Raw genomic sequence first — 56861 nt, 5'->3', positions numbered from 1 at the left:
TGGATTTCAGTTATGTCGGCTGTGACATCTCGCCGGAGATGGTCGCTGCGGCCGAGGCCGCCCATGCCGGTGACGCTGCAGTCTCCTTCATCGCCGGTACGGAACCGCCCGAGTCGGCCGATTACGTCCTGGCGAGCGGAATCTTCAATGTCCGCTTCGGCTACGACGATGCGGTGTGGACCAATTTCGTCCATTCGACGCTGGATGCGATGGCAGCAAAGGCGCGGCGCGGCTTCGCATTCAACGCGCTGACAGGCTTCTCCGACGCTGATCGGAAGGAAGCCCGGCTCTGGTATCCCGATCCCGGCCAATTATTCAATCACTGTATTGCGCGCTATGGACGCAATGTTGTTTTGATGCATGATTACCCGCTTTATGAGTTCACGATCTCCGTCACGACGGCCAGGCCATGAAACCGCTCATCATCTTCGGCGCCGGCGATATCGCTGAACTGGCCGATTTCTATTTCCGCCGTACGCTTGACCGTGAGGTCGCGGCTTTCGTCGTTGATGCGGCCTTCCTCAAGGGTGACACGCTGCATGGCCGCCCGCTGATCGCGCTCGAAGAGGTCGCAAAGGCGTTTCCGCCGAACGCGCATGACGCCTTCGTCGCGGTCTCCTACGCGAAGATGAACCGCCTGAGAGCCGACAAGGTGGCCGCCTTTCGCGAGGCCGGCTACCAGCTTGCGAGCTATGTCAGCCCGAAAGCCACCGTGCTGACCGAGAAGATCGGCGAGAACTGCTTCATTCTCGAGGATAATACGCTGCAGCCGTTTTGCCGGATCGGCGACAACGTCACCCTCTGGAGCGGCAACCATATCGGCCACCATTCGGTCGTCGAGGACAATGTCTTCATCTCGTCGCATGTTGTCGTATCGGGCGGCGTGACCATTGGCGCCAATAGCTTCATCGGCGTGAACTGCACGATCGTGGACCATATTGCGGTCGCGCCATTCACCCTGCTTGGGGCCGGCTGCATCGTCCAGGCGAATACCGACCCGGAAGGCGTTTACTCTCCGGTCGCGACGATCGAAAAACGCAAGGTGCCATCGACGCGCTTGAAAATCTGAACGGTACAGCAGTGGCTCAGATCTGGCGACCGCTAGGGCGCGTGGTCGCCCCTGTCCCGAATGGTTCGTGGTGGCATTCACATGCGTCCTATCCGACGCCACTGGTGCGCGGCGACGGCCGCGTGAGCGTGTTCTTTTCGGTTCGAGACGCCTCGAACCGGTCTTGCCTTGCGAGCGTGGATATTGCTCTCGACGGTGACCGGTTCTCGGTGCTGGGCGCGGTTCGCGGACCGCTCTTCACTCCCGGCGCGCGCGGCGCCTTTGACGGCGACGGTGTCACGGTGACCAGCATCGTGCCGGATGGCGACCGCTTGCTCGCCTATTATCTGGGCTGGATGGTTGGCGCTTCGGTGCCTTTCTCGAACTTTATCGGCCTTGCCGTCGGAGACGCCGAAGGCACCCGCTTCGAGCGCGCGAGCATGGTTCCCGTGATCGGACGCACGCCGGTTACTCCCCTGACCCTGGGATATCCCTGGGTGCTGCGGCAGGGTGAGAACTGGCGCATGTGGTTCGGCAGCCATTTGAGCTGGGGTGCGCAAGGTCTCGATATGGTTCATGTCATCCAGCAGGCGACTTCGCCAGACGGCTGCGTCTGGTCGCCGCAGGAGGGAGTCGTGATTCCGCTGGCCGGCGAGGACGACCCGGCCGAGTTCGCAGTATCGCGCCCGGCCGTTCTTCGCGAGGCGGATGGAACATTCTCGATGTGGTACGCCCGCCGCAGACCAGGCTACGAGCTTGGCTTTGCCGTGTCAGCCGATGGCGCGCAGTGGCAGCGAATCGATGACAACGTCAGATTCGTCGGCGTGGCAGGGGGGTGGGAGGATGCCGAACGCACCTATCCGGCCGTCTTCGATCACCGCGGGCGACGCTACATGCTCTATAACGGCAACGGCTATGGCCGCACCGGGTTTGGCATCGCCCTGCTGGAACACTGAACGGACACAAGCGATTCGGCTAACCGTGCTGCAACTTCTACGAACAGTCTTGTTGTTGTGCTCGTCGGTCTCTAAGGCACTTTCAATGCCTAGGTGCTTCCGGTGCCCGTGCACGCTCTTCCAGCATCGCTTTAGATCTGATTCCGGCGAGATAAGTTATTGATCATGCATAAAGAAAGAACCTTGCCAGGCTCAGCCTTGCTGCCGATGTTCGCTCTATTCTGCATTACCGCGACCGTCGTTCATTTTGCGCCGATGCAGGCGTTCCCGCCCCCGGGCTGGGTCGATCCAGCGATGTACATCGGTTACTTTCTGGACTATCAAAATCTTCTAATAAAATTCGGCCAGAATTATCATTCGGCAAGATTACCCTTTGTCCTGCCCGGCAGTTTTCTGTACGCGGTTTTCACGCCACGCATCGCCGGCGAGCTGCTGGTCATCCTGTTCTCCTCTCTTGCGATAGCGGGTGTCTACGGGCTCGTCGCCAAGTACCATGGCCGTGGTCCCGCGTTTTTCATCTGTTGCTGGCTGGCACTGAATCCGCTCTGGGTCGCCACCATGGCGCGTGGCTATGTCGATGGCCCCGCCATGTCTTTCGTCCTGCTGGCACTCGCCGTCATGGCGTCAGCCGCGGGCACTCGCACCTACAGGTTTATCGCCGCAGGCGCCCTGATCGCGCTTGGCGCCGCAACGCATCCGATCACCGTGCTGCTTGCCGGATGCGGGGTGCTAGCGCTGCTCGTGATGTCGTGGCGGTCATGGCGCGACGCGGCGATCACGATCCTCACCTTGGGCATAGGCTTCGTTCTGGCGCTCGCGGCGCTTGGTCTAGTCAGCCTCGCCTTCGGTGGGAAGTTTCTGTTTATCCTGGCTGACCAGCCTGCGATCACGCGCTCGCTGAATGGGTTCGGCTCGAATTATCAGTACGCTTGGAGCGACTGGGTGCCGATGAACTATCGGGTTCTCGGGCCGGTCTTCGCGCTGATCGTCGCTGGCGCGACGATCCTCTATACGCGCCGCCTTGGTGGAATACCGCAGATAACCTGGCTCGGCCTGGCGCTGCTGCTGGGTCCGCTCGCATTCCTGCTCTACTGGGATCTCGTCATCGGGGGGGCAGCGCTTCAATCATCGTTCTACACAGGCTACCTGTTGCCTGGGCAGGCGTTCATTCTCGCCGGCGCCGCCAGCGCTGCGACGCGGTTGCGTCCGGGCGAGACGCCTGCGCGATGGACCGCGATCATTCTCACGCTGAGTGGCGGTGCGCTACTGGCGATCTACCTGGCGCCGAGCCTATGGGGGATCGAAGCTTCCGTCGCGCAATTCCGCTACAAGTGGCTGTTCCTGCTTGCCAGCCTGGCGCTGCTGCTCGTGGGTCTCTTCGCTTTCCGGTGGCGTCTCGCTCTTGCCGGGCTGGGCCTGCTTTTCATCCTGCTGGCTGTCATTAACAGCGACACGCGCCGCATCTTCCGACCGGCCGGCGCTCCCGATTTCGGCGACTATCTCTCGGCGACGGCTCGCATCAGCAGCTTCGTCAAGGGGCTCGGGCTGGGCGAAAGGCGGCTGCTGTTCTGGTTCAACCGCGAAAGTTATTCCGATTCCAATCCGCATCTCGCCTTCTGGACGAGCTATTCACTGCGCTTCGCCACGATGAACTTGCGGCTCAACTATTGGGATAGCCTGATCTCGGCGTGGCAGTGGGACAGGTCCCACCTGGGCGCGATGATGCCCCGTTTCGACACCACCGAACGCAGCGTGCTGCAAGCACTTCCGGTCCAAACGTCAATCGCGATTCTGTGCCGTGACGCGCATGAATGCGATGCGGGTCGCGACAAGCTCGAGGAGTTGGGTTACAGGCCGCAGTTGCGCGGACTTACTCCGGTTGCTGAGCCCGGAACATCGGCATTCTTCATTCGCGTTTACGATCTCGATGGATTCCGGCCCTGAGCGCAGGCTTCTCGGTCGGCCCTCGGCCGGCTCAGGCGTTGGACAGGCAGAACTGGTGCTGTCCAAGATCGAATTGTCGACATGCGGCTCGGCGGCGAAACCCGATACCGGCTAGCTTCCCTCGATCCGTTTTGCCAGCAGGGCTCGACCGGCCGGTGTCGGGAAGGCATTCTTGTGCCCGTTCATCCGGGTGCCTTCGGCCCAAGAGCTGGAGCTTCGCGCCTCCAGCCTCTAGGTCCAGATTCGGATGAACAACCTTCATAGCTTCGACACCTACGGTGGGGTACACAGCACGGGTGCCAAGCACAGCAAGCAGGCTGTGCACTGGAGGGTCAGTACAAGGATGTAGGCCCTACCGTCGCGAAATAGGACTGTCGCTGGATTGCCATATCCCGTATCTGACGATACGAAACGGGCCGGATAGGGCTTGAATCACGCACAAGTTGTGTTCAGTAAGGCGCCGGATTTGAGGCACACATCAGATGGCAGAATGCTTGATATGATGGCAATGCGCCGTTGCTTCTCTTGCGACGATGAAACACCTTTTGGATTAGACGAAGCTGCTCTTCCGTTGGGTTGGGTGTGCAAATCCTGTGGACATGTGCTCCAGCAGCGAGATGGCATTCCGCTGACCGCTCCGGCGCTCGCCGATACGCTGACCGGTTTTGATCCAGCCGATTTCACCTTTCTCGCCCAGGCGGAGATAGGTCATTTCTGGTTTGCCGCCCGCCGCCGACTCATCAGCGGTCTCGTCGACAAATATTTCCCCGAGGCGACTCGATTCTGCGAGATCGGTTGCGGCTCGGGCAATGTCATCGGCGCTCTCGCCGCAAGTCGGCATTGGCGCCGCATCGTCGGAACCGAGATTCACACTGCAGGGCTTTCGCTCGCCCGCCCGCGCCTGCCCGGGCAGGTTGAGCTCCTGCAGGCCGATGCGCGCCGGATGCCGCTGCGCGACGCCTTCGACCTTGCCGGCTGCTTCGACGTGCTGGAGCATATCGATCGGGATGACGAGGCGATTGCAGGCATCGCGGCGGCACTGGTGCCAGGGGGCGGCTTCATTGCCACGGTGCCGCAGCATCCTTCGCTCTGGAGCGTCTCCGACGATATTGCGCATCATCAGCGCCGCTATGTTCGCGGCGAGCTGGAAGCCAAGCTGGAGCGCGCCGGCTTCGAGATCCTGTTCTCGTCGAGCTACACTGTCTTTCTGTTGCCGATGATGGCGCTGGCGCGGATGCGCTCGCGCAAGGCGGCCCCGAACCAGGATCCGCGCGACCTTGCTCGACGGGAATTCAACATCCCGTCCAGGCTCAACCGCATCTTGCAGGCGATCCTCGACATGGAGGTGAAACTCACGCTGCGTGGCATACGTTGGCCGGCTGGCGGGAGCCGCGTCGTCGTTGCCAGAAAGCGCGTCGAAGCGAGCGGAGGGGGCGTGACTGCCGCTCCTCCCGGGCAAGAGACTGTTGCGGCTTAGCCGAGAGGACGAGGTATGGCACAGGTTACAAATGGGATCCGGGCTGTCCTGTCTCATCCGGCCGTTTACGATTTCGCCCAGACCCTCATGGGCGCGAGCCGTAATCGCCGTTGGATGCAGGGCGCGTTCTTCAGGGCGCGTGCCGGGGATCGCGTCCTGGATGTCGGCTGCGGCACCGCCGACATCCTCTCCGTTCTGCCGGATGTCGACTATGTCGGCTACGATGTCAGCGAGCCCTATATCGAGAAGGCCCGGAGCCGCTGGGGAACGCGCGGCCGCTTTCATGCGGCACTGCTAGACGCCGAGGCCCTGAGTGGTCTTGGAGAGTTCGATCTCGTTCTTGCGACCGGCCTTCTCCACCATCTCGATGACGACGAAGTGAAGGGGCTGTTCCGGATCCTCGTCCCCGCTCTCAAGCCGGGCGGGCGGATCGTCACCGTGGACGGCACCTTCGTCGCTGGTCAAAACCCGGTCGCGCGCTGGATCATCTCGAAGGATCGCGGCCAGAACGTGCGGACGCCGGAAGCCTATGCGCAACTGGCCCGCGAATCGTACTCGGATGTCAAAGGGCACCTGATTCATCGGAACTGGTTCCCCTATACCTACTGGGTCATGGAGATTGGCACGCCGATCGAAGATCTGCGTCGGGCCGAAGTCCATTCCGGGGAGTCTGAAACATTATGATCTCTAGCGGCAGTGCTCGCGACCTGTCCGTCGTCATCCCGATCTATGGCTGCGCAGCTGCTATCTTCGAACTGTACGACCGGCTGACAAAGGCGTTGGTCGGGATGCAGGTCGACTACGAAATCATCTTCGTCGACGACGTTTCGCCGGATGGGTCCTGGGAACTGCTGCTGGAGGCCGTCGCCGGTGATTCGCGGGTGACGTTGCTGCGCCTCGCACGCAATCAGGGGCAGCATATCGCGATCTCGGCCGGCCTTGCCGAATGCTGCGGCGAGAAGGTCGTCGTCATGGATGGCGATCTGCAGGATCAGCCCGAGGCCATCCCGCTCATCTACGAAAAGGCGACCGCGACCGAAGCGCCCGTGGTGTATGCCAAGCGCAAGACCGCTCACCAGAAGGGCTCGCGCGTCCTGATGGGCAAGGCTTACTTCAGATTTCTCGAATGGATCGCCGGGCGGCGGATCGATCCCGAATACGGCACTTTCACCTTGATCACGCGCCCTGTGGTCGAGGCTTACATGTCGCTGAAAGAGCCCAACCGCCACTATCTTTTCATTCTATACTGGCTCGGCTTCGCTCATGCCGAGATCGAATTCGCGCGCGAGAAACGCCCGCACGGCAGATCCTCATACAATTTCAAGCGTCTGTTCATGCACGCATTTCAGGGTATGAAGTTCTATGCTTCGTCCCTGCAGCGCTTGCTTCTGGGGGCGAGCGGACTGGTCGTGCTGTCCGGCGTGGCCCTCCTGCTGATCGCGCTTCTGGGCCTCGATACCGCATCTGCGGGGATTGCCCGCAGTGCCGCTCTTGCGTTTTGTTCCTTGATCGCGATCGGTCTCGGTTCCGGACTGATGCTGGTTGGCGTGCTTGCGTTCCAGGCCTTCGAGGAGGCCAAAGACCGGCCGCTCTTCATCGTTCACAAGCGTATTCGCGGTGGCGAGATTCAGCAGCGCGATCATGGCCGGAGCGAGCGCAGGGGCACATCCCCAGCGTTGACGAGTTCGGCCGGGTGATATCCATGCGGCCAGTTCCGCTCAGCCTCGAGACAAGGTTAGGGAAATGAAGGGGATCATTCTGGCGGGTGGAAGCGGGACCAGGCTTCATCCGATGACCATGGTCACGTCGAAGCAGCTCTTGCCAATTCATGACAAGCCGATGATCTACTATCCGCTCTCGGTGTTGATGTTGGCCGGAATCCGCGAAATACTCGTCATTTCAACGCCACGCGACCTGCCGCAGTTCCGCGATCTGCTCGGCGACGGCTCCGATTGGGGACTATCCCTGTCCTATGCCGCGCAGCCCCAACCTGAAGGTCTCGCGCAAGCTTATATCATCGGCGCCGATTTCGTCCGTGGTGGGCCGTCTGCGCTGATTCTGGGCGACAATATTTTCTATGGTGCAGGATTGTCTGGCCTGCTCGCGCAAGCCGTGTCGCAGCCTGCGGGCGCAACGGTGTTCGGCTACCGCGTCACCGACCCGGAGCGCTACGGCGTGGTCGAGTTCGACAAGGAGCGGCGCGCTATCTCGATCGAGGAGAAGCCGGCCAGGCCGCGCTCGAACTGGGCCGTAACGGGCCTTTATTTCTATGACGAGGAGGTGGTCGACATTGCGGCCTCGATCAAGCCCTCGGCGCGTGACGAGCTTGAGATCACAGATGTCAATCGGCACTATCTTGAGCGGAACCGACTGCGCGTCGAGCTGATCGGACGTGGCTTTGCCTGGCTGGACACCGGCACGCCTGACTCATTGACCGACGCGTCACATTTCGTCCAGGCTCTGGAGCGGCGTCAGGGCACGCGGATCTGCTGCCCCGAGGAGATCGCTTTCGACCGCGGCTTCATCGACGCCGGGCAATTGCGCGCACTCGGCGAACGCGTCGGCAAGAGCCCTTATGGTCGTTATCTCATCGCCATTGCCGATGGCTCTTACTAAACCGCGTCGAGTATTTTGAGGTTTCCTGGAAGGGCGAAGCGGCCAAGTACGATTTAGCAACCCTCTACTGCGAGAACGTGAAATGTCAGACGAAGCCTTCCCACGCTATGGCGTCCGTGAGCAGACGCTCTCGGAAACGGCGATCGACCACGCGATCGAACAATTGCGCCTGCTAGGTTATGCCATCGTCGATGGGGGCTATTCCAGCGAGCAGCTCGCGCAGTTGTCGCAGAAGTTCGATGCCGCCAAGCAGCAGATGGAAGAACGTTTCGGGCGCGAGCAACTGGTGGCGATCGACGAGCACAACACGGTGCGCGTGCCGATGGTTTATGATCGCGCCTTCCTGGATCTCGCGCGCAACTCGGCGGTGGCCGAGATCTGCCGGCGTATGATGGGTGAGGCATTTCTGCTCAACCAGCAGAATGGCGTGATCAATCCCGGCCGGGCCCAGCGCTACAATCAGAGCGCCTATCACCGCGACCTGCCCTATCAGCACTATGTCTCGTCGCGCCCCCTGGCGCTTAACGCCCTGTTCTGCCTCGATCCGTTCACGCTCGAGAACGGCGCGACCCACGTTGTGCCGGGCAGCCACAAGCAGGAGGCTTTCCCGTCCGACACCATCGTCAAGGCGCTCGAAGTCCAGGCGGTCGCGCCCGCCGGCTCTTTCATCGTGCTTGATTGCATGGTCTATCATGCCGGCGGGGTGAACCGGACCGAGACGCCGCGCCGCGCCGTCAATCACGTCTACACCATCCCGATGATGAAGCAGCAGGTCGACATGCCGACCGTTCTCGGCGACGACTTCACGCAGGACCCCTACGAGCGCAAGCTTCTCGGCTATGACTATCAGGTTCCGGTCAATATCGAGGCGTATTACGAGCAGAGGCGCGCCAAATCCGCCAAGTAGGCGGCCCGCGCGGCCTCCGCTCCTCGGGCGCTTCGCTGTAATCGGCGTCTTATAGCGAGGCGGCGGACTTGCTAAAGCAGCGCGATTGCAGAGCAGAGGCAGAGTTTCGGGACTCAGCTCCGAAAGCCCCGGGGTGGCAGGCATGACCGTAACAGTGCTCGCTGCCGCCGGGCGCCCTGTCGGCCCCCAAGGTAGGATGGCGAATAGCTGGATAATGCTTCCGGCGATTATCCTCCCTATCGTCATGCTGATTGCGGCATCCGACTCCCTCGGCTTCGCCCGCATCGGTGTTTCGCCGACGTCGATGCTGCAGTTGCTGGAGGCGTTGCTTCCCGCATCCGCGCGTCCGGCGCCGTCAGTGGATTGGACGCCGCTGGGTTCGCTGCTGGACCTACAGCAGTCCCGGGCGCTAGCCCCCGCCGGCGCAGCGCTGCTCATCGCCATGGTCCTGCAGGGTGTAGCGTGCGCGGCCGCGTTCGTCTGTGCTGCGCTCCGCTCGACCGCCTTCATGGGCCTGTTCGCTGCCTTGGCCCTGGGTTGCAATCCGGCCTGGCTCTTGTTGTTGGCGCGAGCTCCAGGGATGGCGGCCGGACTCGCGGCGGCCATACCGGTCCTGACACTGCTTGGAGCGATCTGGCCGGTTCACGCACGCTTTCTAGCCATCCCCGCGGCCGTGGGCGTTGCGTTGCTCGTTGCGGTGACGGGCTGGATGAGCGTCGGCGCAACCGACGCGATAGCGCCGTTGCTCCTGGTGGGCGCCACTCTGGGTCCCTTTCTGGGCATCCTGGCATTGCCCCCCCGGCTGAGCCAGTCATGGACTGTCAAAGCACTTGCCATGGGCACGTTGGCGCTGAGTCTCATCGCCTTGTGGCTCGCGGTTGGTGGGCCGGCCTCCTCGTCGCGCCGGCCAATCGAGGAGGAGCAGGCGGGGCTCGCGGCGCAGCGCGCCTTTCAGGACTTGCTGCGCCCCTTCGTCCGCCGCGCAGGGCATGTCGTATTGTGGGACCAGACCGCACGTGCGCCCAAATTTGGGCCAGTGACCGTGTTGCCGCGGCGCTTCGACATCTCGCCTTATGAGCTTTCCTATGCGCTACGCCACATGAACTCACCGGTCATCGTGGTGATCGCGTGTGAGGAACGTTCTGATTGTTCTGCCGCGCATGGCTCTCTCGATGCGATCGAGCTTTCAACCATGGCTCTGCTCAACGGCGGCAGGCTCGCGATCGGCAGCGGGGACCTGCACTATGTGGTCGTTCAGTTGCTGCCAGTGAAACCGCCATAATAGGCAAGAGCCCGGCTCAGCCGGGCGTTGCGCCCGCCGTCGGGCGAGATGTCATCTCAATGATGATGAGGTGGATGATCGGGAGATCCGGTATTTCGATCCGCGTGGCCAGCCGTTCCGACACAATGAGTGATGGTTCGAGCGACACGCGGAGAGCCCCCTCCCGGCATTCCGCTTCGGTCACGCAGAGCAATACGGCGGCGGCCGGCCGCTTCGCAAGCGCAGCTATTTGCCGGTAAAAGGCGCCCTCGAGCTTCGGCATTTCGAAGCCGAGGGATGTCAAGTCCCAGCCCATGCTGGCTGTCGCGCCGTCGAACAGCGAAAACTTGTAAACCGTTCCGGCAAAGTACAAGCCATAGGACGAAACCGCAGTGGAGCTGTTGGCACGTTCGGCGCTCTCGCGATTGAACCAGGTCACGATCCGGCGATCCGAGACACCGGCGGCGATGACGGCGCTGCGGATCTTGGCTGCGAACTGGGCCTGAAGGCGTGGCTTGGCCGGATTGTCGACCGTGAGGATACGCGCCAGTTCACCATCGGTGGCAGTAGCGAGACTCAGCGCCGAGACTGCGGCCAACAGGCCGAGGCGCGCTCGGCGCAGGACGAAGGCGATCAGCGCCAGAAGACAGCCGCCAAGAAGCAGCGCCCAGACGAGATCGAACCGGACAGCCGCGTCCCACCTCCAGACCGGAATCAGGGCGAGCGCCAGCGCCGCTGCGAGCGCGAGGTCCCTTCTGGCACTGGCGTCGCGTCCAATACCGATCAGCAATGCGCAGAGCGGTACGAAGATCATGAGGAGGTAGCTTGCATAAAAGCGGAATTGCAGGACGCCGCGCTGATGAAACTCTGCCAGCGCGAGGATACCCAAGGCGATGCAGCTGATGAGCAGGAAGCCATCGACCCTGCGATCAGGACTGATGGCCCTGCGAAGCGTGATCGCCGCCAGCACGGTCGCCAGCGTGAGCGGCACAAGAACCGCACGGGGCGCTTCAGGCAGCCAGACAGAAACCGGCAGGGCGAAACTCGAACCCGGCGCGCTGAACATACGCGTGCCGGCTTCGGCGCCGGGTAGAAGAAAGAGGAAGGGGCCGCCCAGCCAAAACGAGACCAGCCCAAGCAGGACGAGGCTGCCAAGACCGCCGCAGAACGCTCCCAGCATCGCGATCGACAGGCGACGCCAGCTCTTCGCGCCGGTTAGGAAAATCATGAAGATGGCGGCGCTGGCGAAAATCCCCGGTACCGGATGTGTCGCCACCGCGAAGCCCGCCGCCGCACCGGCAGCGAGCCCACGCACGGCCTCCGATCCATCGAGGTGCCTCGACAAGGCTGCAGCGATCCCGAGCAACGCGAAGGCGCTGGCGAGGCCGTCGACGTAACCCTCGACGAAGCATCGGATCCAGGTCGGGCTCAAGGCGAGGGCCAGAACAAAAATCAGGCGCGAGCTCTGCCGGGGGATGCTCGCCCGGGCCACACACAGCAAGGACCCAAGCCCGATCAGATAGCACAGGTTGACGAGCACCTGCTGCGCTAGAGCTGGCTCGAAGATCCGGTAGCTCAACCAGCCCAGAAAGATAAACGGAACCCGGGTGCTGTGGTAGTTCGCGCCGTAATCGGCAATGTTCTGGACCAGATTCTGGAAGTTGAAGATGTAGAGTCCCGGGTCTACCCAACCCATTGGCGGAAAAAGATTGTACAGGCCGGAATTCAGCGCGAGGAGACAGACCACCGCTAGAACGGCAAACTCGCCCAACCACGACGTATCGGGAACGACCCGGTAGCTTTGGATGCGAGCCGTCTGGTCCAGAGGCAGTTCGCTGGGCGCAATCTCACGTCGCACGAGACACCTGTCCAGCAGACAGCCGTATTCTAGCAATGACGCAGAAGAAATTAATTGTCTTCAGCATCCACCGCGACAGAGTCCCATCGGCTCCCCCCAACTGAATATAGCCTTCAAATGCGCCTTCACTTGACCGTGGGTTCTTTGTGCGCGTGAAATTTTACACGGTGAGCGGTCATAGATTCTCTATCTCCAGACGTCGCTACCATGAGTTCTTATTACAGATGGAGAAGCAGGTGCGGTATCGTCTTCGAATTGATTTTTGCTTTGACCACCAAGCCGCCGCGGTGCTGATTTGCAACCACGTCGTTGTGCACACCGCATTCCTTCGTGAAAAACCTAACTAACGTAACGAATGTTGCCGCGCAACGCCGCCGGCACAGATCGATGGCCACGTCAGCGGCCTGGGCGCGGAGTGTCATCGCGAGCTCGCCATGGCGACCGTCGAGATGAGCCGGCCCTGCTCGCCGCCTTCCTGATGCAAGCGCTCCCCAATACCTCCGCCTGCAAGGACGGGCCTTTTTTCGCTTGGCGCGGTGCGGTGTGGGTTCATTCCTATACCAGGCTGGCGAAAGTCGAGGCCGGCGAACGTCTGGCCGGCCTGGAGGCCCCATCTGATTGGCGGTGGCTAGTGCCGGCTTGTTTAGCCAGTGGCGGCGCCGCGAGGAGTACCTACCACGGGAATCCTCTCGGATGGGTCAGCGGGAACATACTTCAATTTGCGTCCCAATCGTCGGAAGAAGCTCTCGAAGTAGACCGTCGAGATTGTCGCGAGACTGACTGAGACAGCAACCACGCCTATCGCGATCCCAAGATCCCGCCACGAAACAAGAGTCGGCACTTGGTTCGCAATGAAGCCGTGCATCAATCCGTTGACCGCTTGATGATACATATACAGGGGATAAGAGATCAGACCCGCTGCGACGATCCATTTTCCGGTCAGCAAGCGCCTATAAAGGCCGTCAGAGATGTAAATGCGCAGGATCGCGTAGGCGCATCCGGCGGCAACAAACGAATATTGGATGGTCCACGGGGCTCGCCAGATCAAGCCGGTGAGTGTCACAACCAGTAAGAGAGCCAACAAGTCGAGCCAGCGACGCCAGCGCCTCGCCAGAGCGAGCGTATCGGGATTCCGTACCGCCATGGCGACCAAGACACCAAACATAAGGGTGTCCATTCGCGAGGGCGTCGGGAAATAAGCCATGTAGAAATTACCCCACACGGTCCAAATGACAGTTCTGATAATAGGAGCGATCACTACCCCCGAAACGCAAATCAAAAGCACTGTTCGATTGCGGGAAAAGTATACGATTAGCGGGAAAATTAGGTAAAACTGCTCTTCAACGCAAAGTGACCACGTTACGCCAATCCAGAGAGCGCCGGTCTCGCCATAATACGCCATCACGTTGTTATTCATGAACGTGATATAGCTCCAAATCGGCAAGGGATTGAGGAGCAACCATTTGTCCGCCCACGGAGCGTCAAAATAGGGGCGTGCTGCGAGCGCCGCCACATAGGTGGCCAGAAGCAGAAAGTAGACGGGCAAAATGCGAGCCGCGCGCCGCGCCCAAAACACCTTGAAATAGTTTCCGGCTGTTCTGTGATCGATGAGAATCCCGCCGATCAGAAAGCCGGAGAGCACAAAGAACAGATCGACGCCGCCGATAAGGAAGGATGCCACGGCGCCGTGAATGACGGGTTGCCAAGACCCCAGGCTAGGGTTGGTCAACCCAACTCCACAATGCAGCAGAACGACGAGCAGGCAAGCAATCCCCCGGATGCCGTCCAGCTCAGGGACATGCCGATCAGCAAGTTGTTTCAAGGGATGCCCCAGGGAAAACCGTCACCGCGTCCATACCTCATGCGGCCTCTGCTGGCCAGCATGACCCCAGCCGCCTCCGGGTGGCTTTTTCTGTGATTGGAACGCCATGTCTGTCGAGGAAATTCGAGGCTGCGGCAACGGCCTGCGCAAAGCCATTGCCGCACAGCAGGCACAGAGCAGCAAGCCATCGCCTATGAACTGACATTCTGTCCGAGCCATCGGACGCTTGAGGAGGTGCAGCACGACACCCGCGCAGCACGCAAGCCGCAGATGGCGGATTCAGCGATGATGAAGCTGCAGGCTGGCTCGATAATGTCCCACCAGATTCTGAAGTGGGACAAGAAAAGGAGAAGAGCCGTATAAAACAGGCTCATTTGGCCGAATGGCGCTCCCATGGGGAATCGAACCCCAGTTTTCGCCGTGAGAGGGCGACGTCCTGACCGCTAGACGATGGGAGCAGCGCGGCAAGGCCGTCCGTATAATCGGCACGGGCTCACGCTGCAAGCCCTTCGATGCAACCGAACACGAAAAACCTGCGGGCAGAAAAGCGCTGCCCGCAGGATCGTGTTCATCGCCTCAGCCGGCGGCGTGCGAGCGCTCGGCCTGCTGCGCGAGCGCCGGATAGTCGGTGTAGCCCTTGGCATCGCCGCCATAGAAGGTCGCGACATCCGGCGTGTTGAGCGGGGCGTCGAGCCGCAGCCGCTCGGGCAGATCGGGATTGGCGATGAAGAGCCGTCCAAAGGCGATGAGGTCGGCCTCGCCCTTCTCGACCGTCTCGATTGCGAGTTCGCGGTTGAAGCCGTTATTGGCGATGTAGGCGCCGCGGAAGGCCTTGCGCAGCGCCAGGTAATCGAAGGGTAGATAGTCGCGCGCATCGCGCGTCGCGCCCTCGACGACATGGATGAAAGCGATGCCGCGCTTGTCGAGTTCCCCGACGAGATGGCCGAACAGCGCCTGCGGATCGGTATCGCGGGAATCATTGGCCGGGCTCACCGGCGAGATGCGGATGCCGACGCGCTCCTTCGGGAAGACCTTGGTGACCGCATCGATCACCTCCAGCGTCAAACGCACGCGGTTCTCGATCGACCCGCCATAGGCGTCCTGCCGCTGGTTGGAGCCGTCGCGCAGGAACTGGTCGAGCAGGTAGCCATGGGCGCCGTGCAGCTCGATGCCGTCGAAACCGGCCGCCTTGGCGTTCTCCGCCGCCCGGACGAAATCGGCGATGATGCCGGGAATCTCGTCGAGGCTGAGCGCACGCGGCTCCGACACCGCGGCGAAGCCGCTCTCGATATAGGTTTTGGTCTTGGCCAGCACGGCCGAGGGCGCGACCGGCGCCTGGTTGTCCGGCTGCAGCGAGACATGGCTGACGCGCCCGACATGCCAGAGCTGCGCGAAGATCCGCCCGCCCGCCTCGTGCACGGCGTCGGTCACCGCCTTCCAGCCGGCGACCTGCGCATCGCGATAGATGCCGGGCGTCCAGATATAGCCTTGGCCCTGCTGCGAGATCTGCGTCGCCTCGGTGATGATCAGCCCGGCGCCGGCGCGCTGGCGGTAATACTCGACATTGAGCGCGTTCGGCGCATCATCGTGCTTGTTGGCGCGGTTGCGGGTCAAAGGCGCCATGGCGACGCGGTTCTTCAGGTCGAGATCGCCGAGGCGGAACGGCGTGAACAGCTTGGGTGAGGTGGCGAAGGCATGACTCATCGTGGCGATCCTTGTCGCGAGGCGGCCATAAGGCCGGGGGAGACATCCATGGCGCCAGTCACCGTCATGCGGGCCGGAGCCGTCGCCAGGAACATAGGCCACATGGCAGGGATTGGCAGGGGCCACCCTGCCCCGCTCACGAGAAAGCGAAGACACTCTCTTTGCGGATCTCGTTGCGCATGAGCCTTTCCGAAAATCCCGAGGGCGCAGAAAAAACGCTCTCCCTGAGCTGGTTGCGTCGAGGGCGCAGCTGGTTGCGCAGCGGCGCGACGGGTGCCGTCAGCCTCGTCTACCCGCCTTCATGCGTCAGCTGCCGTGCTGCCACGAGCGAGGCGCAGGGCCTGTGCGCCCAGTGCTGGGCCGGGCTCAGCCTGATCGAGCGGCCCTATTGCGAGCGGCTCGGTACGCCGTTCGAGGTCGATCTTGGGCCAGGGCTGATCTCGCTGTCGGCGATAGCCGATCCGCCGGTCTTCGCCCGGGCGCGCGCCGCCTGCCGCTTCGACGGCACGGCGCGCGAGCTGGTGCACCGGCTGAAATATGGCGACCGGACCGAGCTTTCCCTGATGCTCGGGCGGATGATGGCGCAAGCCGGCCGCGAGGTGATCGCTGACGCCGATCTCATCGTGCCGGTGCCTTTGCACCGCTTCCGCCTCTGGACAAGGCGCTTCAATCAGGCTGCGGCACTGGCAGTGACGATCGCCCGCCAGTCGGGACGGCCTTTCGCGCCGCAGGTGCTCACTCGCGTCAAGCGGACGAAGCAGCAGGTCGGGCTGACGCGGGCACAGCGCGCCGACAACCTCCAGGGCGCCTTCAAGGTCCAGCCGGCCATGCGCCCGCAGGTCGAGGGCCGGCGCATCCTGCTCGTCGACGACGTGCTGACCACCGGCTCGACCGCCAATGCCGCATCGCGCGCCTTGCTGCGCGGCGGAGCGAGCGCGGTCGACATACTGACCTTCGCCCGGGTCGTGACGGAAGCGTGACGGCTCCCTATATTGCGAGGCGAAACATTTTTTCAGGACAGGCCGATGCCGCAGGTTACGATCTACACTACGGGCTGGTGTCCCTATTGCCAGGCCGCCAAGGGACTGCTGACCAGGAAGGGCGTCGCCTTCGAGGAGATCGACGTCGATGGCAAGCGGGAGCTGCGCCAGGAGATGACGGCGAAGGCCGGCGGGCGCACCAGCGTGCCGCAGATTTTCATCGACGAGCGCCATGTCGGCGGCTCGGACGATCTGCACGCGCTCGATGCGCGCGGCGAGCTCGATTCGCTGCTGAAGGCGGCCTGAAGGAGACACGCTGATGACCGCGCCACGCTTCACCGCCGCCTGCGTTCAGATGCGTTCGACGCGCGATCCCCAGCGCAATCGCGACGACGCGGTCCGCCTGATCCGCGAGGCGGCGGCGGCCGGCGCGAACTTCGTCCAGACGCCGGAGGTGACCAATCTCTGCGAGCGCGACACGAAGCGCCTGCGCGAGATCAGCCAGAGCGAGGATGGACACGAGGTGCTGGCCGGTTTGCGGGACGCAGCGCGCGAGACCGGCATCTGGCTGCAGATCGGTTCGCTCTCGGTCAGGGCCGGCGAGAAGATCGCCAACCGCGCCTACATGATCGATCCCGCCGGCGAGATCGCCGCGCGCTACGACAAGATCCATCTCTTCGACGTCGATCTGCCCAATGGCGAGACCTGGCGCGAATCCAACACCTTCTCCGGCGGTGACAGGGCGACACTGGTCGAAACGCCCTGGGGCCTGGTCGGGATGTCGATCTGCTACGATGTCCGCTTTCCCTATCTCTATCGCGCCGAGGCCGAGGCGGGAGCCTTCATGCTGACCGCGCCGGCCTGCTTCACACGCCAGACCGGCGAAGCGCATTGGCAGGTGCTGCAACGGGCCCGCGCCATCGAGAACGGCGCCTTCATGGTCTCGGCGGCGCAGGGCGGCCTGCACGAGGACGGCCGCGAGAGCTATGGCCACTCGACCATCGTCGATCCCTGGGGCCGCGTCCTGGCCGAGGCCGGTAACGAGCCCAGGCTGATCATGGCCGAGATCGATCTTGCTCTGGTCGCGGACGCCCGCCAGCGCATCCCGACCCTGCGCCACACCCGCTCCTTCGCGGTCGAAACCCGCAAGGGCGAGCAGCCGCGGCTCGACGCAGCCGAGTGAGCAGGGCAGCAAAACTTGTCGCGGAACGGCCGCGCCCCCATCTGCAGCCGTTACCCGGCTTTGAGTTGAAATGATCCGTTACACCCTGATCTGCGACAGCGCCCACGAGTTCGAGAGCTGGTTCGCGAGTTCCGGCAGCTTCGACGAGCAGGCGAAGCGCGGCTTCGTCACCTGCCCGGTCTGCGACAGCGCCAGGGTCGAGCGCGCCGTGATGGCACCGGCCGTGGCGCGGACCGATCGCGGCCCGCGCCCGGCTGCGCCTGCGCCGGAGGCTGTCGCATCCGCCTCCACTCCCTCCCCTGCCCCCGCCGCCCAACCTGCCGCGCTGATGGGTGAGAAGGAGATGGCGTTTCGCGCCATGCTGACGGCGCTGCACGAGCACGTCGCCGCGAATGCCGAACCTGTCGGCAAGAACTTCGCCGAGGAGGCGCTGAAGATCCATCACGGCGAGAGCAAGAGCCGCGCCATCTATGGCGAGGCTAGCGCCGAGGACGCCCAGATGCTGCACGAGGAAGGCGTCGAGTTCATGCCGCTGCCGCGCCTTCCGGAAGGGCGGAACTAGCGCCGACGCATGCGCTAACCCGCAGCGAACCCACTCTTCCTGCGCAGGTAAACGATCTGGGCCGTCAGGCCGGCGATCAGAATGACGAGGAGACTCGCCTGCGCGCCCAGGAGGAGGAGCGAGTTCAGCTCGGTGACGAAGGGATGGCCATCCGGCACCCGGCGCAGAATTTCGGTGACGGTCGGCAGCATCAACAGGAACGCGCTCAGGCTCAGGCAGATCGTTTCGATGTACCTGCCGGCGCGACCCAAGGCCTGAATCTGGCCGGCGCCATAGCCCGCGAGCAACAGCAGGATGGTGATCGCGCCAATGACATGCCCGACCGGCTGATGCGTGACGACGAAAACCGTCGCGCTGCCGATCAGCATCGAGACGAAGTAGACCGCGCCCGGCTTCGACCGGGGCACGATGCGGCCATGCCGGGCGAACATATACGCGGCTGCCGGGATGGCAGGCAGAGCGCTGAGCGTATGCACCCAGCCTAACGGAGAAATTCCGAACATTGGACAGTCCTTCCTGGAGATCTGGTGTCAGAAGCTAAATCCATCTACCTACTAATTGGTAGACAAATATGTGTAATCACTCCGCTCTCGCCGGAGCTCAATGCCTAGCCGTCAGTCGCTGCAACAGTGGATGGATCACGGCGCCGAACACCTTGGCATCGCCATGCGCGCGCGCCGACAACATGGCTCCATGAATGGCGGCCATGAACATCTCGGCCTCGGCGTCAGCCGTCGCGGCCAGTCGCAGGCTGCCTTTTCCGGCGCCCCGCGTCATGACCGAGCTCAGCCAGGCCGATAGCATCCGAAAATGAGCACGCACTTCGATCACGACCTCGTCGGGCAGGGCCGGCATTTGGCTGGCTAGGAGGGCGCAGACGCAGAACGGCGCAGTCGAGTCGGCAATGCAGGCTTCCCAGAAGCCGGCATAGGCACGCAACTGGCCGGCAGCGTCGGGAATATTCCGCTCCAGCGCGGCGAGCCCCGTTTCGGCCTCTTCCCGATACCGCGCGACGAGGGTGCGGACCAGATCGGTCTTGCTGGGAAAATGATAGTGGATGCTGGCGTTGCGGATACCGATCACCTTGGAGATGTCGGCATAGCTGAAGCCGTGATACCCGCCCGCGACGATCAGTGAGCGCGCGCAAAGGAGGATATCATCAGACCTGTTGGCGACATTCGACATATTCACCTACCTTCTAGTAGGTAAGATAAACAATGCTGCAGTGATTGCAAGCCGGACGATTTTCGTGGTTTGCCCCAGAGAGCCGTCGGGCTTGCAATCCACGTTACGCGGGCATATACCCGCAACCCATGTCGGTTCCCTGCATCTGCACGACGCTGCGCTCGGCCTCGCGCCGGATGATCGCCTTTTATGACGAGACGATCGCTCCGGTCGGGGTCAACATCGCGCAGTTCAGCCTGATGCGCTCGATCGCGCGGGTCGAGCCGGTGACGCTGACCGCGCTCGGCCGCCGCGTCGAGCTCGATCGCTCGACCATCGGCCGCAATGTCCGCGTGCTCGAGAAGATGGGCCTCGTCGCGCTCGGCCGTGGCGAGGATCAGCGCGAGGCCACGGTCACGCTGACCGAGGCCGGACACAAGGTTCTGGAAGACGGGGCTCCCCTCTGGGATGGCGCACAGAAGTCCCTCGACGACCGCCTCGGCGTCGAATTCATGCGACAGCTTCATGTCGCGCTCGATTCACTCTGATTTTCTCATGCATGTGCGGGCATATACCCGCAAAAGGGAGCTACTGATGCCGACAGATCTCGCAGAACCAGTTCAACCGGTCGGCCTCGCCGCCGCCTTCGCCCGCCGCGGCATCCATTATGGCTGGGCCGTGGCGGCGGTGACCTTCCTGACCATGCTGGTCACCGCCGGAGCGGTCGGCGCGCCGGGCGTGCTGATCCTGCCTCTGCAGAAGGAGTTCGGCTGGGCGACCTCCGAAATCTCCTCGGCACTGGCGATCCGGCTCCTGCTGTTCGGACTGATGGCGCCCTTCGCCGCCGCCTTCATGAACCGCTTCGGTGTTCGGCCCGTTGCGATGGTCGCGCTGAGCCTGATCGCCGTGAGCATCCTCGGCTCCTTCGCCATGACGCAGCTCTGGCAGCTGGTGCTGCTCTGGGGCATCGTGCTTGGCTTCGGCACCGGGCTCACCGCCATGGTGCTCGGCGCCACCGTCGCGACGCGCTGGTTCGTGCATCGCCGCGGCCTGGTCGTCGGCCTGCTCACCGCCAGCACCGCTACCGGCCAGCTCGTCTTCCTGCCCTTGCTCGCGGCGCTGACCGAGCAGGTTGGCTGGCGCGCCGCCATGGTCTTCGTGCTCGGCATGATCGCACTCGCCGCGGTCGGCGTGCTCGCCCTGATGCGCGACCGCCCGGCCGATGTCGGCCTTGCCCCCTATGGCGGGACGCAGATCGTGCCGGCACCGGCTCAGCCTGCCAGCCTCGGAGCCATGCTCGCCTCCCCGATCGTCGCGCTGCGCGAAGCCGCGAAGACAAGCACCTTCTGGATACTGTTCGGCACCTTCTTCGTCTGCGGCGCCAGCACCAACGGCCTGGTGCAGACCCATTTCGTCTCGCTCTGCGGCGACTACGGCATGGCGGCGGTCACGGCGGCGAGCGTGCTCGCGGTGATCGGCATCTTCGACTTCCTCGGCACGGTCGGCTCCGGCTGGCTCTCGGACCGCTATGACAGCCGCTGGCTGCTGTTCTGGTATTACGGCCTGCGCGGGCTCTCGCTGCTCTTCCTGCCCTTTACCGACTTCTCCTTCTACGGACTCTCGATCTTCGCCATCTTCTACGGGCTCGACTGGGTCGCGACCGTGCCGCCGACGATCAAGATCGCCGCCGATCGCTTCGGCGACAAGGCGACGCTCGTCTTCGGCTGGGTCTTCACCGGCCATCAGCTCGGCGCCGCCTTCGCCGCCTATGGCGCCGGCTTCAGCCGCACCGTCTATGACAGCTACCTACCGGCCTTCTTCATCGCCGGTGCGCTCTGCCTCTTCGCCGCCGGCTTCTGCATCATGATGCGCGGCAGCGAGGCGAAGCCCGTGCCCGCAGCCGCCTGAACGGAGACCTGACGATGACATCCCTTCCCTATCGCAGCGCCCTGATCGTCGGAGCCGGCTCGGGCATCAGCGCATCGGTCGCCCGCGCGCTTGCCGCACAAGGCATCAAGGTCGGCCTCGCCGCCCGCAATACCGAGAAGCTTGCAGCGCTCGCTGCCGAGACCGGCGCTGCGACGTTCGCGGTCGACGCCTCCGATCCGGCTGCCGTCGCCGGCCTGTTCGAAGCGGCGGAGGCTGGGATCGGCGAGCCCGACATCGTCATCTACAACGCCAGCGGCCGGCTGCGCGGGCCGATCGCGGAGCTCGATCCGGCAGCGGTCGCGCAGGCACTCGCGGTCACCGCCTATGGCGCCTTCCTGGTGACGCAGCAGGCGGCACGGCGGATGCTCCCACACGGACGCGGCGCCATCTTGCTCACCGGCGCAACCGCCGGCATCAAGGGCTTCGCGCTGTCAGCGCCCTTCGCCATGGGCAAGTTTGCCTTGCGCGGCCTCGCCCAGAGCGCCGCCCGCGAACTCGGGCCGAAGGGCATCCATGTCGCCCATTTCGTCATCGACGGCGCCGTCCGCAGCACGCGTCATCCGGACACGGATGACAACACGCTCGACCCGGACGCCATCGCCCAGAGCTATCTCGACGTGCTCAGGCAGCCGCGCAGCGCCTGGTCGCTCGAGGTCGAGCTCCGGCCCTGGGTCGAGAGCTTCTGACGGCCGGTCAGGTCCTCTCCATCGGCGGCACCTTGAAGGTCTCGACCGTCGAGGCGCCGCCGGCCAGCAGCACCTCCCATTCGGCCTCGGCCTTCACCCGCGCCAGGCAAGGTGCGAGCTTCGCCTCGATCAGCCCATGCGGCACGAAGACGAGCCCGTCATCGTCACCGACGACGAGATCATGCGGCTGGACGGCGACGCCGCCGAAGACGATCGGCCCGTTGACGATGCCGCGTTCCATCGAGGACGGGCCGCGCGGCATGATCCAGCGCGAAAAGAAGACGAAATCCGGCCATTGCGAGACCGGCCCGACATCGCGCACGGCGCCGTCGACGACGACGCCGGCAATGCCCTTGCGCCGGGCCGCGCCGCCGAGCAGGTCGCCGATCATCGCCGCATCCTTGCGCCCGCTGGCCGCGACCACGACGACATCGCCGCGCTCGGCGAGGCTGATCGCATGGTGCACCGGCCCGTAATCGGCCGGCTCGCACCAGGCGGTGATCGCCTGGCCGACCAGCCGCTTGCCCGGAGCGAAGGGCCGGGTCGGCCGAATCGCCGGATCGGCATGGCCGATGCCGCCGAGCTGGTCGGCGATCACCGAGCTCGGCACCGCCTGCCAGGCTTCGATCAGCGATTGCGGCAGGCGCGGATGGGCGGGCGTGGCGAGACGGGTCGGCATCGGCGTTTCCTCGGTTTGTTGGTTGTTGGAGTCACGCCGCCCGGCCGGGCCGCTCGGCGAGCAGGCGTTGCACTGCCCGCGCCAGCCGCCGCACGCCCTCGACCAGGACGTCCGGCGGCGAGCGGGTGAAATTGACCCGCATCGCGCTCTTCAAGGCGCCCGAAGGGTCGAACACGCTCGAGGGCACGAAGGCGACGTTCTCGGCCAGAGCGTGAGTATAGAGCGCATCGGTGTCGATCGCCCTGTCCTTGGCGCGCATCCAGACGAACATGCCGCCCGGCGGCACCTCCCACTCGAACCAGTCGGAGAGATGCGCGGCCGCGGCGGCGCACAGCGCATCGCGCCGCTCGCGATAGGTCGCGACGATCTTCGGGATGTGCTGCACCTCGAAATCGCTCTCGATCATCTCGAGCGCGATCGCCTGCGTCAGCAGGCTGGAGGCGATGTCGGTCGACTGCTTGGCCAGCGCCAGCGTCGAAATCAGCGAGGCTTCGGCCACGACCCAACCGACGCGCAGGCCCGGCGCCAGGCTCTTCGACAGCGTGCCCAGATAGATCACCGGCCCGGCATAAGCGCCGTTGGGATGGCGCTGCGCGTGATGGGCGAGAAGGCTCGGCCCCGCCGGCCCGTCGAATTGCAGCGGCAGATAGGGGTCGTCCTCGAGCAGCCAGGTCCCGGCAGCCTCGACCTTGTCGAGCAGGGCCGCGCGCTCATCCTGCGAGACCAGCACACCGGTCGGGTTGGAATAGTTCGGCACGGCGTAGACGAACTTGGCCTGGCGCAGCGCCGCATCCTGCCCCGGCGCCTGCGAACTCCAGTCGAGCTTCTCATAACGCGGCATGCGCGGGCGCCACGCGTCGAGCGCGCCAAGATAGGTCGGGAACTGCGAGAGGATCAGCTCGCCGGGATCGACCAGCGCCTTGCCGACGAGGTCGAGCCCCTGCATCGCCCCCGTCGTCAGCAGCACATTTTCTGGCCCGAACCGACGCCCTGTCGTGGCCGTGAACCGCTCGGCGATCGCCGCCCTCAGCGCCGGCAAGCCTTCGATCGGCCCGTATTCGAGGATCTGCGTGCCCCAGCGCGTCAGCGCCCGCTCCTGCGCCGCCGCGATCGCCTCGACCGGATAGAGCTCGGAGGCCGGCAAGCCCCCGGCGAGGCTGACGACATCGGCGCGCCCGCCGATCGCCATGAATTGCTGGGTGATGCTGTTGCCGGTCGAGAGCCAGCTGGCGAAAGCCGGCCGCCGCGCATCCGATCTCACCATGACGTCTGCACCATCCTCTTTTCGGCCGAAGCGGCCGCTTGTGAAGGTTTAGCACTCTCGAAGCGAGTGAATCCGTGCAATGATCGATCATGTCTTCTAATTGGCGCGATTTATCACCCTCAAATAGAAAACCTGGAGTGAAACTCGCTTATGATCGAATTGGACCGCATCGACCGGAAGATCCTGGCCGCCCTCCAGCAGAATGGCCGCATCTCCAATCTCGACCTGGCCGAAGCGGTCGGCCTCTCACCGACACCCTGTACCCGACGGATCAAGCGGCTGGAGGAGGCCGGCGTCATCGAGGGCTATGCGGCGAAGATCCGCCCGGCGGCGCTCGGCTTTGGCATCTGCGTGATGGTCAGCGTCAAGCTAGCCAAGCAGAGCCCGGACGCCGCCGAGCAGTTCATGAGCGCGATCCGTGACCAGCCGGAGATCACCGAATGCCTGCTGGTCACCGGCAATGTCGACTATCTCCTGCGCGTCTGGGTCAAGGATATCGAGGCGCTGCGCACCTTCATCAGCGAGGCGCTGCAGGCGATCCCCTGCGTCGCCGAGACTTCGACCATGGTCATCCTGGATACGCAGAGCTCGAACCGGCTGCTGAACGTCCCCGGCACAGCCCAGGGCCGGAAGGCGCAACCCGCCCGGTCCGCGCGCGAGGCGGACCGGGACTGATGCTCCTGGCGCTTACTTCGCCGCGACCTTCGCCGGCGCCGCCTTGTGGACGCGGCCATTGCTCATCACGAACAGCACGCGCTGCAATTCGGTGATGTCCTTGGTGGGATCGGAGGCGACCGCGATCACGTCGGCAGCCTTGCCGGGTTCGAGCGTCCCGATCTGCTTCGACAGGTCGAGCAGGTCGGCGGCATCGACGGTCCCCATCCGGATCGCGATATCGGCCGGGATGCCGGCCTTGACCATCAGCGCGAACTCCTCGGCGTTCTTGCCATGCTCGCTGACGCCGGTATCCGTGCCGAAGGCGATCTTGACGCCGCCGCGATAGGCGCGCCCGAGCATGTCGAGCATCAGCGGCCCGACCTGGCGCGCCTTGTCGCGCACCGCCGGCGGCAGGAAGCCCTCCTCGTCCGCCATCCTCACCACCGTCGCGCCGGCGAGCACGGTCGGGACGAGATAGGCGCCGCTCTTCTTGAACAGGGCGATCGACTCGTCGGTGAGATAGGTGCCGTGCTCGATCGAGTCGACGCCGGCCCGCAGCGCCGCATTGACGCCATCGGCGCCATGCGCGTGCACCGCCACCTTGCGCCCCATCGCATGGGCCGCCTCGACGATGCCCTCGAGCTCGTCATCGAACATCTGCCGGCCGGTCCCAGCCGCCGTATTGCTCAGCACGCCGCCGGTCGCGGTGATCTTGATCACGTCGGCGCCGCGCTTGATCTGGTTGCGCGCCGCATGGCGGCACTGCTCGCGGCCATTGCAGATGTTCTCGCCGAGCTCCGGGAAGACGTCGGGCGCAAAGCCATTGATGTCCGAATGGCCGCCCGTCGCCGAGATCGACTGGCCGGCCGCGACGATGCGTGGCCCGGGCACCTGCCCCCGGCGGATCGCGTCGCGCAAGGCGAGCGCCGGCGCCCCGCGCGAGCCGAGATCGCGCACCGTGGTGAAGCCGGCATCGAGCGTGCGCCTAGCGTAGACGACGCCGTCGAGCGCGACGTTCTCGCCGGTCTTCTTGACGCGCTGCAGTTCGGTGTCGCGAGCCCGCTCCGAGGTGATGTGGACATGGGAGTCGATCAGGCCCGGCAGCACATAGCGGTCGCCGAGGTCGACGACGGTCACTGCCTGCGCCGGCGCACCGATGCTGTCTGCAGTGACGAAGCCGTCCTTCAGCTCCTGGATCAGGCTGTTCTTGATGATGATGCTGGTCTTGCCCCGAGCCGGCGTGCCCGGAACGGCGAGCACCGAGCCCGCATGAATGATCGTCCAGCGGTCGCCGGCCGGCGCTTGCGCCAGAGCCGCCGGCGCCAGAACCGCGGTGAACGCGGCGGCGAGCATGATCGCTTTCGACATTGGTTTCCTCCATGGCAGCGACGTCATCGCCACGCGCCATCCTGCCTGTCGGCAGGGCGTTTGCGTCGTATGCGTCGCTTGATCGTTGCGCAGGGTTATCCTTGCGGCTGGGTGCCAATCTGCGAGTGGCCATCGAAACCAGTCAATCGACAGGATGGCCGGGCGAGCATGCCCTGGCCGCAACCCTCACTTGCTTCGCCTTTCAGGAACTCCAGCTCAACCGACCTTCTCCCAATGTCGTAGGCGACGAACCAGCCCACTGGCGTTATCTTCGCTGCAGTGCAACAATCAGTTTGCACGAGCTCAAAGACGGCACGGCAGGGAGCGACCATGAACGCGATCGATCCGCTTCGGAACCAGACCCAGCGCGACAAGGCTTTGCCGCGTGACAAGCCCTGGATTTTCCGGACCTATGCCGGCCATTCCGACGCGACCGAATCGAACAAGCTCTATCGGACCAATCTCGCCAAGGGCCAGACCGGCCTCTCGGTGGCCTTCGACCTGCCGACCCAGACCGGCTACGACCCCGACCATGTCCTCTCGCGCGGCGAGGTCGGCAAGGTCGGCGTCCCCATCACCCATCTCGGCGACATGCGGGCGCTCTTCGACCAGATCCCGCTGGCGCAGATGAACACCTCGATGACGATCAACGCGACGGCAGCCTGGCTGCTCTCGCTCTACATCGCCACTGCCGACGAGCAGGGCGCCGACCGCGCCGCCTTGCAGGGCACGACCCAGAACGACCTCGTCAAGGAATACCTGTCGCGCGGAACTTACGTCTTCCCGCCACGGCCCTCGATGCGGCTGACCACCGACATCGTCGTGTTCACGGCGCGCGAACTGCCGAAATGGAACCCGACGAACGTCTGCTCCTACCATCTGCAGGAGGCCGGCGCCTCGCCGGTGCAGGAGCTCTCCTTCGCGCTCGCGACCGCGATCGCCCTGCTCGACTCGATCAGGGCCCGGCCCGAGGTCGCGCCCGAGGAGTTCGGCAGCGTCGTCGGTCGCATCTCCTTCTTCGTCAATGCCGGCATGCGCTTCGTCACCGAGCTCTGCAAGATGCGGGCTTTCGTCGATCTCTGGGACGAGATCACACTGAAGCGCTTCAACGTGCTGGAGGAGCAGCATCGCCGCTTCCGTTATGGCGTGCAGGTCAATTCGCTGGGACTAACCGAGCCGCAGGCCGAGAACAATGTCTACCGCATCCTGATCGAGATGCTGGCGGTGACGCTCTCGAAGAAGGCCCGTGCCCGCGCCGTGCAATTGCCGGCTTGGAACGAAGCGCTTGGCCTGCCTCGTCCCTTCGACCAGCAATGGTCGCTGCGCATGCAGCAGGTGCTGGCCTATGAGACCGACCTGCTCGAATTCGGCGACATCTTCGATGGTTCCCGCGAGGTCGACGCCAAGGTCGAGGAGCTGAAGGCGGCTGCTCTGGAAGAGCTGGCGAAGATCGACGCCATGGGTGGAGCGCTCGCCGCCGTCGAGAGCGGCTACATGAAGATGGCGCTTGTCGAGAACGGCGCGCGCCGCATCGAGGCGATCGAGCGCGGCGAGCAGATCGTCGTCGGCGTCAACAAATTCACCACCAGCGAGCCCTCCCCGCTCTCGGCCGGCGAAGGCAATGTCGTCACCGTGCCGGATTCAGTCGAGATCGAGGCGGTCGGCCGGCTCAAGGCCTGGCGCGCTGCGCGAGACGGCAAGGCAGCGGAGGTTGCGCTCGCCGAACTCGGCAGCGCCGCCAAGGAGGACCGCAACGTCATGCCGGCCTCGATCGCCTGTGCCAAGGCCGGCGTCACCACCGGCGAGTGGGCGCAGACCCTGCGCGAGATCTTCGGCGAGTATCGCGCCCCGACCGGCGTCGACACGACCAAGCTCGGCGACGATGCCGGGCTCGCCACCGTCAAGGCAGCCGTCGCCCTGGCAACCGAGAAACTCGGCAGGCCGCCGCGCTTCCTCGTCGGCAAGCCTGGACTCGACGGTCACTCGAACGGCGCCGAGCAGATCGCGGTGCGCGCCCGCGATGCCGGCATGGCGGTAAGTTATGGCGGCATCCGCCAGACGCCCGAGGAGATCGTGACGCAGGCGCAGGAGACTGAGGCCGATATCATCGGACTCTCCATCCTCTCCGGCTCGCATCTGCCGCTGGTGCGCGACGTCACCGCGCGCCTGCGCGTCGCCGGCATGGATGTGCCTGTCGTCGTCGGCGGCATCATCCCGCCGGATGATGAGAACGCGCTGAAGAACATGGGCGTTGCCAGGGTCTATACACCCAAGGATTTCGCCCTCGACGGCATCATCGCCGACGTCGCCGGGCTGGCGGCGAAGGAGCGCTGAGAGCCGACAGCCTTCCGCAGCTTCCGGCTCATGCGAAAAGCGCTCAGGGTTTCCCAAGCGCGTGCGGACGACTATCGTCCGGGACTGCTCGGTCGTGCCCGCTTCTCGCGGCGCCGGTCCGTGCCTGAAGGCGGTCGTCGGCAGGGCCGCGAGGGACCCGCTTGAGGAGAGGAAGAAGCGCATGCCCGCATGGCTGCAGACCAATTTGACCGGGACCAGGATCCGCGCCGCCTTCGTCGGCGCTATGAGCCTTGCCCTTGGGGCTCCCGCCGCAGCCCAGACGATGGGCTTCGATCCCAGCGACTTCGGCAAGGTCAGCATGCCGCGGCGGCAGAGCACCGGCGACGCCGCAACCCATATCGAGAACAACAAGGGCGCCTTCGAGCCGATCGCCGAGCTCGATCAGCGCGACCCGCTCGCCAGGATGGCCAAGCCTGTCGGGCGCATCGACATCCTGCTGAAGGACAACAAGACCGGCAAGCAGTCTGGCGCCCATTGCACCGGCGAGTTGCTGCCGGGCGACTATGTCCTCACCAACCATCACTGCCTGCCGCAGGGCGGCGAGATGACGCCGGTGCGCGCTATCATCGTCATGGATTTCCTGACGCAGGACGGCAAAGGCGCGAAGGTCTTCGAGCTCGACCCCAAGCCGGTCGAGTTCAACGCCAATCTCGACTACGCCATCGCCAAGGCGAAGGGCAATCCGACCGCGACCTATGGTTCGGTCAAGCTCGCAGCGACGCCGACTGGCGGCGCCCCCTCGCTGATGGTCATCCACCACCCGGCCGGCCGGCCCAAGGTGATGAGCCGCTTCCGCTGCATGGCGACGCGCCAGCAGGGCGATGCGGCCGAGATGCGCCATCGCTGCGACACGCTCGGCGGCTCGTCCGGCTCGCTGCTCTACAACGCCGGCAATGCCGGCGTCGCCTTGCACAAGCAGGGCGGCCTCGCTCCCAATGATCCCAACAGCTACAACACCGCGACCAGCATGACCGCGCTGCTCCAGGCCAGCCCCCTGCTGCGCAAGATGGCCGGCGCGGGTGGGCAGGCCCCGGCTGCGGATGGCGGCGGCTCGGTCGCCTCGGGCGGCGGACAGGACGACCAGCCGAGCTCGACCGAGCGCAGCGCGGTGCGCGGCTCCGACAATCTCGACACCGACGGGATGAACTCGCTGCTGAAGAACTGAGCCCGACGGCTGCCGTCATTGCGAGCGCAGCGAAGCAATCCAGGGGGACGTAGAGCTCGGCCGCCCCTGGATTGCTTCGTCGCTACGCTCCTCGCAATGACGGATTTCAGCCCCGCTCGCCGTGGCTGCGCCCGTAAGGGCTGCGCTGCGGCGAATGCCAACCGGCGAGCGCGGCCGGATCGGCCTCGTAGATTTCGACCTTGATCGGGTGGCAGCGCGCGACATCGCTCGAATGCGTCTGGCCGCAATCGCCGCCCGGGCAGGCCGAGATCGCCCCGAGCAGGTCGATCTCAGCAAAGAGCTCGAGGAAGTCGCCCGGCCTGACCGGGCTCGCCTTCATGAAGTACTGGTGCGTGTCCCGGGTGAAACCGGTGCACATGAAGACGTTGAGCACGTCGTGGACATGGTGCTCGACCTCCCGCGCCGGCAGCCCCCTCGCCTGTCCCAAGGCGCGGGAGAGGTTGGAATGGCAGCAATGGTGATAGTCGCCGCCATCGCCGAGCAGCCTGTGGGTATAGGGATCGCAGCGCGTGCCGATCACGTCGTGGACGCCGGCGCCGTCCTGGTCGAAGCCGTACCAGCCGAGCGTGTCATGGGTGATCGTCGCCATCGGCCGCAAATGCGGCAGGTTGCTCCAGAGCCGGTCGCCGGTGCCGACATGGGTCGCGTGCAAAGCTCGCGTCTTGCCGCTGAAGAAGCGCTCGTCGAAATCGTCGGCGTTCCACAGATTGAGATCGCCGACCTGCGGCCCCTCGATGCTGACGACGCGAAAGAAATGGCCTTTCGGCACATGGAAGCTGCCGGCCTCGCGCGGCGGCACGATGATCTCGTCGCGCTTGGTCAGGGTCTGGCGGGCTCGTTGCAGCATCGCCATGTCGGCGCCGGGCAGGCTGCCATTGGGATAGACCACGACCGGCGGTCTGGCCCGCCTCTCGGCCGCATCGGCGGGAATGGTGACCTGCGAATCCGTCGTCATGGCCTGCTCCGCCAGCTCGCTTTTTTATGGATGTCCTGTCGGCACCGGAGAACCCGGCCCGGATCGCCCGAAGCTAGACCAGCCCGTTCGTCTTGAGCGTCTGGTAGGCCTTGAGGATTTCCTGCAGCCTCCCCTCGCGCGAGCGGTCGCCGCCATTGGCGTCGGGGTGGAAGCGCTTCACCAGTTCCTTGTAGCGGGCCTTGATGGCGGCGCGGTCGGCGGTCTCGTCGAGATCGAGCGTTTCCAGCGCCTTCTTCGCCAGCACGCCGACGCGCGATTCAGCCCGCTCCTGCTCGCGGCGGGCACGGCCACGGAACAGGTTGAAGGCGTCCTGCACATCCGCTCCGTCCTGCTCGCTGGGACCACGCCCGCGCTGCGCCATCCGGGCGGCGCTGGCATTGACGCCGAGTTTCCAGGTCGGCCGATGGCCGATCTCCTCCTGCTTGGCGTAAGCCGCGAGCGCCTCGTCGTTCATGCCGGAGAAGTAGTTGTAGGTGGCGTTGTAGGCCTTCACATGCTCGAGGCAAAACTGGAAGAACTTGCCTTCCTTGCCGCGCCCCATCGGCGCGCGGAATTCGCCCAATTTGGTGCAGCCGGCGTGGTCGCAATGGCGCGCATCGGCCTCGACCACCTCTTCCGCCTCGGAAGGGCCGATCCTGATCCGGTCGAAAAGGCGCGAGTTGAAGTTCATCGTCTCATGGTTATGCGGGCGGAACGCTGCATCGACAAGCCGGCTGCTGCGCGGATCACTCTGCGCCTGCAGCAAGCAAATCGCCTCGGCGACAGCTTGGCCCTGATTGCTTAAGGAACCCGGCTCAGCCGAAACGGCCGGAACCTTCACCAAAATAGTGTTTCCGCGCTCGAAACTCAACGGCCACAGGCAAGATCGCCCCCGGCCGCAATCGCGAGTTTGGTCCGGTGAGGCACGCGATAGATCGGCGCCTCGCCGGAAGCCGAAGCAGTTTCCACCACGCCGACGCCGACATGAGAGCCCGGAGAATCCGGCTCCAATGAGGCGGCGATGACATTGGCGCCTGTTTGCGTCATTGGCACGAAGACGGCGTTGGCCGGGACCTCTATCCGGCGTGGCCGGAGTTCGACCTTCACCGCCTGGTCCGGATTGATGTTCTCACGGTCGATCTTCTTCACCGGTCCCTTCTGCTCGACCATGAAGGCCTCGACTTCGAGCGTCGCGGGGCTGCCGAGCGCGCAGGTGGCGATGCCCTTGAGCCTGAGCGCATCGAGCGCCGCCTGCCCCGCCGGCAGGACAAGGTAGCCCTCCGGCCGCACCCGGCTGCTCGTCACCGTGACCTTGCGCGAGTCGCGGAACTCGACCGGGGTCGGCATGTCCGCACCGGTCGCCGGATCGACGAGCGGTATCGCGACCGTCTCCGTCGCAATGCGATGACCGACAATCAGCTCGCCCTGATTGCGCGCCAGCTCCGCCCGCGCCGCCTTCACCGCCTCCAAAACGGCCTTGTCGTTAGCCGCCACCGTGTCGAGCACGGCGCGCGAGATCACGTAATGGGTCGCGATCCGGCGCTCCAGATTCTCCAGCTTCAGGCCGACCCCGCGTGTCTCGATCAGGAAGGAGACCGCGCCTGAGAGCCCGAACAGGTTGCGCGCGATCCCCGGCGCATTGCCGCCCATCGAGACGAGCTTGTCGTCCTTGCGGTAGCTCGTGGTGAAGTACCAGAACGAGGAAAGCCCTTTCTCCGCCATCGCCTTGTCCATGGCTGGCTTGATCAGCTCGGCGGCGATCCGCGTCGTCGGCTGCGGCACGGCCGGATTGGTGGCGTAGAGGATCATCGCATCGGCGGCATTGAGTCCGCCGAACTTCTCCAGCCAGCGATTGGCGACCGAGAACTCGTGTACGTCGACAATCACATCGGCCGGCAATTCGGCGAGCTTGGCGTGCAGTGCCCGCGTCTCCGGCAGGGTCAGCAGCAGATGGTCGCGGTTGAGGTCGAAGCCGCTGGCGCCGGGTCGCTTGTCGGCGGCAGCGCCATCCGGATTGCTGCGCGGCACGATCACCACCACGAGCTTGTCGAGCACGGCGCCGAGGGGGCCCAGCGCCAGATCATGCGCCAGCGCCAGCATCGCCTCGGCCCCAGCCGGCTCATTGCCGTGTTGCTGGCCGACGAACCAGACGATCGGTCGCCCCAGCGCCTTCAGCGCCGCGGGATCCTTCAGCCCTTCCTTGGAGAAGATCAGATAAGGCAGATCGCGCCCTTGCTGCGATTGGCCGAGCGAGCCGAGCACAACCCGGTCAGGGACCTTGGCGGCGAGTTCAGCGACGAAGGCGTCGAGCTCGGCTTGCGTCGTCAGGCCCGGCGTCCCGCGCGTCAGCGCCGGCGTCGCGAGCGCGATCGGCACCGGCTTGTAGCGCGCCAGCACTGCCTCGCTCTGCTTGTAGTCGGCAACACGCCCTTCGTCTTGCGCCAACACCGGACTTGCAGCGACGGAAAGAGCCAGAGCGAGCATGCGCCAGATCATCATCATCGCCTCCACGCGAAAGACGCGTATCCGCCCTGCCCCCGAGGGACTATGAGACTGCCCCGGAACCGGAGCAAGCAGCTCCAATGAACCCGATAGGAACCCGCATGCCGACCATGGCCGACCGGATCGCCGGCAAGCTCACCGCTCGGCTCGCGCCCGAGCATCTCAAGGTCATCGATGAATCCCACCAGCATCACGGCCATGCCGGCTGGCGCGAAGGCGGCGAGACGCATTTCCGCGTCGAAATCGTCTCGCCCGCATTCACCGGCAAGAGCCGGCTCGAGCGGCACCGCCTGGTCAATGCGGCGCTCTCCGAGGAACTCGCCGGCAGCGTGCACGCGCTGGCGATTGTGGCGCGCGCGCCAGGAGATGCCTGAGCCTCAAGCGGCCTTCCGCTCCGGCGTCGCCAGATAGATCGCGGTCGAGACGAGCAGCAGAGCGGCAAAGCCCCAGTGCATGTTGGCGAAAGCCTGTGCCGCGTCGCGCCCTACAGTTCGCTGCGCCGCGACGAACCAGCCGGAGCCCCACTGGATCAGTCCCGCCCCGGCAATGAACAGGAAATTGATGAACGTCATGCCGCGCCCGACCAGATGCTCGGGGAAGAACACCCGCGCATGCGCCATCAGGATCGCGTAGGTGAAGCCCGTCGCCCCGACGAGCGCAAAGAGCAGGATGGCGCCGGCCAGCGACTGCGCACCGATCAGCGCCAGCAGGCAAAAGCCAATCCCGGTCGCCACGGTTCCCCAGGCGACCAGCGCCTTGCTGCGACCGGCCCGCTTCTGCAGCGCGCCATAGGCGAAGGCGCCGACGATCATGGTCGTCGCCATGCCGAGCGTCGCATGGCCGGCGGCGATACCGTCGAGCCCATGCACCTGCGTCATGTAAGGAGCGATCCAAAGACCCCGAGCCGTCGCGATGATTGCGTAGCCCACGAGGGTAATCGGCGCGAGCAGCCAAAGCGGCCCGATCGCGACGATGCTCTTGAGGCCCTGCAGCAGCCCCTCATGCTTGCCCGAGGCGTCGGTGACCGGCGGCGGATCGCGCACCAGCGCCGCGGCGAGAATAGTTGCGAGCAGGAATGCCACGGCGAAGGCGAGCATGGTCGGGCGCCAGCCATAGGCCTGCGCAGCCAGGGCCAACGGCGCGGCGCCGACGAGATTGCCGAGCGAGCCGAGGCCGATGAAGATCGAGGTGAGCAGGCCGAAGCGCGCCGGCGCTTCAGTCCGCGCGAACAGATAGAGCGACGACATGAAGATCGGCGAGCAGCCGATCCCTACCAGCGCCATCGCTGCCGTTGCGGTCGTGGGATTGCCGGCCTGCGAGAACAGGAAGGCGCCGACGCTGCCGATCGCCATGGTCGCCGCCACCGTCCGGCGCGGCCCTATCCGGTCGAGCGCCCAGCCAACCGGGAACTGCGCCAACGCGAAGGCCATGAACCAAGCGGCCCCTAACAGGCCGAACTCGGCCGGCCCGATGCCAAGATCCCCCATCACCGGCGCGGCGATCACGCTCAGGAAGGAGCGATAGAAGATCGACAGCACATAGGCCGGCAGCAGCGCGAAGAAGATGATCACGCCGTTGCTCCGGCCAGTTTCAGGACGGCCGCCGACATGAGTTCGTCGGCAGCCCTTTGACTCACTTCACTCGCTCGAGCACCGAGACGTAGTTCGCGACCGCGGCACCGCCCATGTTGAAGATGCCGCCGAGGCGGGCATCCTTCACCTGCATGCCTTCCGGCGCCTCGCCGACGAGCTGCATGGCCGAGAGAACGTGCATGGAGACGCCGGTCGCGCCGATCGGGTGGCCCTTGGCCTTGAGACCGCCGGAGACGTTGACCGGCAGCTTGCCGTCCTTTTGCGTCCAGCCCTCCTTGATGGCGCGAGCGCCGTCGCCTTCCTTGGTCAGGCCCATCGCCTCGTATTCGAGCAGCTCGGCAATGGTGAAGCAGTCATGCGTCTCGACGAACGAGAGATCATCGAGCGCGACGCTCGCCTTGGCCAGCGCCTGCTGCCAGGCGAGCGCGCCAGCCTCGAACTTCAGGATGTCGCGGCGCGACAGCGGCAGGAAGTCCTGGACATGGGCCATGCCGCGGAAGCCGACGGCGCGGCGCATCGTCTTGGCGGTCTCTTCATCAGCGAGCACGAGTGCAGCGGCGCCATCCGAGACCAGCGAGCAGTCGGTCCGCTTCAGCGGTCCGGCGACGTATGGGTTCTTTTCGCTCTCCTCGCGGCAGAAGGCGTAGCCGAGATCCTTGCGCATCTGGGCGTAAGGGTTGTCGACGCCGTTCTTGTGGTTCTTGGCCGCGATCATGGCGAGCGCGTCCGACTGGTCGCCATGGCGCTGGAAATAGGACGAGGCGATCTTGCCGAAGACACCGGCGAAGCCGCCCTGCACATCGCTCTCCTGCACGAGATAGGAGGCTTTCAGCAGGTTCTTGCCGATCTCCGGGCCAGGCGTCGTGGTCATCTGCTCGACGCCGACGACGAGCACCACCTTGGCGGCGCCGGCCTTGATGGCGCGCACGCCCTGATGAACCGCGGCCGAGCCGGTGGCGCAGGCGTTCTCGACACGCGTCGCCGGCTTGAAGCGCAGCGCCGGATCGGCCTGCAGCACGAGGGAGGCAGTGAAGTCCTGGGCCGAGAAGCCGGCGTTGAAATGGCCGAGCACGATCTCGTCGACCTGGTCGGCGGTGATGCCGGCATCGACCAGCGCGTCGGTCGCGACGCGCACGATCAGGCTCTCGACCGTCTCGGTATCCTGCTTGCCGAAGGGGGTATGTGCCCAGCCGACGATTGCAGCGCTCATGGCCTTCTCCTCACTAATGTGCAGATACACAGTATCTGCCTCTGCGCACGTTCGGCTGCAAGCCAGCATGCGCGCACTTCTCCCGTGCGTGGAAAGGCCAACGGAAGCTGGGTCAAGTCAAGCCGGATAGGACGCTGTTCAGGCAAGCGGGGACCGCCCCTGCAATCAGGGCATGGCGATCGAAGCCGAGACCTGACGCTTTGTGGCTCGAGCGAAGCCGGACACGCTCAACGCAGGCGCTTCTCGACCGTCGACAGAGCTCTGTCCTTCCGGCATGTCGCCAAGGACTGCCCTTTGGAGGAAAAGATCTCGAGAATCTTCTTCTCCGCGGCGTCGACCTTCACCGTCAGGCAGGCGCAGCCATAGCCGTAATTGCCATTGCCCTGCCTGCGCAGTTCTCCGGTCTTATAGACCGGGGGCCAGTCGCCTTCCGCTTGATAATCACCCTGGATGGCGACCGTCCATCGACCATCCTTGTCGTGAAGCCAGGCATTGCCCGGGCTCGGATTGTCGAACCAGCCGCAGCGCTGCTCGCGTCCCGGCTGCTGCGCCGTCGCAATGCCGACTCCGAGACCGAGGGTCAGAGCAGCCGCAACGGCCGCGGCGAGCCATTGGCGGCTCACTGGAAGAATCTCGACTGACCGGAGAACCGTTCGCCTGGCAGCGGCATGCCGGCGAGGCTGGAATCGATCGGCGGCGGGAACTTGCCCGGCCGCTGCGGCCCCGCCGCCAGCAGGATCGCCTCGAACTTTTCGGCGATCTCGGCGATTTCGACAGCCCGGTCCTGCCCGTTCACCATGGCGCGCGCGCCGACATAGTTGCGCGACTGCCCGCTGAAATACCTCGAGAATGTGCGGCCATTGGCGAAGCCGAAACCGGTGCGCATGCCATGCGACATCAGAGCATAGGCCGTGGCGGGAGCCTTCACCGATTCCGGGTCCAGCAGCAGATCGAGGCCTTTGCCGAGCGCAATCCCGGCCTTGATGTAGTTCGACCACCAGGTCAACTGAACATAGCCGCGGCCGTAATAGGCGTTCTCGACGCCGGTATCGTTCGTATAGACCTTGGCCGCCGCTCCGCCATCGGGCGAGCCCATCACGGCGCCCTTGGTCAGATTCGAGATATTGCCGGTCGTCGTGACCTTGAACTGATCGCCATCCTGCTCGGTGATACGAACGCTGCCATCCGCGAGCTTCGCGACCTTGACCGGCTCGTGATAGTCTTTCTTCTTGCCATGGCCGACCTCATCGATCGGTGCCATCACCATCAACCATGTTTGGCGCTTGAGCATCACCGGCTTCCCCGCCTTGTCGACCAGCGGCTTGCCCTTCTTGTTCTTGGCGGGCACGAGCTGATCGAAGCGGTTCGTCGTCTCGATCAGGACGGTAGCCAACATGTAGGCGGCCCAGCGAACATCGGTGATGTTGACGTCCCGACTGATCAGACGCAGCAAGACGAGCGCGTTGGGAATCGTGTTGGCGATCTGCGGCCTCTTGCCGAAGCGCTCCCTGAATTCCTGCTCAAAGATGCGTTCGTCGTAGGTTCCAACGTAATGATAGTTCGTCGCCATCATCCATCTCCGCAGGCCCGTCGTCCGGAAGCGGTAGGAAGCGACTGCGACAAATCCGTGTCTCGGTTTTTAAATCGCCAGCAGAAGTAGAGCGCCGACGCCGGCGACGATCATCGCCATGCCGGTAAGCTCGCGCCAGCTCGTGCCTTCCGAAAAGATCCGGCGCGAGGCGATCTGCGCCAGCGGCACCTCGACCAGCCCGAGCGTGCGCACATTGGCCGCCGTCGTCAGCGAGAAGCCGATGAACCAGCATTGCGAAGCGGCCGCGCCGAGGAAGCCGGCAGCGAGCGAGCGGCGCCAGTTGCGCAGGCTGAGCATCAGCGCCGGCCGGTTGGCGACGAGCATGTAGAGCGTCAGGGTCAGCGTCTGCATAGCCAACCCGAGCGCCAGGATGGTGGTCGCCCGCATCAGGAAGTGCCCCTCCGGCAAGGCCTGGATCGCACCACGGAAGCCGATCGCCGACAGCGCGAACGCCGCGCCGGCGCCGATCCCAAGCGCTGCCGGGCGCAGGCCCGCCGCGCTCAGCTTGTCGCCCGGCTTCCACGACATCAGCACCACGCCGGCGGTGGCGACGACGATCGCTGCGAACTTCGCCCAGCCCAGTGCATCGCCGAGCAGCACTGTGCCGAAGAGCGCGACCTGCACCGGCTCGGTCTTGGTGTAGGCAGTCGTCACCGCAAAGGAGCGTTCGCGCATCGCGGCCAGCATCAGTGCCGTCGCCAGGATCTGGGTCAGCGCACCGAAGACCGCGAAGCCGAAGGAGCGGAGATCCGGCATCGGCGGTGGGCTGCTGCTGGCGAGGCAGACGAGGAGGAGGAAGATCAGCGCGAAAGGCAGCCCGAACAGGAAGCGCACCTGCGTCGCGCCGACGACACCGATCACCTCGGTCAGCGAGCGCTGGGTCAGGTTGCGCGCGGTCTGCAGCATCGAGGCGGCAAGCGTCACCGGTATCCACAGAAGGCTGAGACTCACGCGCTGGCATCCCGAAGAAAAAGCATCGTGGATGCTTTGTACCGCAGCGCCCCGCTAGGCAAATCGCCCGATGAGGGGTAGGTATGCGTCATCAGCGAGGCAGGATTGTCGCCCGCCGTCTCGAAAATGCCTCAAGCGTCGCGTTGAAGCCCTCGACCCCCGCCAAGACAGGTTCAGACCTCTGCCGATGATCTCGTTCCGCCTCGCCGCCGGCGCCACGTTCGCCTCGCTCCTCACTGTTGCCGCTCCGGCTGAAGCCGGCACGAGCGTAGTGGTCGACGCCTCGAGCGGCGCGGTGCTGTCGAGCGAGAGCCCGACCCAGGCCTGGCATCCGGCCTCCACCACCAAGATGATGACGCTCTACCTCGCGCTCAAGGCCGTGCGCGAGGGCAAGATCGGACTGGAGACCGCGATCCCCGCCTCGAAGCGGGCCGCCAGCCAGCCGCGCGTCAAGGTCTACATCAAGGCCGGCCAGGAGATCACGCTCGACAACGCCATGCGTATCATGATGGTGAAGTCGGCCAACGACATCGCCTATGTCATCGCCGAGGGCGTCGGCGGTGATGTCGAGACCTTCGTCTCGATGATGAACGCCGAGGCGCAGCGGCTCGGCATGCGCGACACCCATTTCACCAATCCCAACGGCTGGCACCATCCCGACCAGCAGACCAGCGCCCGCGACCTTGCCGTGCTCGCCATGGCGCTAATGAACGAGTTCGGCCAGTACTCCGACTACTGGAACACCGGCGCGGTCCAGCTCGGCAAGCAGGTGCTCAACAACACCAATGGTCTCGTCGGCCGTTATTACGGCATCAGCGGCATGAAGACCGGCTTCGTCTGCGCCTCCGGCTTCAACGTCGTCTCGACCGCCTCGCGCAATGGCCGCACCCTGATCGCCGTTGTCCTCGGCGCCAATTCGGGCGCGGAGCGCACGGTCAAGGCAGCGCAATTGCTTGATGACGGCTTCGGCAAATGGGGCGGCTTCGGCGGCAGCATCTCCAGCATGCCGGCCGGCAATGGTGGGCGCGCCTACAGCATCTGCGACAGTGTCCGCCGCGGCGGCCACGCGCTCGGCGACGATGCCGAGACCTCCGGGCCGATCAGCTTCATCTCGACGAACCACGGCGTCGGCGGCAATGCCGAAGGCACCTCGGATCGCTTTGCCGTTGCGATGTCCCAGGGTGGCGCCTCCGGCTCGGTGCTGACCCGTTCACCTTCCGGCCGCATCACACTCGGCCCGCGCGTCAAATTCGATCCCGTCCAGGTCTCCTTTGGCCGCTCGCCCGGCTCGGCCTCGGCGCCGCTCGCCGCCAATGCCGTGGCCAAGCCCGATACCCAGGTCGCGCGCGAGACGATCCAGCCCGGCGCACCTGTCGCAGCCGGGCTCGTCGCCGGCAGCCGCACCTTCTCCGGCAATGGTGCGATCCCGCCTTCCTCCTCCGCCTTCGCGCCGGTCGCGCCGACGCCGGAGGAGCGCCCGGCTGCCGCCGCGCTCGGCTCCGGCCCGATGCGCCTGCAGGGCGCGATCCAGCCTGGTGCTGCAACGCCTGCAAGCCTGCGCCCCGGTGCTGCAGCCGGCATCAAGGCCGCGAACAAGCCCGCCGCAAAGCCGCTGCTGACCAAGCCGAAGCAGGAGAAAGCAGCTCCAGCGCAGGCAAAGCCCAGCCAGGCCCAGGCCAAGCCGCTCGCCAAGCCGCCAGTCCGACCGGGCGCGAAGCCGACTGCCGCCAAGCCCGACGCCTGATCCCAAAACGCCGACCGGGGACTGCAACGTGGAGCGCAGTGCGTCCTCGGTCCAGCAAGGCCTTGCGCTGGCGCTCGCCTCTGCCGCCGCCTTCGGCACCAACATCGTCAGTGCCCAGCTCGCCGGCCACGCCGGGCTGAGCGGCCCGCTCATCGTCTTCTATCGCGTCTTCCTGATGCTGGCGCTCGTCGTAGGTGCGACAATCCTCTGGCGCGCCAGCCTTGCCGTGCCGCGCCATCGCTGGCCGGCGCTCGCCCTCTTCGGCGTCAGCACGGCGCTGACCGCCTGCGCTTATCTCTCCTCGGTCGCCTTCCTGCCGATCACGGTGGCGGCCGTGGTCTTCTATACCTTTCCCATCCTGATCGTGCTGACCGAGCCGCTCTTCACCCCGGTCCGCTTCAGCCTCGACCGGGTGGTCATCGCGCTCGTCGCCTTCCTCGGCGTGGCCATGGTGGTCGGCCCCGACTGGCACGGGCTCGATCCGCGCGGGCTCGCACTCGCGCTCGCCGCGAGCGTGCTGGCTGCGGTGCAGTTCTTCTCGGCGGCACGCTGCGGCGACACCGGAACCTTGCCGAAGCTGTTCTGGTCGCATCTCGTCATCCTGCCGGTGACGCTCGCGATCCTCGCCCTCACCGGCCTCTTCCAATCGCCTTCGGCCCTGATGCTCGCGCCGATCGCGGTCGCCATCACCATAGGCGGCTACCTGATCGGCTTCCTGCTGCAGGTGCTCGCGCTCGCCCGCGTGGCGCCCGGCCCCGCCGCCCTCGCCTTCTGCGCCGAACCGGTCTTCGCCGTCGCAATCGCCGCAATCTTCCTCGGCGAGCGCGTCGGCTCACTGCAATATGCCGGCGGCGCCCTTGTCGTCGCGGCGATCATCGCCAATGTAATACTGGAACAAAAGCGAGCCCGCCGGCTGCCAGCGGTGGCCGCGCCAGGAACCTGAAGCGCATGTCCGACCGCCCCGCGCCAATTCCGCTCACGCTGCTGACCGGCTTCCTCGGCGCCGGCAAGACCACTCTGCTCAATCGCCTGCTGAAGGATCCGGCGCTCGCCGACACGGTGGTGCTGGTCAACGAATTCGGGGAGATCGGCCTCGACCACCTCTTCGTCGAGGGCATCGAGGACGGCATGATCCTGCTCGCCTCGGGCTGCCTATGCTGCACCATCCGCGATGACCTGATCGTCACGCTCGAGGACCTGCTACGCCGGCTCGACAATGGCCGCACCGCCCCGTTCAAGCGCCTGGTGATCGAGACCACCGGCCTCGCCGACCCGGCGCCAGTCCTCAACGTGCTGATCAACCACCCCTATCTCGCCATGCGCTTCAAGCTCGACGGCGTCGTCACGCTGGTCGATGCGGTCAACGGCATGGCGACCCTCGACGCCCACCCGGAGGCGCTCCGGCAAGTGGTCGCCGCCGACCGGCTCGTGTTGACCAAGGCCGACATCGCGACCGATGCTCAGGCTGTCGACGCGCTGCGCAAGCGTCTCGGCGAGCTCAATCCCGGCATTGCCATCCTCTCTCCCGATGCCCCGGCCGAGGCGCTCGTCGGCGCCGGCCTCTACGACATCGCCGAGCGACCGGAAGAACTGCGCCGCTGGCTCGCGGCCGAGGTGCTGGACAGCCATGATCACGATCACGACCATCACCACGATCATGACGAGACCCACGGCCATCACTACCATGGCGGCCACGACCACCATCATCACGACGTCAACCGCCACGACGCCAGCATCCGCGCTTTCACGCTGACCGCCGAGACACCGATCCGCGAGGCGACCTTCGATCTGTTCTGGACCCTGCTGCGCTCGACCCATGGTGCCAAACTTCTGCGTCTGAAGGGGCTGGTCGCGCTCGCCGAGCATCCCGAAGGGCCGTTATTGGTCCATGCTGTCCAGCAGATCCTGCATCCACCGGTGCTGCTGCCGGCCTGGCCCGATGCCGACCGGCGCTCCCGCCTCGTCCTGATCGTCAAGGATCTGGAGGAAGAGACCGTCTCGCGGCTCTGGTCGGCCTTCCTCGGCCGGCCCGCACCTGCCCAGGCGCAGCCTGATCACCACCACCATCACGCCTGACCGGCCTGTCCCGTCCGGCCCGTTTCTTGGGTCGTAGCGCGCAGACCCCTGCGCCGTCCCGCGCCCGCGTGCCGATCCGGCACGAAAGCGCACCGAAGCAGGGCGAGCCGCGAAAGGGCTGCGCCATGCCGAACCTTGTCGCCTCTGCGATGCCAGCGAGCCCGGCGCCGCCCGAGCGGGCCCGTGCCGTCGAGCCAACTGCGGAGGAAAGCGCACTCGGGCTCGAGCGCCGCACGCTCGCCGCCTGCGCCACCATCGAGCCCGAATGGCGCGATCTCGCCGCCCGCGCGATCGAGGCAAACCCCTTCTTCGAACCCGATTTTGCCCTGCCCGCCGCCCAGCACCTCGTCGACTTCCGCGACACGCCTGTACTGCTAATTTGGAGCGGTGCGGCCACATCGCGGCGCCTGCTCGGCTTCGTCCCGGCTCGTCTCCAGCGCCGCTTGCTCGGCCATGACGAACTGACCGGCTTGAGCAATCCTCGCCTCGGCATCGCCACGCCACTGATCGACGCAGATCAGGCGGAGCGCGTCGTCGCCACCCTGCTCCACGCCTCCGGCCGCTGGGGTCTCGCCAACGCGCAAAACCTCCAGCTGCACAACCTTGATCTCGATGGCCCGTTCCTGCGCAGCCTGTTGCGGGTTGCCGAACACACGGGCCACGCCGCCTCGCTCGAACCGACGCCGAAATCGCCAGCCCGCGTGGGCGCACCAGATCTCACTGCCCTGCGCCACGGCCTGTCGCGCCACGGCAAGCTCTCCTTCGCCGAATCTGGCTCACGCCAGGAGCTGCGTGACATGGTCGAGCTCCATCTGGCTCTCGAAGCTTCCGGCTCGCTGGCGCGCGCCGGTGTCGCCGCGCTGCAGGACATCCGAGAGAGCTCTTTCCTGCGCGCCATGACCCGCAATCTCGCCGGCTCGCATCGCTGCCGGATCGGCCTGCTGAGCCTCGACGACAGGCCCATCGCCGGCGCGATCCTGATCGGCAAGGGACCACGCCTCTGGCTCTATTCTGGCGCCGAGGATGACCGCTTCGCCAGCTTCGCGCCGCTGGCGCAGCTCGTCACCTGGCTCGGCCGGCGCGGTCGCCAGCGCGAGATCATCGGCGACGTCCCTGGCCCACATGCCGTGATGGCGCCGCTGCGGCTCGGCGACATCCGGCTTTCCGTCTCGGCGGCAGCGGCCCGCCGCGCGCCGATCATCATCCGGCGTCGCGCAGCAGCCGCCTGATGATCTTGCCGGTGGTGGTCATCGGCAACTCGCTGCGGAATTCGATCTCGCGCGGATATTCATGCGCCGCCAGCCGCTCGCGCACGAAGCCCTGGATCTCCTTGACGAGCTGCGGCGAGGCCTCATAGCCGGGCTTCGGCACGATGAAAGCCTTGACGATCTCAGTACGCAGCGCGTCGGGCTTGCCGACCACGGCGGCGAGCGCCACCGCCGGATGGCGCAGCAGGCAATCCTCGATCTCGCTTGGCCCGATCCGGTAGCCGGACGAGGTGATGACGTCGTCGTCGCGGCCGACGAAGCGGATATAGCCATCGCCATCCTGCGAGCCCTGATCACCGGTCGTCATCCAGTCGCCGATGAACTTGGCCTCGGTCGCCTCGGGCTTGCGCCAGTAATGCAGGAACATCACCGGGTTGGGCCGGCGCACCGCGATCTGCCCCTCCTCCTCCGGCTCGCACAGGCTGCCGTCCGGCCGGATCACCGCGACCTCGTGGCCCGGCACTGCCTTGCCGATGAAACCCGGCTTGACCACTCCGATCGCCGCGCAGGAGGCGAGCACGAGATTGCACTCGGTCTGGCCGTAGAACTCATTGATGGTCAGCCCGAGTTTTTCGCGGCCCCAGGCCAACGTCTCGGCGCCGAGCGACTCGCCGCCCGAAGCGACCGTGCGCAGCTTGAGATCATAGCGCCCGCGCGGGTTCTCGACCGCCCGCAGCATGCGCAGCGCCGTCGGCGGGATGAAGCAGTTGCGCACCCCGACATCCGCCATCAGCCGGAGCGCCTCATCAGGATCGAACTTCGCCGCCGGCCGCGCCACGATCGGGATGCCGTGATGCAGCGCCGGCAGCAAATTGTTGAGCAGGCCGCCGGCCCAGGCCCAGTCGGCCGGCGTCCAGAGCAGGTCACCTGGCTGCGGCAGGAATTCATGCGGCATTTCCACGCCGGGCAGATGGCCGAGCATGACGCGGTGGCCATGCAACGCCCCCTTGGCATTGCCGGTGGTGCCGGAGGTGTAGATCATCAGCGCCGGATCGTCCGGGCTGCTGTCGATCGGCTTGAAGTCCTCGTTTTCGGCTTCCAGTGCGCGAGCAAACCCCTCGGCTCGCCCATCCGACCCATCGATCGAGATCACCAGCTCGAGCTCGGGTAGCGGCTCGCCGATCTGGCCGAGCTTGGCGAGCCCGGCTGCATTGGTCACCAGCGCCTTCGCCGCGCTGTCCCGGAGCCGATAGGACAACGCATCGGCTCCGAACAGCGCCGCCAGCGGCACCGCTATGGCGCCGAGCTTGTAGGCCGCCATATGGGCGATCGGCACGTGCCTTCCCTGCGGCAGCAGGATCGCGACGCGATCGCCCTCCCCGACGCCACGCTTGCGCAGTGCATTGGCCAACCGGTTCGATTGCGCCCGCAACTCGCCATAGCTGACTGGCACGACCGACCAGTCGGGCTGCATTTCGAGGATCGCAACCTTGCCGGGCTCGGCTACAGCCCAGCGATCGCAGCAATCGACGCCGATATTGTAACGCTCCGGAATCCGCCAGCGGAAGGCGGCGCGCAAGCGCTCATAATCGCGGATGTCGGGGAGCATGCGGCAGGTCTCTGGCGAAAAGCGGCGCACGATAGGCGAAGCCTAAAGCCGCTGTCACCATGGCCTAAAGTAAGCAGGCACTCCGTTCAGAACGCCCGCTCGGCCTCCGCTGGCAGGAAACCCTCGGCGAAGGCGTTGCCGGCCTTCGCCTTGTCCTTGAACGGGAAGGTCAGCGCGATCTGGTCAAGCGCCTTCTGCCAGCGGGCCTTGTCGATGCCACCGAAGCCATTCGTCTTGACGTTCGGCGTCATCACATAGTGATCGAGCGCCATCTTGAGGCGCTGCAGCTCGATCTCGGAGCGCGCGCCCTCGTTACGCTGAAGCACGACGGCGGTCGCCGCATCGGGGTCGGCAACGACGTCCCTGACGCTGCGAGTGATCGCCCGCAGCAGGCCACGCACGGCCTGCGGATTCTCGGCCAGCAGTTTCGGCGAGACGATCACGGCGTTACCGTAGAGCTCGACGCCATGATCGGCCATCAGCAGGGTGACGATGTCGTCGGTCGGCACGCCGCGGGCTTTCAGATTGATGAAAGACGTATGGGCGAAGCCGAAGATGGCATCGACCTCACCGGAAGCGAGCATCGGTTCGCGCACCGGAAAGCCGATGTTCTCGAGCTTGATCTTGGCATCGTCGATGCCGTTGACCTTCTTGAACACCGGCCATTGCGCGAAGGCACCATCGGCTGCCGGCGCGCCGAGCTTCTTGCCTTCGAGGCTCTTAGGGTCTGCCGTGATGCCGCGGCTCTTGCGCCCGACAATCGCAAAGGGCGGACGGTCATAGACCATCATCACCGCCTTGAGATTGACGTTGGGATTCTCATCGCGAAAGCGGATCAGCGAGTTCACATCGCCGAAGCCAGCGTCATAGCCACCGGTCGCGACCCGCGGAATAGCTTCGCGCGAGCCTGTACCGGCGTCGATCGTGACGAAGAGCCCCTCGTCGCCGAAATAGCCTTTCTCCAGTGCGATGAGGAAGAGCGCCGCCGGCCCCTCGAAGCGCCAGTCCAGCGTGAATTTGAGCTGTGTTGCGGCTGCGGCGGGCGCGGAAAACCCGGTCGACGCGGCCAGCGCGCCTCCAGCGAGAACGCGCCCGAAGTCACGCCGCGACAACGGCACGTGAAACGGGGGCATCGCAGCGGACATGTCAGGCTCCGGAATGACGGCGGCCGATAGGGCGGCAGCAACTCACGGACTCCGTTCCAGCAAACATCGTGCCGGAGAAGCATTCGCCTAGAAGGACCCAACTAGCCGGCAGGTCAAGCGGCAACAGGGCGACAACACGGCGAAATCGCGGAAATGGTTACGTTTTTCTACGGCAGTGCGAACTCGGTCACAGCGGCAGCGCCCCGTCCGTCTTGACCTCCTCCATCACCGCATAGGTGCGCGTCTCGCGCACCGCCGGCAACGCCAGCAACACCTCGCCGAGGAAGCGGCGATAGGCGTTCATGTCGGCGACACGGGTCTTGACCAAGTAATCAAAGCCACCGGCGACCATATGGCATTCCAGCACCTCCGGCGCCCGCTTCACCGCCGCGGCGAAGCGCTCGAAGGCGTCGGGCGTCGTCTTGTCGAGATAGACCTCGACGAAGACCAGCAGGTGCAGGCCGAGCTTCACCGGATCGAGCGTGGCGCGGTAGCCGGTGATGAAACCATCGCGTGCCAACCGCTTCAGCCGCTCGCCGGTTGCGGTCGGCGACAGGCCGACCTTCTCCGCCAACTCGACGCCGGCGGCGCGGCCATCGTTCTGAAGCAGAGCGAGCAGGCGCCGGTCGGTTCGATCCAGAGCCGGATTATTCTCTGCCACCTGGAAATCCTGCAGGATTAATTGCGGCATAATCGCTGAAATCTCCATTGATATCCAGACCACTTGCGATGATTCTGCAGATCATCCCGCCGCCGAAATCCGGAGTTCTTTCCATGGCCGCTCCCGCCCTGCGACCTGCCGCCAGCACCGCGCCCGTCTTCCATGCTCCCTACGCCGAGGACGACGCTGCGATCGCTGGCCGCCTGCTCTCCGGCGGCCGCCGCGATCCCGCGGCCAAGGCCCGAATCGACGCGCGCGCTACCTCGCTGATCGAGGCGATCCGCACCCGCAAGGTCGGCCTCGGCGGCATCGAGGAATTGCTGCGCGAGTACTCGCTTTCGACCAAGGAAGGCCTCGCACTGATGGTGCTGGCCGAGGCGCTGCTGCGGGTACCCGACGCCGCCACGGCCGATCGGCTGATCGAGGACAAGCTCGGCCAGGGCGACTTCGCCCATCACGAATCCAAGTCCGATGCCTTCCTGATCTCGGCCTCGTCCTGGGCGCTCGGCATCACCGCCCGCATCATCCAGCCCGGCGAGACCCCGACCAGCATCATCGGCAGCCTCTCCAAGCGCCTCGGCGTGCCCGCGGTGCGCACCGCGACGCGCCAGGCGATGCGCGTCATGGGCAACCATTTCGTCCTCGGCCAGACGATCGAGGAGGCGCTGAAGCGCGCCCGTTCCGGCTCCGGCAAGCTCTACCGCTATTCCTTCGACATGCTCGGCGAGGGTGCCCGCACGCAAGGAGACGCCGACCGCTATTACGCCTCCTACGCCGACGCCATCGACGCCATCGGCCGCTCCGCCGGCAACGACAAGCTACCGAACCGGCCCGGCATCTCGGTCAAGCTCTCGGCGCTGCATCCGCGCTACGAGGCGACCAATCGCGAGCGCGTGCTGGCCGAGCTCACCCCGAAGGTGATCGAGCTCGCCCGCCAGGCTAAGGCCTACGACCTGAACTTCACCGTCGATGCCGAGGAGGCCGACCGGCTCGAGCTCTCGCTCGACGTCATTGCCGCGGTGATGGCCGACGCTTCGCTCGCCGGCTGGGATGGTTTCGGCCTCGCCATCCAGGCCTATCAGAAGCGTGCCGCCGCGGTGATCGACCACATCGCCGCGCTGGCAGAGACCTATGACCGCCGCCTGATGGTCCGTCTGGTCAAGGGCGCCTATTGGGACACCGAATTGAAGCGCGCCCAGGAGCGCGGCCTGCCCGATTATCCAGTCTTCACCCGCAAGGCGATGACCGACCTGAACTACGAGGCCTGCGCCAGGCAGCTCCTGGCCCTGCGCCCGCGCATCATTCCCCAGTTCGCCACCCATAATGCGCTGACAGTCGCCGCCGTCGCCGAGATGGCCGGCAACGCCGAGAACTTCGAGTTCCAGCGCCTGCACGGCATGGGCGAGGCGCTCTATGAGCGCCTGCTGCAGGAGGATTCCGGCTTCGCCTGCCGCACCTATGCGCCGGTCGGCGGCCATCAGGACCTGCTCGCCTATCTCGTCCGCCGCCTGCTCGAGAACGGCGCCAACTCCTCCTTCGTCTCGGTCTCCGGCGATCCCGACGTGCCGGTCGCCCAGCTATTAGTGCCGCCGGCCGACCTGATCGGCTCGCCCAGCGCCGCGCGCCATCGCCGCATCCCGCTGCCGGCCGAGCTCTTCGGACCGAGCCGCCGCAATTCCGCCGGCGTGGAGCTCGGCGATGCGGAAAGCCTCGCCACCCTGCTTGCTGAGATCCGCGCCGCCGCGGCCAAGCCCGTGCCGGACGCCGTGCCGCTGATCGACGGCAAGCCCGGCTCCGGCATCGCCCGCGACGTGCTCTCGCCGATCGACGGCAAGCCGGTCGGCCGCGTCACCGAGGGCGACGCAGCCAGCGCCGAGAAGGCGATGGCCGCCGCCAAGGCCGGCTTCCACGCCTGGAACGCGACGCCCGCCCGCAACCGCGCCGCGTCGCTGCGCCAGGCCGCCGACCTGATGGAAGCGCGCCGCGGGCCGATCCTTGCGCTGCTCCAGTCCGAGGCCGGCAAGACCCTGGACGACGCCATCGCCGAACTGCGCGAGGCCGTCGACTTCCTGCGCTATTACGCCGCCGAGGCCGAAGCCAAGTTCGCCGTGCCGACCGCGCTTCCCGGCCCGACCGGCGAGGAGAACCGCCTGATCCTGCGCGGCCGCGGTCCGTTCGTCTGCATCGCGCCCTGGAACTTCCCGCTCGCGATCTTCGTCGGCCAGGTCGCCGCCGCTTTGGTCGCCGGCAACAGCGTCGTCGCCAAGCCGGCACCGCAGACCCCGCTGATCGCCGCGCTCGCGGTGCGCCTCCTCCACGAGGCCGGCATCCCCAAGACCGCGCTGCACTTCGCCCCCGGCGACGGCAAGCTCGGCGCGGCGCTGGTCGCGCACAGGGACGTCGCCGGCGTCGCCTTCACCGGCTCGACCGCGACCGCCCGCGCCATCAACCGCGCGCTCGCCGCCAAGGACGGCCCGATCGTCCCGCTGATCGCCGAGACCGGCGGCCTCAACGCCATGATCGTCGACGCGACCGCGCTGGCCGAGCAGGTCGCCGACGACGTCGTGCTCTCCGCCTTCCGCTCGGCCGGCCAGCGCTGCTCGGCGCTGCGCCTGCTGGTCGTCCAGGAGGACGTCGCCGACAAGATGGTCGAGATGATCGAGGGCGCCGCCAGCGAGCTCACCCTCGGCGACCCGCGCGCGATCGAGACCCATGTCGGCCCGGTGATAGACCAGGCCGCCAAGGAACGCCTTGACAGCCACATCGCCGCGATGCGCGCCGCCGGCCGCGTGACCTATGCCGGCAAGACCCCGGCTCTGCCCGGCACCTTCGTCGCCCCGCACATCATCCGGCTCGACAAGGTCGCCGACCTTTCCGCCGAGCATTTCGGCCCAATTCTGCATGTCGTGCGCTGGAAGGCGGGCCAGCTCGACAAGGTGCTCGCCGAGATCGAGGCGACCGGCTACGGCCTGACCTTCGGCCTGCATTCGCGCATCGAGGCCACGGTCGAGCTGGTCGTCGACCGGCTCTCGACCGGCAACATCTATGTCAACCGCAACATGATCGGCGCGGTCGTCGGCGTGCAGCCCTTCGGCGGCCACGGATTGTCGGGCACCGGCCCCAAGGCCGGCGGCCCGAACTACCTGCCCCGCTTCGCCACCGAGCAGATGGTGACGATCAACACCGCGGCGGCGGGCGGCAATGCGAGCCTGATCGCGATGGGGGAGTGAGCGCGACGCTAGAACCCCTCTCCTGTAAGGAGAGGGGCAGGGGTGAGGTGTGCGCCCTCTCCGGAGAAGCCGCAATGGTCAGCGAGCGCGACCACTTCGCCAGAAAACTCCGTCAACGATCGACCAAGCCGGAAGACATCCTCTGGACGCTCCTGCGCGGCCGAAAACTAGCGGGCGTGAAGTTCAGGCGTCAGGTTGTTGTACTCGGCTACACCGTCGACTTCCTCAGCTTCGAGCGCAGGCTTATCATCGAGCTCGATGGCCGCCAGCATGATTGGGATCGCGACTACGACGCGACTCGTACGGAAGAGATCGAGCGTCATGGCTTCATGCTCATCCGCTTCCGCAATGACGAGGTGCTGAACGATCTCGATGCCGTCATTGCGCGCATCGAGAGGGCCTGCGCAACAGAAAGCCCTCTCCTGGAAGGAGAGCGTTTGGGTGAGGCGTAGGAGGTTAAACCAGCTCCGCGAGGCCAGACAGCGGCTCCGCCCCAGCCAACGATCTCCCTCCCGAACACCTCACCCCAGCCCCTCTCCTTCCAGGAGAGGGGTTCCCCGCGCCCTACTCAGCTCGCCTTCGCCACCGCCTGCTTCAGCCGCGCGATCGCCTCGTCCGCGCCGGCCTTGACCTGGATGTCCAGCGCGGCGGAATCCTGCTCGATGCGGCCGATCAGCGCCTCGACGCTGAGCACCTCGCCGGCGGCGACGAGCTTCAGCACGGCATTCGACAAAACGTTCGGCCAGAAGGCCGCGCCGCCCTTGGCGAGGCCCTTGGCCTTGCGGCCCTCGAATTCCTTGGCGAGCTGTTCCGGGGTCTTCTTGGCCATGGCAGGGTTTTCCGTGAATCGCGATTGAGGGCGAGCTTATAGCAGCCTGCCCGCGTCGCGCCGCCTATCTCTCGCCCCGCATCCCGGGAATCGCGTCTAGCTGCGCCTTGTGCTGCGCGATCCGCCGCTCCGCTTGCTCCCAGGCCTCCCTGCCATCGACGCCGGTGAGGCGCAGGCGGATCGCCTCGCGGAAGGTCGCGCGCATCTCGTCGGAGAGACCCTGCATGAAGTCGCCTGAGCATTGCGCGCCATCCGGCCCGGTGCAGGCCTTGGCCCGCCGGCAATCCTTGCGGCCGCAAAAGCGCCAGCACTGCAGCAATGTCGCGAACTGGCGCAGCATGATCGGCCGCTCGCGCTGGAAGCGCTCGAACTCCTCTTTCGTCGCGCCGCGATGGTCGGGATTGCGGGGCATGGATGTCCTCCAGTTGGTTTCCGGCAAGGGCGCGAGAACCTCGGCCCAACCTTCTCCCGGCTGGGAGAAGGTGGCGCGGAGCGCCGGATGAGGGCCTGCCCTACCCGCAGAAGGCGCAACGGTTCCGTTGCACTCAAATGATCAGCGGCGGTCCCTCACCCCTGCCCCTCTCCTTCCAGGAGAGGGGTTCCCCGCGCGTCCCGCGCCCAAGCGTCGTCCCCGCCCGCAGGCTCCTCCCGCGGGCGTTATCGCAATCGAGGGGCAGCGGAGCGCCGCGACGCGCGTTTGGTATCCGCTTCCATTGAGCCAGGAAGCGGCGCGAAGGGATTGAGCCACCCTCCGCACGCCCCGTGGCGCTCCGCCATCGGCGATTTTAAAGCTCCGGGCCGCGCTTCTTTCGGATCGTCCACCGATCCCGCCCGCCGCCTTCGCCAGTGTCCCTCATCGGGTCGTCGCGTCGGCGGCCGGGCGGTTGGTCATCGGCGGGCCGTCCAGCTAGCGAGCTCCTCGCGCAGGGGCCGTAGTACCCCCAGGTCGGTTCCCGAAGCCTCCCGGGAGCGAGGCGCAACCCTCGCCCGCAGGCGCCGCACCCACCCCGCCAAACGACATGCCTCCGGATGGCCGCCCCTCGGGGATGGGATGCAGGCCAGTATACGGGAGGTTGGGAGAGCGGGGATAAAGTTGCGGTCTATCACCGTGGAGTGCAGGAACCTCGACAGAACCCCTCTCCTGTAAGGAGAGGGTACGGTCAGAACACCTCTCCTCGCCCCCTCCCAACCGGCCTTGTGATTGCTACAGCTTCATGTGGTCACGAACGGCTGTTACTAGCGACTTCAATGAAGTGCTGTTTTGTTCAACGTATATCGAAATCAGCCCGCGGCGAACAATCAATTCTGAGATGAAACCCAGGCAATCGCCCAATTTCGAAAAATAAAGGTGATGGTCCGTGGTATCAATAGCCACTGATTCGATGATTTTCACCAAATCGGTTTGCGATATTCCGGGGCACTGGCAACGTTGCTTAATAAGCGCACTGTTTGTCTCGGCCGTTTGCCTAATATAGCCGAACACGACTATTTCTGGAGCACCTTTGGGCAATTCAAAGACCGCTTCATTTGGCTCTTCTAGTGGAGGATTATCGCCATCGATGATTGCGGCTGCCGAGTAAGAAATTGTCGGATTTTGGATGTGATGGTTCAAAACGTTCACGACATACGGGTAGCCACCGGCTTTATGAACTTGCACCCGCTCAAAGACGGTAGGCGCATACTGCCGGAACATTTCTTCAACCAAATCCTTAGCGAAGTCGTCCTCAACGAAAACCGCAGCGTCCTTTGCTACTTTGCCGGTAAGGGCCCGCAGGCTTTCGATGGTCAGTTTCCCTTGGTAGGCGATCCCTTCGATACAGGCCCAAATCGCCTTTGGCGGCAGAACTGTAAGAGCGTATTCCGAGTGGGTCGTGAAAACGACCTGGGCACCCTTCCGCTTGGCGACATCGATAAGATACTCAACCATCTTCTCGGTAGCGAGCGGATGCAGGCCGTTCTCAATCTCTTCGATTAGGATAAGGGAATTGCTGTCTGCTCCCTCGATCTTGGAGACCATTTCGATAATAGATGCTTCGCCAGCACCGAAATGGAACTGAGAGTAGTCGTTGGCACCACGCATACCTACGAGGATGCTTTTGGACTTATCACTCTTGAGAGTGACTCGTTCGTATCCTTTGGCATCCTTTCCCAAAATGCGGCTCACGTACCCAATAACGGCATCGTCAATAGGCTTCTTTATGACTTCGGAGTTCGCCGAGATGCCAATGAAATGTTTAAATTTGGTCTGCTCATTCGCGGGAACTGTGCGCTGAATCGGTATGACGACAACATCATGTTCCGCAACTTTATCGCGCCGCCACTTAGCTTTCGTGAAACGTGCATTACGTGGAAATACCGATGCTTTATTGACAGTGCGATCAAGTAATTCGTACTCAACCCGCCAGTTTGCCATACTATTGTCGCCGATATTAGATTTAGGGAAAAATTCTCCCGGCTTCACATCTTTGTAAGCGAGAGCTGTCGCGCCCAGAATCGTACTCTTACCTCCTCCGTTTGTACCGATTATTGCAGTAACAGGAAAATCGAACGTAATCGTTTGACTATCAAAGCTACGCACATTCAGCAGCTTCATCTTTGGAAGATACCGCGAATAGGAAAGTTTTTTGGCTTTCTCTTCAAGATTGACGATATCAGAGTGTCGGACGTCCATGCTATCCCCCCAAGACGCCGAACTGTTTCAGCGAGCGTCGAGGAACGCTACACGCTGAACGAGTAGAGGGATAGCGCGCGAGACTAATACCAATGTGTTGGTGTCTATGCCGCGTGCTGCCATATGCTTGTTCGCTTCAAACTTCATCCGCCTTGACTCCCCCCGCCTCCCCATCCTACGCCCATCGACGGGACACGCCGCCCCAACGCGGCGCGCCCATCTGTAAGGATGGAGACATCGATGGCGAATACCGTTCCGGCAGCGCTTCCGCGCGTGCCGCATTTCTCGTCCGGCCCCTGCGCCAAGCGCCCCGGCTGGACCCTCAAGGCCCTTGGTGACGCAGCGCTCGGCCGCTCGCACCGCGCCAAGATCGGCAAGGACAAGCTCAAACTCGCGATCGACCTGACCCGCGAGGTCCTGCAGATCCCGGCCGATTACCGCATCGGCATCGTGCCCGCTTCCGACACCGGCGCCGTCGAGATGGCGATGTGGAGCATGTTGGGCGCCCGCGGCGTCGACATGGTCGCCTGGGAGAGCTTTGGCGAAGGCTGGGTCACCGATGTCGCCAAGCAGCTCAAGCTGGCGGATGTGCGCACCTTCACCGCCCCTTATGGCGAACTGCCGAACCTGAAGAAGGTCGACACGAAGAACCGCGACGTCGTCTTCACCTGGAACGGCACCACCTCGGGCGTGCGCGTCGTCGACGCCAGCTGGATCGCCGATGACCGCGAAGGCCTGACGATCTGCGACGCGACCTCGGCCGCCTTCGCCCAGAAGCTCGACTGGCCGAAGCTCGATGTCGTCACCTTCTCCTGGCAGAAGGTGCTCGGCGGCGAGGCCGCGCACGGCATGATCGTGCTCTCGCCCCGCGCGGTCGAGCGGCTCCTGACCTACAAGCCGGCCTGGCCGCTGCCGAAAATCTTCCGCATGACCTCGGGCGGCAAGCTCTCCGAAGGCATCTTCGCCGGCGAGACGATCAACACCCCGTCCATGCTCGCGGTCGAGGATTATCTCGATGCGCTGGCCTGGGCCAAGAAGGTCGGTGGGCTCGACGGGCTGGTGAAGCGCGCCGACGGCAATGCCCGCGTCATCGCCAAGTTCGTGCGCGAGAACGACTGGATCGACTTCCTTGCGTTGAAGCCGAAGACGCGCTCGAACACCTCGGTTTGCCTGAAGTTCACCGACCCGGCAGTGACGGCGCTGCCGGCCGACGCGCAGGCGGCCTTTGCCAAGCAGGTCGTCTCGATCATCGAGAAGGCCGGCGCCGGCTACGATCTCGGCCATTACCGCGACGCCCCTCCGGGCCTCCGCATCTGGTGCGGCGCGACCGTGCAGTCGCGCGACCTCAAGGCGCTGCTGCCGTGGATCGCGTATGCGTTCGCGGAAGCGAAGGCGGGGCTGAAGAAGGCGGCCTGATCAGGCCGTCATGGTCGGCCTTGAGCCGACCATCTCATTACGAAAGAGGCGCCCTCCCGCGCCTTCGCGTCCCGAGATGGCCGGGTCAAGCCCGGCCATGACGCCAGACCCCATTCACGCGCGCGACCGCTTGCGGCGCGCAGCCGGAGCCATCCCGATGACCAAACCCCGCGTCCTGATCTCCGACGCCCTCTCCCCCGCCGCCGTGCAGATCTTTCGGGATCGCGGCATCGACGTGACCTTCGATCCGAACCTCGGCAAGGACAAGGACAAGCTCGCCGCTGTGATCGGCGACTATGACGGCCTCGCCATCCGCTCGGCGACCAAGGCCACCGCCAAGCTGCTGGAAGCCGCGACCAGGCTGAAGGTGATCGGCCGCGCCGGCATCGGCGTCGACAATGTCGAGATACCCGCCGCGACCAGCCGCGGCGTGATCGTGATGAACACGCCCTTCGGCAACTCGATCACCACCGCCGAGCACGCCATCGCGATGATGTTCGCGCTCGCCCGGCAGATCCCCTCGGCTGACGCCTCGACCCAGGCCGGGAAGTGGGAGAAGAACCGCTTCATGGGCGTCGAGATCACGGCCAAGACGCTCGGCCTGATCGGCTGCGGCAATATCGGCTCGATCGTGGCCGAGCGCGCCATCGGCCTGCGCATGCGCGTCATCGCCTTCGACCCCTATCTCTCGCCGGAGCGGGCGGTGCAGCTGGGCGTCGAGAAGGTCGAGCTCGACGATCTCCTGAAGCGCGCCGACTTCATCACGCTGCACGTGCCGATGACGGCGATGACCAAGAACATCCTCTCGGCCGAGAATCTCGCCAAGACCAAGAAGGGCGTGCGGATCATCAACTGCGCCCGTGGCGGCCTCGTCGACGAAGCCGCGCTCGCCGACCTCATCAAGTCCGGCCATGTCGCGGGCGCCGCCTTCGACGTGTTCTCGGCCGAGCCGGCCGAGACGAACCCGCTGTTCGGCCTCGACAACGTCGTCTGCACCCCGCATCTCGGCGCCTCGACCAATGAGGCGCAGGAGAACGTCGCCCTGCAGGTCGCCGAGCAGATGAGCGATTATCTGCTCAAGGGCGCGATCACCAATGCGGTGAACTTCCCCTCGATCTCGGCAGAAGAGGCGCCGCGGATCAAGCCCTTCGTCGACCTCGCCGAGAAGCTCGGCTCCTTCCTCGGCCAGCTCACCGAGGCGCCGGTCAAGGGCATCCGGATCGAGTACGAGGGCGCGGTCGCGAGCCTCAACCTCAAGGCGATCTCGGCTGCGGCGATCACCGGCGTGCTGCGGCCGTTCCTGCCCGAGATCAACATGGTCAACTCGGCCATGGTGGCGAAGGAGAAGGGCATCGTCGTCGAGGAATTGACCCGCGAGGTCGCCGGCAATCTCGAAAGCGTCATCCGCATCGTCGTCGAGGCCGAGGACATGCCGCGCCATGCCTCGGGCACCGTCTTCCATGACGGCAAGCCGCGCATCATCGAGATCCGCGACATCCAGGTCGACGCCGAGTTCGCGCCGCACATGCTCTATGTCCGCAATGCCGACAAGCCGGGCTTCATCGGCGCCTTCGGCTCGCTGCTCGGCGCTGCCGGGGTCAACGTCGCGACCTTCAATCTCGGCCGCGACAAGCCGGGCGGGGACGCGATCTGCTATGTCGCCGTCGACGAGCCGGTCTCCGACGAGCTGCTCGCCAAGATCCACGAGATCCCGATGGTCAAGCGGGCGCGCCGGCTGAAGTTCTGAAGGCCGCTGCGAGACGGCGTTGCGCGTGCTATATCTCTCCGGAACGGAGAATTGCGCATGCGCATCGTCACCTTCGATGTCCGCCGCGACGATGAAGCCGGCGTCTGGTACGCCAGCT

Annotated in this window: 52 protein-coding genes and 1 tRNA gene (2 of these 53 cut by a window edge); 30 read left to right on the top strand and 23 right to left on the bottom strand. The window is 65.1% G+C overall.

Features of this window, described 5'->3' with window-relative positions; genetic code table 11:
* The 10 genes from BLM15_RS28175 to BLM15_RS28130 form a co-directional block, all read left to right on the top strand.
* A protein-coding gene (locus BLM15_RS28175; RefSeq protein WP_206438583.1) for a class I SAM-dependent methyltransferase crosses the window boundary here: on the top strand, positions 1–413 show its 3' portion. The gene continues 229 nt to the left of window position 1, outside the view; 413 of the gene's 642 nt are visible here — the last part of the coding sequence; the start codon falls outside the window, past its left edge; the stop codon is at positions 411–413.
* On the top strand, positions 410–1069 hold the full coding sequence (locus BLM15_RS28170; protein WP_126115847.1) for an acetyltransferase: 660 nt from the start codon (positions 410–412) through the stop codon (positions 1067–1069). The genes BLM15_RS28175 and BLM15_RS28170 overlap by 4 nt, the downstream gene beginning before the upstream one ends.
* A gap of 122 nt (positions 1070–1191) precedes the next feature.
* Positions 1192–2004, top strand: coding sequence for a glycoside hydrolase family protein (locus BLM15_RS28165; protein ID WP_236846456.1), 813 nt, complete (start codon positions 1192–1194; stop codon positions 2002–2004).
* Between the two features lie 207 nt (positions 2005–2211).
* Positions 2212–3948 carry a glycosyltransferase family 39 protein gene (locus BLM15_RS28160; RefSeq protein WP_236846815.1) on the top strand — a complete coding sequence of 579 codons (1737 nt, stop codon included), beginning with the start codon at positions 2212–2214 and terminating at the stop codon, positions 3946–3948.
* A gap of 490 nt (positions 3949–4438) precedes the next feature.
* On the top strand, positions 4439–5425 hold the full coding sequence (locus BLM15_RS28155) for a class I SAM-dependent methyltransferase (protein WP_126115844.1): 987 nt from the start codon (positions 4439–4441) through the stop codon (positions 5423–5425).
* Positions 5426–5440: 15 nt separating this feature from the next.
* Entirely contained in the window at positions 5441–6109 is a 669-nt protein-coding gene (locus tag BLM15_RS28150) for a class I SAM-dependent methyltransferase (protein WP_126115843.1), read from the top strand.
* Positions 6106–7122: a glycosyltransferase family 2 protein gene (locus BLM15_RS28145; RefSeq protein ID WP_126115842.1), complete on the top strand. Its 1017-nt coding sequence runs from the start codon at positions 6106–6108 to the stop codon at positions 7120–7122. Before BLM15_RS28150 ends, BLM15_RS28145 begins: the two co-directional genes overlap by 4 nt.
* A 46-nt stretch (positions 7123–7168) precedes the next feature.
* Positions 7169–8041: a glucose-1-phosphate thymidylyltransferase RfbA gene (rfbA, locus tag BLM15_RS28140; protein WP_126115841.1), complete on the top strand. Its 873-nt coding sequence runs from the start codon at positions 7169–7171 to the stop codon at positions 8039–8041.
* Between the two features lie 82 nt (positions 8042–8123).
* The gene (locus tag BLM15_RS28135) at positions 8124–8948 is read left to right on the top strand and encodes a phytanoyl-CoA dioxygenase family protein (protein ID WP_126115840.1); all 825 of its coding nucleotides are present in this window, start codon (positions 8124–8126) and stop codon (positions 8946–8948) included.
* A 214-nt stretch (positions 8949–9162) separates the two neighbouring features.
* Complete coding sequence (locus BLM15_RS28130) at positions 9163–10230, top strand: hypothetical protein (RefSeq protein WP_126115839.1); 1068 nt, start codon at positions 9163–9165, stop codon at positions 10228–10230.
* 16 nt (positions 10231–10246) lie between these two features.
* On the opposite strand, the gene BLM15_RS28125 is transcribed toward BLM15_RS28130, so the two are convergent.
* The 4 genes from BLM15_RS28125 to BLM15_RS28110 form a co-directional block, all read right to left on the bottom strand.
* Positions 10247–12067, bottom strand: a complete 1821-nt coding sequence (locus BLM15_RS28125) for a hypothetical protein (RefSeq protein ID WP_126115838.1) — start codon at positions 12065–12067, stop codon at positions 10247–10249.
* Positions 12068–12710: 643 nt separating this feature from the next.
* Positions 12711–13889: an acyltransferase family protein gene (locus BLM15_RS28120; RefSeq protein ID WP_164547668.1), complete on the bottom strand. Its 1179-nt coding sequence runs from the start codon at positions 13887–13889 to the stop codon at positions 12711–12713.
* A 383-nt stretch (positions 13890–14272) separates the two neighbouring features.
* Positions 14273–14347 (bottom strand) — tRNA-Glu (locus BLM15_RS28115).
* A 118-nt stretch (positions 14348–14465) separates the two neighbouring features.
* A complete protein-coding gene (locus BLM15_RS28110; protein WP_126115836.1) occupies positions 14466–15593 on the bottom strand; it encodes an alkene reductase in 1128 nt (375 codons plus the stop codon).
* Positions 15594–15772: 179 nt separating this feature from the next.
* On the opposite strand from BLM15_RS28110, the gene BLM15_RS28105 reads away from it, so the two are divergent.
* The 4 genes from BLM15_RS28105 to BLM15_RS28090 all read left to right on the top strand — a co-directional run bounded on the left by BLM15_RS28105 (position 15773) and on the right by BLM15_RS28090 (position 18318).
* On the top strand, positions 15773–16573 hold the full coding sequence (locus BLM15_RS28105; RefSeq protein WP_126115835.1) for a ComF family protein: 801 nt from the start codon (positions 15773–15775) through the stop codon (positions 16571–16573).
* Positions 16574–16618: 45 nt separating this feature from the next.
* The gene (gene grxC, locus BLM15_RS28100; RefSeq protein ID WP_126115834.1) at positions 16619–16879 is read left to right on the top strand and encodes a glutaredoxin 3; all 261 of its coding nucleotides are present in this window, start codon (positions 16619–16621) and stop codon (positions 16877–16879) included.
* Between the two features lie 13 nt (positions 16880–16892).
* Positions 16893–17756, top strand: a complete 864-nt coding sequence (locus tag BLM15_RS28095; protein WP_126115833.1) for a carbon-nitrogen hydrolase family protein — start codon at positions 16893–16895, stop codon at positions 17754–17756.
* A gap of 70 nt (positions 17757–17826) precedes the next feature.
* The gene (locus tag BLM15_RS28090; RefSeq protein WP_126115832.1) at positions 17827–18318 is read left to right on the top strand and encodes a DUF1178 family protein; all 492 of its coding nucleotides are present in this window, start codon (positions 17827–17829) and stop codon (positions 18316–18318) included.
* Positions 18319–18332: 14 nt separating this feature from the next.
* On the opposite strand, the gene BLM15_RS28085 is transcribed toward BLM15_RS28090, so the two are convergent.
* Positions 18333–18821: a hypothetical protein gene (locus BLM15_RS28085; RefSeq protein WP_126115831.1), complete on the bottom strand. Its 489-nt coding sequence runs from the start codon at positions 18819–18821 to the stop codon at positions 18333–18335.
* A gap of 97 nt (positions 18822–18918) precedes the next feature.
* Complete coding sequence (locus tag BLM15_RS28080; protein ID WP_126115830.1) at positions 18919–19503, bottom strand: TetR/AcrR family transcriptional regulator; 585 nt, start codon at positions 19501–19503, stop codon at positions 18919–18921.
* A 128-nt stretch (positions 19504–19631) separates the two neighbouring features.
* Between BLM15_RS28080 and BLM15_RS28075 the strand changes: the two genes are divergently transcribed.
* From BLM15_RS28075 to BLM15_RS28065, 3 genes are read left to right on the top strand one after another with little or no spacing between them, the layout of a single operon-like run.
* On the top strand, positions 19632–20030 hold the full coding sequence (locus BLM15_RS28075) for a MarR family winged helix-turn-helix transcriptional regulator (RefSeq protein WP_126115829.1): 399 nt from the start codon (positions 19632–19634) through the stop codon (positions 20028–20030).
* Between the two features lie 46 nt (positions 20031–20076).
* Positions 20077–21390, top strand: coding sequence for an MFS transporter (locus tag BLM15_RS28070; protein WP_236846455.1), 1314 nt, complete (start codon positions 20077–20079; stop codon positions 21388–21390).
* A gap of 14 nt (positions 21391–21404) precedes the next feature.
* A complete protein-coding gene (locus BLM15_RS28065) occupies positions 21405–22097 on the top strand; it encodes an SDR family NAD(P)-dependent oxidoreductase (RefSeq protein WP_126115828.1) in 693 nt (230 codons plus the stop codon).
* Between the two features lie 7 nt (positions 22098–22104).
* On the opposite strand, the gene BLM15_RS28060 is transcribed toward BLM15_RS28065, so the two are convergent.
* On the bottom strand, positions 22105–22776 hold the full coding sequence (locus BLM15_RS28060) for an RraA family protein (protein ID WP_126115827.1): 672 nt from the start codon (positions 22774–22776) through the stop codon (positions 22105–22107).
* Positions 22777–22807: 31 nt separating this feature from the next.
* Positions 22808–24040 carry an aminotransferase-like domain-containing protein gene (locus tag BLM15_RS28055; protein WP_126115826.1) on the bottom strand — a complete coding sequence of 411 codons (1233 nt, stop codon included), beginning with the start codon at positions 24038–24040 and terminating at the stop codon, positions 22808–22810.
* 150 nt (positions 24041–24190) lie between these two features.
* On the opposite strand from BLM15_RS28055, the gene BLM15_RS28050 reads away from it, so the two are divergent.
* Positions 24191–24715, top strand: coding sequence for an Lrp/AsnC family transcriptional regulator (locus tag BLM15_RS28050; protein WP_126115825.1), 525 nt, complete (start codon positions 24191–24193; stop codon positions 24713–24715).
* Between the two features lie 12 nt (positions 24716–24727).
* Here the strand turns inward: BLM15_RS28050 and BLM15_RS28045 are convergent, their stop codons facing one another.
* A complete protein-coding gene (locus tag BLM15_RS28045) occupies positions 24728–26065 on the bottom strand; it encodes a metal-dependent hydrolase family protein (RefSeq protein ID WP_126115824.1) in 1338 nt (445 codons plus the stop codon).
* A 330-nt stretch (positions 26066–26395) separates the two neighbouring features.
* On the opposite strand from BLM15_RS28045, the gene BLM15_RS28040 reads away from it, so the two are divergent.
* Together BLM15_RS28040 and BLM15_RS28035 are read left to right on the top strand one after the other, a co-directional pair.
* Positions 26396–28399, top strand: coding sequence for a protein meaA (locus tag BLM15_RS28040; protein WP_126115823.1), 2004 nt, complete (start codon positions 26396–26398; stop codon positions 28397–28399).
* A 181-nt stretch (positions 28400–28580) separates the two neighbouring features.
* The gene (locus tag BLM15_RS28035; protein WP_126115822.1) at positions 28581–29585 is read left to right on the top strand and encodes a trypsin-like serine peptidase; all 1005 of its coding nucleotides are present in this window, start codon (positions 28581–28583) and stop codon (positions 29583–29585) included.
* A 106-nt stretch (positions 29586–29691) separates the two neighbouring features.
* Here the strand turns inward: BLM15_RS28035 and BLM15_RS28030 are convergent, their stop codons facing one another.
* The 3 genes from BLM15_RS28030 to BLM15_RS28020 all read right to left on the bottom strand — a co-directional run bounded on the left by BLM15_RS28030 (position 29692) and on the right by BLM15_RS28020 (position 33060).
* On the bottom strand, positions 29692–30561 hold the full coding sequence (locus tag BLM15_RS28030; protein WP_126115821.1) for an urea carboxylase-associated family protein: 870 nt from the start codon (positions 30559–30561) through the stop codon (positions 29692–29694).
* Between the two features lie 73 nt (positions 30562–30634).
* Positions 30635–31327, bottom strand: a complete 693-nt coding sequence (locus BLM15_RS28025) for a J domain-containing protein (protein ID WP_335904811.1) — start codon at positions 31325–31327, stop codon at positions 30635–30637.
* 101 nt (positions 31328–31428) lie between these two features.
* Positions 31429–33060 carry a M14 family metallopeptidase gene (locus BLM15_RS28020; RefSeq protein WP_164547667.1) on the bottom strand — a complete coding sequence of 544 codons (1632 nt, stop codon included), beginning with the start codon at positions 33058–33060 and terminating at the stop codon, positions 31429–31431.
* 113 nt (positions 33061–33173) lie between these two features.
* Between BLM15_RS28020 and BLM15_RS28015 the strand changes: the two genes are divergently transcribed.
* The gene (locus tag BLM15_RS28015) at positions 33174–33437 is read left to right on the top strand and encodes a BolA family protein (protein WP_126116395.1); all 264 of its coding nucleotides are present in this window, start codon (positions 33174–33176) and stop codon (positions 33435–33437) included.
* A gap of 3 nt (positions 33438–33440) precedes the next feature.
* On the opposite strand, the gene BLM15_RS28010 is transcribed toward BLM15_RS28015, so the two are convergent.
* From BLM15_RS28010 to BLM15_RS27990, 5 genes are all read right to left on the bottom strand, one after another.
* Positions 33441–34634: an MFS transporter gene (locus BLM15_RS28010; protein WP_126115819.1), complete on the bottom strand. Its 1194-nt coding sequence runs from the start codon at positions 34632–34634 to the stop codon at positions 33441–33443.
* 61 nt (positions 34635–34695) lie between these two features.
* On the bottom strand, positions 34696–35865 hold the full coding sequence (locus BLM15_RS28005) for an acetyl-CoA acetyltransferase (protein WP_126115818.1): 1170 nt from the start codon (positions 35863–35865) through the stop codon (positions 34696–34698).
* Positions 35866–36092: 227 nt separating this feature from the next.
* Positions 36093–36488 (bottom strand): DUF4087 domain-containing protein, encoded by a 396-nt coding sequence (locus BLM15_RS28000; protein ID WP_126115817.1) that lies wholly within the window; start codon positions 36486–36488, stop codon positions 36093–36095.
* Positions 36485–37435, bottom strand: coding sequence for a hypothetical protein (locus BLM15_RS27995; protein ID WP_206438582.1), 951 nt, complete (start codon positions 37433–37435; stop codon positions 36485–36487). Before BLM15_RS27995 ends, BLM15_RS28000 begins: the two co-directional genes overlap by 4 nt.
* Positions 37436–37504: 69 nt before the next feature.
* Entirely contained in the window at positions 37505–38407 is a 903-nt protein-coding gene (locus BLM15_RS27990) for an EamA family transporter (protein WP_126115815.1), read from the bottom strand.
* 187 nt (positions 38408–38594) lie between these two features.
* Between BLM15_RS27990 and BLM15_RS27985 the strand changes: the two genes are divergently transcribed.
* The 4 genes from BLM15_RS27985 to BLM15_RS27970 all read left to right on the top strand — a co-directional run bounded on the left by BLM15_RS27985 (position 38595) and on the right by BLM15_RS27970 (position 43456).
* Positions 38595–40151 (top strand): D-alanyl-D-alanine carboxypeptidase family protein, encoded by a 1557-nt coding sequence (locus BLM15_RS27985; RefSeq protein ID WP_164547666.1) that lies wholly within the window; start codon positions 38595–38597, stop codon positions 40149–40151.
* Between the two features lie 28 nt (positions 40152–40179).
* Positions 40180–41094, top strand: coding sequence for a DMT family transporter (locus tag BLM15_RS27980; RefSeq protein ID WP_126115813.1), 915 nt, complete (start codon positions 40180–40182; stop codon positions 41092–41094).
* A 5-nt stretch (positions 41095–41099) separates the two neighbouring features.
* On the top strand, positions 41100–42227 hold the full coding sequence (locus tag BLM15_RS27975; RefSeq protein WP_126115812.1) for a CobW family GTP-binding protein: 1128 nt from the start codon (positions 41100–41102) through the stop codon (positions 42225–42227).
* A gap of 125 nt (positions 42228–42352) precedes the next feature.
* Positions 42353–43456 carry a GNAT family N-acetyltransferase gene (locus BLM15_RS27970; RefSeq protein ID WP_126115811.1) on the top strand — a complete coding sequence of 368 codons (1104 nt, stop codon included), beginning with the start codon at positions 42353–42355 and terminating at the stop codon, positions 43454–43456.
* On the opposite strand, the gene BLM15_RS27965 is transcribed toward BLM15_RS27970, so the two are convergent.
* From BLM15_RS27965 to BLM15_RS27955, 3 genes are all read right to left on the bottom strand, one after another.
* Entirely contained in the window at positions 43428–45044 is a 1617-nt protein-coding gene (locus BLM15_RS27965; RefSeq protein ID WP_126115810.1) for an acyl-CoA synthetase, read from the bottom strand. The genes BLM15_RS27970 and BLM15_RS27965 overlap by 29 nt on opposite strands.
* An 86-nt stretch (positions 45045–45130) precedes the next feature.
* On the bottom strand, positions 45131–46189 hold the full coding sequence (locus BLM15_RS27960; RefSeq protein WP_236846453.1) for an ABC transporter substrate-binding protein: 1059 nt from the start codon (positions 46187–46189) through the stop codon (positions 45131–45133).
* Between the two features lie 187 nt (positions 46190–46376).
* Complete coding sequence (locus BLM15_RS27955) at positions 46377–46880, bottom strand: Lrp/AsnC ligand binding domain-containing protein (RefSeq protein WP_126115809.1); 504 nt, start codon at positions 46878–46880, stop codon at positions 46377–46379.
* Positions 46881–46963: 83 nt separating this feature from the next.
* On the opposite strand from BLM15_RS27955, the gene putA reads away from it, so the two are divergent.
* Together putA and BLM15_RS27945 are read left to right on the top strand one after the other, a co-directional pair.
* Positions 46964–50080 carry a bifunctional proline dehydrogenase/L-glutamate gamma-semialdehyde dehydrogenase PutA gene (putA, locus tag BLM15_RS27950; protein WP_126115808.1) on the top strand — a complete coding sequence of 1039 codons (3117 nt, stop codon included), beginning with the start codon at positions 46964–46966 and terminating at the stop codon, positions 50078–50080.
* Between the two features lie 74 nt (positions 50081–50154).
* On the top strand, positions 50155–50532 hold the full coding sequence (locus tag BLM15_RS27945; RefSeq protein ID WP_126115807.1) for an endonuclease domain-containing protein: 378 nt from the start codon (positions 50155–50157) through the stop codon (positions 50530–50532).
* A 116-nt stretch (positions 50533–50648) separates the two neighbouring features.
* Here the strand turns inward: BLM15_RS27945 and BLM15_RS27940 are convergent, their stop codons facing one another.
* The 3 genes from BLM15_RS27940 to BLM15_RS27930 all read right to left on the bottom strand — a co-directional run bounded on the left by BLM15_RS27940 (position 50649) and on the right by BLM15_RS27930 (position 53580).
* A complete protein-coding gene (locus BLM15_RS27940; RefSeq protein ID WP_126115806.1) occupies positions 50649–50909 on the bottom strand; it encodes a hypothetical protein in 261 nt (86 codons plus the stop codon).
* Between the two features lie 64 nt (positions 50910–50973).
* Positions 50974–51321 carry a hypothetical protein gene (locus BLM15_RS27935; protein WP_126115805.1) on the bottom strand — a complete coding sequence of 116 codons (348 nt, stop codon included), beginning with the start codon at positions 51319–51321 and terminating at the stop codon, positions 50974–50976.
* 792 nt (positions 51322–52113) lie between these two features.
* Complete coding sequence (locus BLM15_RS27930; protein WP_126115804.1) at positions 52114–53580, bottom strand: AAA family ATPase; 1467 nt, start codon at positions 53578–53580, stop codon at positions 52114–52116.
* 240 nt (positions 53581–53820) lie between these two features.
* Between BLM15_RS27930 and BLM15_RS27925 the strand changes: the two genes are divergently transcribed.
* The 3 genes from BLM15_RS27925 to BLM15_RS27915 form a co-directional block, all read left to right on the top strand.
* Entirely contained in the window at positions 53821–54996 is a 1176-nt protein-coding gene (locus BLM15_RS27925; RefSeq protein ID WP_126115803.1) for a phosphoserine transaminase, read from the top strand.
* A gap of 157 nt (positions 54997–55153) precedes the next feature.
* Positions 55154–56743, top strand: coding sequence for a phosphoglycerate dehydrogenase (serA, locus tag BLM15_RS27920; RefSeq protein ID WP_126115802.1), 1590 nt, complete (start codon positions 55154–55156; stop codon positions 56741–56743).
* Positions 56744–56800: 57 nt separating this feature from the next.
* Positions 56801–56861, top strand: partial view of a DUF1902 domain-containing protein gene (locus BLM15_RS27915; protein ID WP_126115801.1) — the beginning only. Its footprint extends 152 nt past the window's final position; the window shows 61 of its 213 coding nt (coding positions 1–61); it begins with the start codon at positions 56801–56803; its stop codon lies beyond the right edge, outside the window.

It is taken from the genome of Bosea sp. Tri-49, from assembly GCF_003952665.1.
Classification (GTDB): Bacteria; Pseudomonadota; Alphaproteobacteria; order Rhizobiales; family Beijerinckiaceae; genus Allobosea.
The sequence above is the reverse complement of the archived record's forward strand: the minus strand, read 5'-3'. Positions and strand labels throughout refer to the sequence as shown.

Coding starts and splice junctions, on each gene's coding strand:
- BLM15_RS28150 (WP_126115843.1), top strand. CDS start 5,441: ATGGCACAGGTTACAAATGGGATCCGGGCTGTCCTGTCTCATCCGGCC.
- serA (WP_126115802.1), top strand. CDS start 55,154: ATGACCAAACCCCGCGTCCTGATCTCCGACGCCCTCTCCCCCGCCGCC.
- BLM15_RS27970 (WP_126115811.1), top strand. CDS start 42,353: ATGCCGAACCTTGTCGCCTCTGCGATGCCAGCGAGCCCGGCGCCGCCC.
- BLM15_RS27995 (WP_206438582.1), bottom strand. CDS start 37,435: ATGGCGACGAACTATCATTACGTTGGAACCTACGACGAACGCATCTTT.
- BLM15_RS28060 (WP_126115827.1), bottom strand. CDS start 22,776: ATGCCGACCCGTCTCGCCACGCCCGCCCATCCGCGCCTGCCGCAATCG.
- BLM15_RS28130 (WP_126115839.1), top strand. CDS start 9,163: ATGCTTCCGGCGATTATCCTCCCTATCGTCATGCTGATTGCGGCATCC.
- BLM15_RS28045 (WP_126115824.1), bottom strand. CDS start 26,065: ATGTCGAAAGCGATCATGCTCGCCGCCGCGTTCACCGCGGTTCTGGCG.
- BLM15_RS27955 (WP_126115809.1), bottom strand. CDS start 46,880: ATGCCGCAATTAATCCTGCAGGATTTCCAGGTGGCAGAGAATAATCCG.
- BLM15_RS28145 (WP_126115842.1), top strand. CDS start 6,106: ATGATCTCTAGCGGCAGTGCTCGCGACCTGTCCGTCGTCATCCCGATC.
- BLM15_RS28020 (WP_164547667.1), bottom strand. CDS start 33,060: ATGATGATCTGGCGCATGCTCGCTCTGGCTCTTTCCGTCGCTGCAAGT.
- BLM15_RS27925 (WP_126115803.1), top strand. CDS start 53,821: ATGGCGAATACCGTTCCGGCAGCGCTTCCGCGCGTGCCGCATTTCTCG.
- BLM15_RS28075 (WP_126115829.1), top strand. CDS start 19,632: ATGTCGGTTCCCTGCATCTGCACGACGCTGCGCTCGGCCTCGCGCCGG.
- BLM15_RS27935 (WP_126115805.1), bottom strand. CDS start 51,321: ATGCCCCGCAATCCCGACCATCGCGGCGCGACGAAAGAGGAGTTCGAG.
- BLM15_RS28030 (WP_126115821.1), bottom strand. CDS start 30,561: ATGACGACGGATTCGCAGGTCACCATTCCCGCCGATGCGGCCGAGAGG.
- BLM15_RS28055 (WP_126115826.1), bottom strand. CDS start 24,040: ATGGTGAGATCGGATGCGCGGCGGCCGGCTTTCGCCAGCTGGCTCTCG.
- BLM15_RS28065 (WP_126115828.1), top strand. CDS start 21,405: ATGACATCCCTTCCCTATCGCAGCGCCCTGATCGTCGGAGCCGGCTCG.
- BLM15_RS28040 (WP_126115823.1), top strand. CDS start 26,396: ATGAACGCGATCGATCCGCTTCGGAACCAGACCCAGCGCGACAAGGCT.
- BLM15_RS28095 (WP_126115833.1), top strand. CDS start 16,893: ATGACCGCGCCACGCTTCACCGCCGCCTGCGTTCAGATGCGTTCGACG.
- BLM15_RS28085 (WP_126115831.1), bottom strand. CDS start 18,821: ATGTTCGGAATTTCTCCGTTAGGCTGGGTGCATACGCTCAGCGCTCTG.
- grxC (WP_126115834.1), top strand. CDS start 16,619: ATGCCGCAGGTTACGATCTACACTACGGGCTGGTGTCCCTATTGCCAG.
- BLM15_RS28135 (WP_126115840.1), top strand. CDS start 8,124: ATGTCAGACGAAGCCTTCCCACGCTATGGCGTCCGTGAGCAGACGCTC.
- BLM15_RS27930 (WP_126115804.1), bottom strand. CDS start 53,580: ATGGACGTCCGACACTCTGATATCGTCAATCTTGAAGAGAAAGCCAAA.
- BLM15_RS28035 (WP_126115822.1), top strand. CDS start 28,581: ATGCCCGCATGGCTGCAGACCAATTTGACCGGGACCAGGATCCGCGCC.
- BLM15_RS27960 (WP_236846453.1), bottom strand. CDS start 46,189: ATGTCCGCTGCGATGCCCCCGTTTCACGTGCCGTTGTCGCGGCGTGAC.
- BLM15_RS28105 (WP_126115835.1), top strand. CDS start 15,773: ATGAGCCTTTCCGAAAATCCCGAGGGCGCAGAAAAAACGCTCTCCCTG.
- BLM15_RS28015 (WP_126116395.1), top strand. CDS start 33,174: ATGGCCGACCGGATCGCCGGCAAGCTCACCGCTCGGCTCGCGCCCGAG.
- BLM15_RS28090 (WP_126115832.1), top strand. CDS start 17,827: ATGATCCGTTACACCCTGATCTGCGACAGCGCCCACGAGTTCGAGAGC.
- rfbA (WP_126115841.1), top strand. CDS start 7,169: ATGAAGGGGATCATTCTGGCGGGTGGAAGCGGGACCAGGCTTCATCCG.
- BLM15_RS27985 (WP_164547666.1), top strand. CDS start 38,595: ATGATCTCGTTCCGCCTCGCCGCCGGCGCCACGTTCGCCTCGCTCCTC.
- BLM15_RS27945 (WP_126115807.1), top strand. CDS start 50,155: ATGGTCAGCGAGCGCGACCACTTCGCCAGAAAACTCCGTCAACGATCG.
- BLM15_RS28155 (WP_126115844.1), top strand. CDS start 4,439: ATGCTTGATATGATGGCAATGCGCCGTTGCTTCTCTTGCGACGATGAA.
- BLM15_RS28070 (WP_236846455.1), top strand. CDS start 20,077: ATGCCGACAGATCTCGCAGAACCAGTTCAACCGGTCGGCCTCGCCGCC.
- BLM15_RS28005 (WP_126115818.1), bottom strand. CDS start 35,865: ATGAGCGCTGCAATCGTCGGCTGGGCACATACCCCCTTCGGCAAGCAG.
- BLM15_RS27965 (WP_126115810.1), bottom strand. CDS start 45,044: ATGCTCCCCGACATCCGCGATTATGAGCGCTTGCGCGCCGCCTTCCGC.
- BLM15_RS27940 (WP_126115806.1), bottom strand. CDS start 50,909: ATGGCCAAGAAGACCCCGGAACAGCTCGCCAAGGAATTCGAGGGCCGC.
- BLM15_RS28170 (WP_126115847.1), top strand. CDS start 410: ATGAAACCGCTCATCATCTTCGGCGCCGGCGATATCGCTGAACTGGCC.
- BLM15_RS28160 (WP_236846815.1), top strand. CDS start 2,212: ATGTTCGCTCTATTCTGCATTACCGCGACCGTCGTTCATTTTGCGCCG.
- BLM15_RS28080 (WP_126115830.1), bottom strand. CDS start 19,503: ATGTCGAATGTCGCCAACAGGTCTGATGATATCCTCCTTTGCGCGCGC.
- BLM15_RS28050 (WP_126115825.1), top strand. CDS start 24,191: ATGATCGAATTGGACCGCATCGACCGGAAGATCCTGGCCGCCCTCCAG.
- BLM15_RS28110 (WP_126115836.1), bottom strand. CDS start 15,593: ATGAGTCATGCCTTCGCCACCTCACCCAAGCTGTTCACGCCGTTCCGC.
- BLM15_RS27975 (WP_126115812.1), top strand. CDS start 41,100: ATGTCCGACCGCCCCGCGCCAATTCCGCTCACGCTGCTGACCGGCTTC.
- putA (WP_126115808.1), top strand. CDS start 46,964: ATGGCCGCTCCCGCCCTGCGACCTGCCGCCAGCACCGCGCCCGTCTTC.